Raw genomic sequence first — 50,001 nt, 5'->3', positions numbered from 1 at the left:
CGGGGCACGTTCTGGTAGTCCTCGCGGTCCTCGCTCTTCCCGTACACGCGCTCGCCTCTTTCCCGTACTCACGCTCGCCTCGTTCCCGGCCCCGTGCGCTCGCCTCCGCCCTCGTCCGCGCTTGGCACGTTCTCGACAGATGTTGGCGCTACAACGCAAGCCTGCCAGGGCGCGCCCGGCTTAGCGTCCACCCATGTGACCGAACAATCCGCTTCCGCTCCCCCGCGCACCGATTGCCCGCCCCGCCCCGGCCTGACCCGTCCGACGGCGCTGCTGCTCGCCGCGACCAGTGCCGTCACCGCCGCCAACGTCTATCTGAACCAGCCGCTGCTGGGCGCCGCCGCCGCCTCGTTCGGGGTGGCCCCGGACGTCCTCGGCGCGGTCCCCACCGCCACCCAGCTCGGCTACGCGGCCGGCATCCTGCTGCTGGTCCCGGCGGGCGACAGCCACGACCGGCGACGGCTGATCCTCGGCCTCGGCACGGCCTCCGCTCTCGCACTCGCCGCCTGCGCCCTCGCACCGACCGTCGCCTGGCTGGCGGTGGCCGGCTTCGCGGTCGGCCTGCTCTCGCCCGTACCGCAGCTGGTCACCCCGCTCGCCGTCGCGCTGGCCGCGGGCGGCGGCGAGGCGAACCGGGGCCGGGTCGTCGGCACCGTACAGGCCGGTCTGCTGGTCGGGGTGCTGGCCTCGCGCGCTTACTCGGGGGCGCTGGCGGAGCAGGTCGGCTGGCGCGCGGTCTTCGGCTGCTCCTGTGTACTGACCCTGCTGACCGTGCTCGTCCTGCGCCGCGCCCTGCCCCGCGTCCCGGCGGCGGCCTCCGCCCCGTACCGGACCACGCTCGCCTCCCTGCCGCGGCTGTTCGCGGGCCGTCCGCCGGTCCGGCGGATCACTGTCTCCGGGGCGCTGGTGGGCGTCGCGTTCGGCGCGTTCTGGACGACGCTGACGTTCCTGTTGGAACGGCGGTACGGGTACGGGTCCACCGGGATCGGTCTGTTCGGGCTGGTGGCCGCGGCGAGCGCGCTGGCCTCGCCCTACGCGGGACGGCTGGCCGACCGGTTCGGGCGGCGCGGGGCGCTCGCCGCGCTGATCGGCCTGGTGATCGTGGGCTGGCTGCTCCTGCTGCCGGGCGGCAGCGCCCTGGCCTGGCTGCTCGCCGGAGTGATCGTCCTGGACGTCGGGGTCTGGGGCAGCCAGGCCGCGTCGCAGACGGCGCTGTTCGGGCTCGACCCCGCGCTGCACAGCCGCCTCAACACGCTCTACTTCACTCTGCGCTTCCTCGGCATCGCCGTCGGATCGCTGGTGGGGACGGTGGCGTGGTCCGGCGGCGGCTGGCCGGCCGTGGTGGCCACCGGGGCCGGCACCGCGCTCGCCGGGCTGCTCGTGGCGGTCGGCCCTGAGCGGATACGGCTTCGCCGCCGCGGCCGGACCTGACCGGAGGCCGCCCCGTCCCCGCCGTCAGTCCTGCCCGGCCGCCGCCTCGTCCGCATCGCCCCTGACCGGCTCGCAGAGCACCGTGACGATCTTGTTGCGGCGGCCGGCCGGGGCCTCGGCGGTCAGCCGCAGCGCCTTCGGCGAGAGGGCGGACGGGTTGTCGCTGAGGTCGATCTCGGCGGTGGCGCCGGCGATGGGGACGCGGCCCAGATGCTTGGCGAGCAGGCCGCCGACCGTCTCCACGTCCTCGTCGTCCAGCTCGGCGAAGCCGTACAGCTCGCCGAGGTCGCCGATGTCCAGCCGGGCGGTGACCCGGTAGCGGCCGTCGCCGAGGTCCTCGACGGGCGGCAGCTCCCGGTCGTACTCGTCGGTGATCTCGCCGACGATCTCCTCCAGGATGTCCTCGATCGTCACGATGCCGGCCGTACCGCCGTACTCGTCGATGACGACCGCCACGTGGTTGCGGTCCTGCTGCATCTCGCGCAGCAGGTCACCGGCGTTCTTGGTGTCGGGTACGAAGACCGCCGGGCGCATCGCCGTGGAGACCAGCTCCGTCTCGGCGTCCCGGCTGATGTGCACCTTGCGGGCCAGGTCCTTCACGTACACGATGCCGACCACGTCGTCCTCGTTCTCGCCGGTCACCGGGATACGGGAGAAACCGGAGCGCAGCGCGAGGGTCAGCGCCTGGCGGATGGTCTTGAAGCGCTCGACGGAGATCAGGTCCGTACGCGGCACCATCACCTCGCGTACGAGGGTGTCGCCGAGCTGGAAGACGGAGTGCACCATCCGGCGCTCCTCGTCCTCGATCAGCGACTCCTTCTCCGCGAGGTCCACCAGCGAGCGCAGCTCGGCCTCGGAGGCGAAGGGGCCCTGGCGGAAGCCCTTGCCGGGGGTGAGCGCGTTGCCCAGGAGGATCAGCAGCCGCGGGATCGGGCCCATGATCCGGGCCAGCGGCAGCAGGACGTACGCCGCGGCGGTGGCGGTGTTCAGCGGGTGCTGGCGGCCGATCGTACGGGGCGAGACGCCGACCGCGACGTACGAGACCAGCACCATCACCGCGATGGCCACGGTCAGCGCCTGCCACGTCTTGTCGAAGGAGCGCAGGCAGGCGTACGTCACCAGCACGCCGGCCGCCATCTCGCAGCCGACGCGCACCAGCAGCGCCACGTTCAGGTAGCGCACGGGGTCGGCGGCGACGGCGGCCAGCTTCGCGCTGCCGCGCCGCCCGGACCGTACGGCCTCCTCGGCCCGGAAGCTCGTCGTACGGGCGAGGCCCGCCTCGGCGCAGGCCGCGAGCCAGGCGACGACGACGAGGAGGACCGCGACCGCGATCAGCTGGGTGGTCACCGGAGCCCCCGCCGTCAGGTGACGGTCGGGGCCGGGGACGGCCCGGTCAGCCCGCGCTCGGCGCGCCAGCCGTCGATGATCGCCGCCTGGAGGCCGAACATCTCGGCCTTCTCCGAGGGCTCCTCGTGGTCGTACCCGAGCAGGTGCAGCACGCCGTGCACGGTCAGCAGCTGGAGCTCCTCGTCCATGCTGTGCCGGGTCGGCGCCTCCTCGCCCTGCTTCTTGGCGACCTCCGGGCACAGCACGATGTCACCGAGGAGCCCCTGCGGGGGCTCCTCGTCGTCCTTGGCCGGCGGACGCAGCTCGTCCATCGGGAAGGACATGACATCGGTCGGGCCGGGGAGGTCCATCCACTGGAGGTGGAGCTGCTCCATGGCGTCGGCGTCCACGACGATGACCGACAGCTCGGAGAGCGGGTGGATGCGCATCCGGGCCACGGCGTAGCGGGCGACGTCCAGGATCGCCTGCTCGTCGATGTCCGTTCCGGACTCGTTGTTGACGTCGATCGACATGAAGTGCTGCTTCTCGTTTCTCAGGTTCGCCGGCCGTTTTGGCTGTCGTACTTCTCGTACGCGTCGACAATACGGCCGACCAGCTTGTGCCGGACGACATCCTGGCTGGTGAGGCGCGAGAAGTGCACGTCGTCCAGCCCCTCCAGGATCTCCTGCACCTGCTTGAGACCGCTCTTCGTGCCGCCGGGCAGGTCGATCTGCGTGATGTCACCCGTGATCACGATCTTCGAGTCGAAGCCGAGCCGGGTGAGGAACATCTTCATCTGCTCGGGGTTCGTGTTCTGGGCCTCGTCGAGGATGATGAAGGCGTCGTTGAGGGTGTTGTGCGTCAGCAGGTAATCCTGTGTGACGTACAGCGAGTCCTCCGCCGCCACCTGGATGCACACCACTTCCTCGCGGCCCGCCGGCTCGATGGAGTCGATGAACCGCATCGGGCGTCCGCCGCCCCCGGCCGCGTGGTACTTCTCGGCCTTGCGGGCGAGGCGAAAGGGCTCGATGCCCTCGGGGAGACGGATGTCGATGACGTGGGCGTCCCGGCGGTAGCCGACGTCGCGGCCGTTCGCCCGTCCCGGCTTCCGGCCCTCGGCCGCCCGGCGGCGGCTGTAGGCGACACCCCCCAGTGACCGGACCAGCGCGATGACGTCGTCCCGGAGCAGGATCGAGGTCGTCGTGTACTGGATACGGCAGGTCCGGTCGGCCTGCGTCACCGGACCGCCGTCAGAGTCGAGCAGTCCCTGGAGGACGGCGAGACGGACCTCCGCGGAGTTCTGGAGGTAGTTGTCCGGCACGAACTTCGAGTACGACCGGGTGCCGAGCAGGTCCAGGGCCCGGAGCGCTCCCGTGACCGGGTTCTCCAGCGTGACGACATCGCCCGGTGCCTTCACACGGTTCAGCACGTAATCGACGCTGCTCTTCCGCCGGAGGGTCATACCGGGAAGTGCCGCTTCGAGTGCGACGGCGAGTTCGGGGTCGTCGGTGGCGTACGAAGGCGTCGTGCTGCCCGTGAGGCAGCCGTCTCCGAGCAGCAGGCCCAGGGCGTACGGGTCCATGGGGACGGCACGCTCGGGGAAGCAGACCGGCGCCGTGAGCATCGGCAGCTCGTAACGGCGAGCATGCGCCGCGCGGAGGTTGCCGATCATCTCCTTGGTTTCGAGGACCCGCCACGGCTTGTCCGACGCGGTGCGGACCGTCCACAGGTGCTCGCCGCAGCACAGGGTCCAGGAACCGTCCTGTGCGGTGACGCGGTAGATGTCCTTCTCGCCCTGCGGATAGACGCCGAGGACCGGGGTGGGCTCGCCGTTCGACCCGATGACGAGATCGCCCACCTGAAGGTCGCCGATGGGGCGCCAGCCGTCCGGGGTCAGGACGTTCGTGAAGGTCGGTTGCGCGCGACCACGCATGTATGCGAGCGGCGCCACCTCGATCGTCCCCGCCGCCATCAGCCGGGGGATCGAGTCCGGGTCCAGCATGTCGTGCAGGGCGTCGTACAGGGGGCGCAGATACGGGTCGATCTTTTCGTAGAGGGTGCCGGGGAGGAAGCCCAGGCGCTCGCCGGCCTCGACGGCGGGACGGGTCAGGATGATGCGGTTGACCTGCTTGGACTGGAGGGCCTGGACAGCCTTCGCCATGGCGAGGTAGGTCTTGCCCGTGCCGGCGGGGCCGATGCCGAAGACGACCGTGTGCTGGTCGATGGCGTCGACGTAGCGCTTCTGGTTGAGGGTCTTGGGGCGGATGGTGCGGCCGCGGTTGGACAGGATGTTCTGGGTGAGCACCTCGGCGGGGGTCTCGCTCGACGCGCCCCCGCCGTCCGCCGCCGTCCGCAGCATCGCGATGGAGCGCTCCACCGCGTCCTCCGTCATCGGCTGGCCGGTGCGCAGGACCAGCATCATCTCGTCGAAGAGGCGCTGGATCAGGGCCACTTCCGCGGGGTCGCCGGTCGCCCGGATCTCGTTGCCCCGTACGTGGATGTCGGTGGCCGGGAACGCGTTCTCGATGACCCGCAGCAGGGCGTCTCCGGACCCCAGGACCGTCACCATCGGGTGCTTGGCGGGGACGGTGAACTGGGCGTGCGCCTGCGGTCGTGTAGGTGTCTGAGTCATGGGCCGGCTCTGTGGCCTGCTCATCCCCCATTCGTTGCGCCGCGGACTGCTGCCCCGCGGCTCGGCTCCTTGGGATACCAAGGGTACGACGGTGCACTGACAAGCCCGAAGCCTTTTCCGGCGTTCCCTTGTTCCCCTGTTCCCCACGTGACGGGCCGCTCACGCGGGGCGGCGGAATCCGATCGTCGGCAGCGCGCGGGCCAGCGGCCAGGAGCGGGCCGCGGTGGGCAGCAGGGCGTCCAGGAAGGCGTAGCGGCGGCGCAGCGCGGCGGCGTCCTGGATGTCGTGGGCGCGCGCCGCGCCGCCGTCCGGCGTGCGTCCGTACGCCCCCGCCGCGGTCACCCGCTGCCACCACGCCGCGATCTCCACCCAGCCCGGCGCGGACAGCGAACCGCCGAACTCCTGTACGGACAGCGCGGCGGTCAGTCCGGCGAAGGCGAGGCGGTCGGCCAGCGGCCAGCCGGCCAGCGAGCCGGTGACGAAGCCCGCCACGAACACGTCGCCGGCGCCGGTCGGGTCCATCGCCTCCACCGCGATGGCGGGCACCTCGGCGGTCTCGCCGGTCCGCCCGTCGACCGCGTACGCGCCCTCGGCGCCCAGCGTCACCACGGCGACCGGCACCAGGTCGGCCAGCTTGCGGGCGGCGGCGCGCGGGCAGTCCAGGCGGGTGTAGCGCATCGCCTCCTCCGCGTTGGGCAGGAAGGCCTCGCAATGCTCCAGCTCGGCCAGGTCGGCCGGGTCCCAGCGGCCGGTGTCGTCCCAGCCCACGTCGGCGAAGATGCGGCTGCCGCGGCGGGCGGCGCAGCCGAGCCAGCCCTCGGGGCTGCCGGGCGTCAGCGAGGCGACGCAGGCCCGCGAGGGCGGCGGGCAGCCCGGCGCGTGCTTGCCGTCGAAGGCGGTGCGGGCGGGGCCGCTGGGCGCCTCATGGCCGTGCGAGACCATCGTGCGCTCGCCCTCGTACGCCATGGAGACGGTGACCGGCGAGTGCCATCCGGCGACGGTGCGGGACATCGACAGGTCGACGTGCTCGCCGCGCTCCAGGGCCTCCCAGCAGTACTCGCCGTACATGTCGTCGCCGAAGGCCGCGGCGAGCGAGGTGCGCAGGCCCAGGCGGGCCAGCGCGGTGGCCATGTTGGCGACGCCGCCGGGGCTGGAGCCCATGCCGCGCGCCCAGGACTCCGTGCCGCGTACCGGGGCCGAGTCCAGGCCGGTGAAGATGATGTCCAGGAAGACCGTGCCCGTGAGGTAGACGTCGGTGGCCGGGTCGCCGTCGGCGCGTACGGCGGCGAGCGGGTCGAGCGCGGGCGCGGGGCCCGGCGGTACGTGGCCGCCCGGTCCGCTTCCAGGGGTCCGCTGGACATCGTGTGCGCTCACCGTGCCTGCCCCTCTCTCTGTGTGCGCGTGCCGCCAGTGTGCCCGATGCTTGCGGTACGTTCCGGCCCATGAGGCTCACGATTTTGGGCGGCGGGGGTTTCCGGGTACCGCTCGTGCACCGCGCGCTCCTGGACGATCCCGCGCAGGCCGTCTCCGAGGTGACGCTGTACGACACCGATCCGCGGCGGGTGGCCGTGATCGCCTCCGTACTGGCCCGGCAGGCCGAGCGGCGGAGCGGACCGGGGAAGCCGTCTCCCGTCCGCGTACGGATCGCCGGCTCGCTGGACGAGGCGCTGCGCGGCACCGACTTCGTCTTCTCCGCGATCCGGGTCGGCGGCACCGCGGGCCGGATCGCGGACGAGCGGATTCCGCTGGACGCGGGCGTGCTGGGGCAGGAGACGGTGGGCGCGGGCGGTGTGCTGTACGGACTGCGCACGGTGCCCGTCGCGCTGCGGATCGCCGAGCGGGTGGCGGCGCTGGCGCCGGACGCCTGGGTCGTCAACTTCACCAACCCGGCGGGGACCGTCACCGAGGCGATGGCCCAGGTGCTGGGCGAGCGGGTGATCGGCATCTGTGACTCGCCGGTCGGGCTGGTGCGGCGGGCGGCGCGGGCCGCGGGCGCCGATCCGGGCCGGGTGACGTACGACTACGTCGGGCTCAACCACCTCGGGTGGCTGCGCTCGCTGGCCGCCGAGGACGGCACGGACCTGCTGGCGGCCCTGCTCGCCGATCCGGGCGCCCTCACTTCCTTCGAGGAGGGCAAGCTCTTCGGCGCCGAGTGGCTGCGGGCGCTGGGCTCGATCCCCAACGAATATCTGCACTATTACTACTTCCGCCGGGAGACGCTCGCTTCTCTGGTGCACACCGAGGAGACGCGCGGAGAGTTCCTGGACCAGCAGCAGGGCGGCTTCTTCGAGGCGGCTTCCGGTGCCTCTCCCGAGGAGGCGTACGCGCTGTGGGAGCGGACCCGGCTGGAGCGCGAGGAGACGTACATGGCGCACAGCCGGGAGGCGACCGGCGGCTGGCAGCGCGACACCTGCGACCTGGAGGGCGGCGGTTACGACCAGGTGGCGCTGGCGGTCATGCGCGCCATCGCGGGCGACCGGCACGCGCGCCTGATCCTGAACGTGCGCAACGGGACGACCGTGCCGCAGCTCGCCCCCGAGGCGATCATCGAGACGGTGTGCGAGGTGGACGCGCGGGGCGCCCGGCCACTGCCGTGCGCGCCCCTGCGCGAGGACCAGCTGGGGCTGATGCTCCAGCTCAAGGCCGTGGAGCTGGCGACCGTCGAGGCGGCGGAGTTCAAGGACCGGGACGCGGCGCTGCGCGCGATGGCGCTGCACCCGCTGGTGGACTCGCCGGCCGTGGCCGCCCGCATTCTGGAGCGGGCGGCCACCCGCTGACGTCTCCGGGCGGATCAGTGGCCCCGCTTGATCCACTCGTCCAGGTGCGGTGCCTCCGCGCCGATGGTCGTGCCGTCGCCGTGTCCCGTACGGACCTCGGTCTCCGGGGGCAGCGTCAGCAGCCGCTCCCGGATCGAGCCGACGATGGTCGGGAAGTCGGAGAAGGAGCGGCCGGTGGCGCCGGGGCCGCCCTGGAAGAGGGTGTCGCCGGTGAAGACCGTGCCGTGCTCGCCCAGTTCCGGCGCGTACAGGCACACCGCGCCGGGTGCGTGGCCGGGGGTGTGCAGCACGGTCAGGTCGACGCCCCCGATGGTCAGCACCTGGCCGTCCGCCAGCGACTCGTCGGGCGCCCGGTCCGGGTGGGTCTGCTTCCACAGCGGCAGGTCGTCCGGGTGGAGGTGGATCATCGCGCCGGTGCGGGTGGCGAGTGCCGGGGCGGCGTCGATGTGGTCGTTGTGCGCGTGGGTGCAGATGATCGCGCGCAGCGTCCGGCCGTCCAGGGCCTGGTGGATCGCGTCGGCGTCGTGCGCGGCGTCGATGACGACCGCCTCGATGTCGTCCCCGACGATCCACACGTTGTTGTCCACGTCCCACGTACCGCCGTCGAGCGAGAACGTGCCGGAGGTGACGAGGTGGTCGATGCGGGCCGCCATCAGAGCGTCACCACCGAGCGCAGCACGTCGCCGTGGTGCATCCGCTCGAAGGCCTGCTCGACGTCCTCGATGCCGATCGTCTCGGTCACGAAGCCGGCCAGGTCGATGCGGCCCTGCTGGTGCAGGTCGACCAGCATCGGGAAGTCGCGGGACGGCAGGCAGTCGCCGTACCAGGACGACTTCAGCGCGCCGCCGCGGCCGAACACGTCCAGCAGCGGCAGCTCCAGCTTCATCTCCGGCGTCGGCACGCCGACCAGCACGACGGTGCCGGCCAGGTCACGCGCGTAGAACGCCTGCCGGTACGTCTCGGGGCGGCCCACCGCGTCGATCACCACGTCCGCGCCGAAGCCGCCGGTCAGCTCGCGGATCGCCTCGACCGGGTCGGCGGCGCGCGAGTTGACGGTGTGGGTGGCGCCCATCGTCTTGGCCATGGAGAGCTTGCGGTCCTCCACGTCCACGGCGATGATCCGGGACGCGCCGGCCAGCCGCGCGCCGACGATCGCCGCGTCGCCCACGCCACCGCAGCCGATCACCGCGACGGAGTCGCCGCGGCCCACCGCGCCGGTGTTGACGGCCGCGCCGATGCCGGCCATCACGCCGCAGCCGAGCAGCCCGGCCACCGCCGGGGACATCTCGGGGTCGACCTTGGTGCACTGTCCGGCCGCGACCAGTGTCTTGTCCGCGAAGGCGCCGATGCCGAGCGCGGGCGTCAGCTCCGTGCCGTTCTTGAGGGTCATCTTCTGGCGGGCGTTGTGGGTGTCGAAGCAGTACTGCGGGCGGCCGCGCTTGCAGGCCCGGCACGTGCCGCACACCGCGCGCCAGTTGAGGATCACGAAGTCACCGGGCTCCACGTCGGTGACGCCCGCGCCCACGGCCTCCACGACGCCGGCCGCCTCGTGCCCCAGCAGGAACGGGAAGTCGTCGTTGATCCCGCCCTGCTTGTAGTGCAGATCGGTGTGGCACACCCCGCACGCCTGCACCTTCACCACGGCTTCACCCGGCCCGGGGTCCGGCACCAGGATCGTCTCCAGCCGCACCGGCTCGTTCTTCCCCGGCGCGATGACGCCACGCACTTCCTGTGCCATCGGTACAGCTCCCTCCAAAGATCACGTACGGGATGAATACGGTACGCGCCCCGGCCGCCGGGAGCGCCGGCCCGTCGGCGGCCGGGGCGCACCGCCCACCACCGCTCACCACCGCGGCATCCGGGGCACCGCCCATCCCGGGTCGGCCGCCCGCATCGCCGCCGCGTCGTCGCGGTCGCGCAGGGTGCCGTCGTCGGCGAGCCAGCGTGCGTGGAGGGCCGCGAGGCGGTCGCGGTCGAGGGTGACGCCGAGACCGGGCGTGTCGGTGACCGCGAGGCGGCCGTCCCGGAAGGCGGGGCGTTCGGTGAGCACGTCCTCCGTCTGCCAGGGGTAGTGGGTGTCGCAGGCGTACGCGAGGTCGGGCACGGTCGCGGCGACGTGGGTCATGGCGGCGAGGCTGATGCCCAGGTGGGTGTTGGAGTGCATGGACAGGGCGACGCCGAAGGCGCGGCAGATCGCGGCCAGGTCGCGGGTGTTGCGCAGGCCGCCCCAGTAGTGGTGGTCGGAGAGGACGACCTGGACGGCGCCGCGGGTGAAGGCTTCGCGGATCTCGGCGAAGGTGGTGACGCACATGTTCGTGGCCAGCGGGAGGTCCGTACGGGACGCGACCTCGGCCATGTGGGCGGTGGTGCCGGTGGGGTCCTCCAGGTATTCGAGGACATCGCCGAGTTCGCGGGCGACGTGGAGGGAGGTGCGGACGCTCCAGGCGCCGTTCGGGTCGAGGCGCAGGGGGTGACCGGGGAAGGCGGCGGCCAGGGCCCGGATCGCGGCGATCTCCTGTGCGGGCTCGAAGACGCCGCCCTTGAGCTTGAAGGAGCCAAAGCCGTACGTGTCGTGGAAGCGGCGGGCCTGGGTGACGATGCCGGGCGGGTCGAGGGCCGCGCCCCAGTCGTCGGGCTCACCGCGGCCGCCGGGGTGGGCGGCCCAGCGGTAGAAGAGGTACGCGCTGTACTCGACGTGGTCGCGGACCTTGCCGCCGAGCAGGGCGTGCACGGGCAGCCCGGCGTGCCGGCCCCAGGCGTCCAGGCAGGCCACCTCGAAGCCGGAGACGACGGACAGCCGCATTTTGTCGGCGGTCCGCACGCCGCGCAGACCGCCCGCGGTGACGTCCTCGGCGCCGGTGGCCGCCGGGGAGTCGCCGCAGACCTCGGCCGCGAGGAGCGGCAGCGCGTTCAGGTCCGTGACCTGACGGCCGATCAGCGCGTAGGCGAGGGGGCGGGCCAGATCGAGGTACGCGGTGTCGCCGTAGGTCTCGCCGAGTCCGGTCGCGCCGCCCGCCGTGGTCACTTCGATGATGAGGCGGGGGGTGTAAGGCTGGTGGACGCCCTGCACATTGAGCAGGGGCGGGTCGGCGACGAGCACCGGGGTGAGGTGGACGGCGGTGATGGCGGTGGCCGGCGGGGCGGCGGCCGGCCGGTGAGGCGGCGTGGGCCGGATTTCCGTACGTAGACGGTGTCCATCCATGGGGACGGAGCGTAGGGAGGCGGATGAACAGCGTCAACGGCGCCGACGGGGACGCGGGGCCGGGTCCGGCCACGAGAACCGGACAGCCTTTACCAACCATTGAATCTTCGCGCGTAGATGTCCGCATAAACGCTCTGTTAAACCTAGGTGGCCCCCACCGGTCCAGCTAGGAGCTGCACATGCGCCACCCCCTCCTCTCCCGCCGCCGTGTCCGTGTCGGTGCCGCGGCCGTCACCGCGGTCGTCGCCGGTACCGCGGCGTTCGGCGTCGGCCAGGCCACCGCCGAACACTCCGTACCGCGTACGGACAAGGAGGTACCGAACCTCACCCAGGTACAGGACAAGATCAAGGCGTACTACGGCGACACGGTGGCCGCGAACGGGCAGCACTACGCCTCGCCGCGCAGCAACTACGCCAAGCAGGTGCGCGGCATCACCGACTCGGCCCGGAACTACCTGGCCAAGGCCGCCGGCAAGAAGCACCACGGCAAGCCCGCCATCGTCCTGGACATGGACGACACGACGCTGCTGACGTACAACTACGAGCTCCAGGTCGGCTTCCACCACACCGAGGCGGCCCAGGACAAGTACCTGGCGAGCACCGACATGGCGCCGGTCTTCGGCATGGACCGGCTCGTCAACTGGGCCCGCGGCAAGGGGTACGAGGTCTTCTTCGTCACCGGCCGCAAGGAGGCGCAGCGCGAGTGGAGCGTGCGCAACCTCAAGAACGTCGGCTACAAGGTGCCGCTCGACCGCACGCACGTCTTCCTGAAGGACAAGAAGAACCCGCCGGCCTACCTGCCGTGCGGCGCCAACTGCACGACGGTCCAGTTCAAGTCCGGCACCCGCAAGCACATCGAGTCGCGGGGCTACGACATCGTCGCCAACTTCGGCGACCAGTACAGCGACCTGAACGGCGGCTACGCCGACAAGACCTTCAAGCTGCCGAACCCGATGTACTTCCTGCCCTGATCCACCGGGCGGCGTACGCGTCCCGTCCTCAGGTGCGCTTGGGGACCGGGACGCGCATCAGGTCGCGGGCGATGGTCAGCTCTCCTTCGAAGCCGGCCGCCCGGGCCTGGCGCTCGAACTCCGACGGGTCCGAGTAGCGCTGCGAGAAGTGCGTGAGGACCAGGTGGCGCACGCCCGCCCCGGCGGCGACGCGCGCCGCCTGGCCCGCCGTCAGGTGACCGTGTTCCTTGGCCAGCCGGACGTCCTCGTCCAGGAACGTGGACTCGATGACGAGCAGGTCGCAGCCCTCGGCGAGCGCGTGCACCCCGTCGCACAGCCGGGTGTCCATGACGAAGGCGAGCCGCTGGCCGCGCCGGACCTCGCTGACCTCGTCGAGGGTGACGCCGTCGAGCGCGCCCTCCCGCTGGAGCCGGCCGACGTCCGGCCCGGCGATGCCGTGCGCGGCGAGCTTCTCCGGCAGCATCCGGCGCCCGTCCGGCTCGATGAGGCGGTAGCCGTACGCCTCGACCGGGTGGGAGAGCTTGCGCGCCTCCAGGGCGTACGAGGGCGTGTCGGCCAGCACCCCGTCGGCGGCCACCGGCTCCTCGGCCAGCCGCACCGTCTCGCGGTAGGCGGTGGCGTAGCGCAGCCGGTCGAAGAAGCGCCGGCCGCTCGCCGGGAAGTGCGCGGTGACCGGGTGGGGCACCCGGTCGAGGTTGATGCGCTGGATGACCCCGGCGAGCCCGAGCGAGTGGTCACCGTGGAAGTGGGTGACGCAGATCCGGTTGATGTCGTGCGCGGCGACCCCGGCCCGCAGCATCTGCCGCTGGGTGCCCTCCCCCGGGTCGAAGAGGATGCCTTCGCCGTCCCACCGCAGCAGGTAGCCGTTGTGGTTGCGGTGCCGGGTGGGCACCTGGCTGGCGGTGCCGAGGACGACGAACTCGCGTACGGACACGGCGCTCGGACTCCCGCCCCGTCAGACCAGGCGCTGGAGGTCGCGGCCGCCCAGGACGTGCGCGTGGGCGTGGAAGACCGTCTGGCCCGCGCCGGGGCCGGTGTTGAAGACGATGCGGTACCCCGTCCCGTCGACCTTCTCGTCGGCGGCCACGGCGGCGGCCTCGCTCAGCACCTCACCGGCGATCCGCGGCTCGGCGGCGGCCAGCTCACCGGCGTTGGCGTAGTGCACCTTGGGGATGACCAGAACGTGCGTCGGCGCCTGCGGGCTGATGTCCCGGAAGGCGACGGTCGTCTCGGTCTCCCGCACGATCGTCGCGGGCACCTCGCCGGCCACGATCTTGCAGAACAGGCAGTCGGCCTGTGGTTCTCCCGCCACCGGTGGGCTCCTCCCGGATCGCCGTCACGTCTACGGGTCGGATGTTACCGGGCCGCCCGTGAGAGGTCGTGCGGCGGCCGGTCCGGTGGCGGGAGGGCCGGGACGGCGCGCCGGACGGGTGATCAGTGGTCCGCGGCCCAGGTCGGCTTATGGCCGTCCTTTCCGTCGTGACCGTCGCCGTTCCGGCCGTCGTGGTTGCCGTCGTCGTGGCCGTTGCCGTCCTGGTTGCCCTGGTCGTCGTGGTTGCCGTCGTCGTGGCCGTTGCCGTCCTGGTTGCCCTGGTCGTCGTGGTTGCCGTCGTCGTGACCGTGGCCGTTGCCGTTCTGGTCGTTCCGGCCGTCGTGGCCGCCCTGCCCGTCGTGGTCGTGCGAGTCGTCCGAACAGGTGTCGCTGGGCGACGGGTCCGGATCGGGCTCCGGGTCCGACGGCTGCGCGGTGACGGTGACCGTGACGGGCGGTGTGTACGGCGGCTCGTGTGAGGTGTGGCCGCTGCTGGGCGGCTGGACGGTGTGGGTGACGGTCGGCCGCGGGCTGCCGGTCGGCTCGTCCGCGTCGCAGTTGCCGAGCACGCCCACCTGGAAGACGACCTGCCCGGCGACCCGTGCGGTCAGCCGCCCGCGTACACAGCGGCCGTCGACCTCGGAGGTGACCCGGCCGGTGATGGTGATCCGGCTGCCGTGGACGGTCTGGCCCTGGCAGTCGACGGTGGCGACGGTGTGGCGGTTCGCCGAGGCGGTGGCGCCGGCGGTGGTCCGCTGATCCCGCGGAACGGTCGCCGTACAGCTCAGCCAGCTCACCTTCACGCCGACGCGTTTCAGCGCCTCGGTCCCCGCCTGGTCGGTGGTATAGGCGACGGAGGAGGTGTTCAGCCCGCCGGCCGGCTCACACGCGGTCACCGCGACGACCGCCGCGCCCGCGGCGCCCACCGCCGCGAGCAGCCTGCCGCGCCGGGTCGTTCCGGCCCGGGACCTGCCGGTCCGCGCGAGCCGCGTCCGTACGTACCGTACGCCTCGTAAGCGCCCCATGGACCCCATGTCCGGCAGCGTCCCACCACGGCCCCCCGGACCAACAGCCCCGGCTCGGCCAGTGTGCGCCGCCGCTTCACGGACCGCCGCATTCCGCCTGTCCGGCTCCCGCCGTACACCGTGCCGGAATCACTAAGCTGATCCACAGACCGCCATCCGCCCATGATCAGGAGTCATCCACCATGGCAACCACCCGCACCGCGCAGACCCACTGGGAAGGCAACCTCATGGAGGGCAAGGGCAGCGTCGCCCTGTCGTCCTCCAACGTCGGCACGTTCGACGTGAACTGGCCGGCCCGCGCCGAGCAGCCGAACGGTGTCACCAGCCCCGAGGAGCTGATCGCGGCCGCCCACTCGTCCTGCTACTCGATGGCCTTCTCGCACGGCCTGGCGGGCAAGGGCTACACCGTCGCGGCCCTGGACACCAAGGCCGATGTGACGTTCCAGCCGGGCGAGGGCATCACCGGCATCGTGCTGACGGTCAAGGCCAGCGTGCCGGGCCTGTCCGAGGAGGACTTCCAGGCCGCCGCCGAGGACGCCAAGAAGAACTGCCCGGTGAGCCAGGCGCTGGCCGGCGTCAAGAACATCACCCTCAACGCCGAGCTGGTCTGATCCGGCGGGCGACACAACGGGGGCGGGGCCGCGGCACCACGAGTGCCACGGCCCCGCCGTTCAGCTGGTGCGGGCGCGCTGCGGCGCCCCGCCGTCCGCTTCCTGACGCTACGTCAGCTCCAGCGTCCGGTACGCCCCAGCAGCAGCGCCGTGGCAGCCGTACCCGCCGTGGACGTCCGCAGCACGCTCCACCCGAGCCGGTACGCCTTGGCCCCCGCCTCCTCGAACGCCGCCAACTCCTCCGGCGACACGCCGCCTTCGGGGCCGACGACGAGCACGATCCGCCCGGACGGCGGGAGTTCGGCGGACGCCAGCGGCGCGCTCCCCGCGTCCCGGTCCTCGTGCAGGACGGCGGCGAAGTCCGCCTCCGCGAGCAGCGCCGCGACCTGCTTGGTGGACATCAGGTCGGTGACCTCGGGAAAGCGCAGCCGACGCGCCTGCTTGCCCGCCTCGCGGGCCGTGTTGCGCCACTTGGCCAGGGACTTCGCGGCCCGCTCGCCCTTCCACTGCGTGATGCACCGGGACGCGGCCCACGGGACGACGGCGTCCACACCGGTCTCCGTCATGGTCTCCACGGCCAGCTCGCCGCGGTCGCCCTTGGGCAGCGCCTGTACGACGGTGATCAGCGGCACCGGCTCCGGCTCGCACTGCTCGCCGGTCACCTCCACGACCAGCCGGTCCTTGCCCTCGGCGGCCCGCACCACGCCCACCGCGCCGCTGCCGCGCCCGTCCGTCAGCACCACGGGCTCGCCCGCGCGCAGCCGGCGCACGGAGACCGCGTGCCGCCCCTCGGGCCCGTCCAGCACGGTTTCGCCCGGGCCCGGGACACTGTCGACGAGAAAGACCGGCGCCGTCACAGCGCACCTCCCAGCTCACCCGGGACACCCGGCCCGGCCTGATGGTCCCGGCCCGCCTCCGGGCCGCTGTCCGGTCCGCCGCCGAGGCCCAGCCCGGCGCGTGCCGCGTCCAGTTCGGCCATCAGCACCTCGACCAGCTGTCCGGCCGGCAGCTCCCGCGCCAGCCGGTGCCCCTGCCCCGCCCACAGCGCCATGCCCTGCGCGTCGCCGGTCCTGGCGGCGGCCTTGCGCAGGCCCGAGGTCAGGTGGTGCACGGCCGGATAGGCCGCCGGGGCGTACGGGCCGTGCTCGCGCAGGAAACGGTTCACCAGGCCGCGGGCCGGGCGCCCGGAGAAGGCCCGGGTCAACTCCGTGCGCGTGAACAGGGGGTTGGTCATCGCCTGCTTGTGCAGCGGGTGCGCGCCCGACTCCGGGGTGACCAGGAAGGCCGTACCGAGCTGCGCCATCGCCGCGCCCGCCGTCAGCACCGCGGCGATCTGCGAGCCGCGCATCAGGCCGCCCGCCGCGATGATCGGTATCTGCACGGCCTCGCGCACCTGCGCGATCAGCGACAGCAGTCCGAGTCCGGAGCCGGTGCCGTCGGCCTGCGGGTCGTCGCGGTGGGTGCCCTGGTGGCCGCCGGCCTCGATGCCCTGCACACAGACCGCGTCGGCGCCGGACCACTGCGCGGCCTGCGCCTCGGCCGCGGTGGTGGCGGTCACGATCGTGTACGTACCGACCTTGGCGAAGGCGTCGAGCACGGCGCGGGAGGGACAGCCGAAGTGGAACGAGACGACCGGCACCGGGTCCTCGCGCAGGATGGCGAGCTTGGCCTCGTACCCGTCGTCGACGCCGCCGTACGGGTCGATCTCGTCCAGCGGGGTCTCGTACCAGGCCGACTCGCCCGCGAGCTGCTCGCGGTAGACCTCGACGGCGGCGTTCTCGGCGAGCGAGGGCTGCGGCATGAAGAGGTTCACGCCGAAGGGCCGGTCGGTCAGCCCGCGCAACTGCTTGATCTCCTGGTACATCCCGTCCGCGGTCTTGTAACCGGCGGCCAGGAAGCCGAGCCCGCCGGCTCCGCAGACGGCGGCGGCCAGCTCCGGGCGGGCCACTCCGCCCGCCATCGGGGCCTGCGCGATCGGATAGCGACAGAGATCGGTCAGCGCTGTGGGCATGCCCACATCGTGTCACGCCGCACGCCCGGTCCCGAACCGGGTCCGTCCGCACCAAGATCAAACACGCCCGGCGTTCGGGGCACTTCGGGCGCGGGCCGGGACGGCGGGCGGGGGCAGGGGCGGGGGGACGACGAGGACGGCGGCCGGGCTCGGAGCCCGGCCGCCGTCCATCCGGCCCTCTTAGGGATCAGCGTCCGTTGAACGCGTCCTTCAGCCGCGAGAACAGCCCCTGCTGTCCCGGCTGGAACTGACCCTGCGGGCGTTCCTCGTTGCGCAGCTTGGCGAGGCGGCGCAGCAGTTCCTCCTGCTCCGCGTCGAGCTTGTTCGGCGTGATGACCTCGACGTGCACGATGAGGTCACCGCGGCCGTTGCCGCGCAGGTGGGTGACGCCGCGGCCGTGCAGCGGGATCGACTGGCCGGACTGGGTGCCGGGCCGGATGTCGATCTCCTCCATGCCGTCCAGCGTCTCCAGCGGGCACTTCGTGCCCAGCGCCGCCGCCGTCATCGGGATGGTGACCGTGCAGTGCAGGTCGTCGCCGCGCCGCTGGAACGTCGGGTGCGACAGTTCGTGGATCTCCACGTACAGGTCGCCGGCCGGTCCGCCGCCGGGGCCGACCTCACCCTCGCCCGCGAGCTGGATGCGGGTGCCGTTGTCCACACCGGCCGGGATCTTGACCGTGAGCGTACGGCGCGAACGGATACGCCCGTCGCCGGCGCACTCGGGGCACGGGGTCGGCACGACCGTACCGAAGCCCTGGCACTGCGGGCACGGCCGCGAGGTCATGACCTGGCCCAGGAAGGACCGGGTGACCTGGGAGACCTCGCCGCGGCCGCGGCACATGTCACAGGTCTGCGCCGAGGTGCCCGGCGCCGCGCCCTCACCCGAACAGGTCGTGCAGACGACGGCGGTGTCCACCTGGATGTCCTTGGTGGTGCCGAAGGCCGCCTCGTCCAGCTCGACGTCCAGTCGGATCATCGCGTCCTGGCCGCGCCGCGTGCGGGACCGCGGTCCGCGCTGCGAGGCGGTGCCGAAGAACGCGTCCATGATGTCGGAGAAGTTGCCGAAGCCCGCGCCGAAGCCGCCGGCCCCGCCACCGCCACCCGCCTGCGAGAGGGGGTCGCCGCCGAGGTCGTAGACCTGCTTCTTCTGCGGGTCCGAGAGCACCTCGTAAGCGGCGTTGATCTCCTTGAACCGCTCCTGGGTCTTCGGGTCCGGGTTCACATCCGGGTGCAGCTCGCGCGCCAGCCGCCGGAAAGCCTTCTTGATCTCGTCCTGCGAGGCGTCGCGCCGTACGCCCAGGACCGCGTAATAGTCCGTGGCCACTTACGACTCCGCGAGGATCTGTCCGACGTAACGTGCCACTGCGCGTACCGCTCCCATCGTTCCGGGGTAGTCCATGCGGGTCGGTCCGACCACGCCGAGTTTGGCGACTGCCTCGTCGCCCGAACCGTAGCCGACCGCGACGACCGATGTGGACGTCAGGCCCTCATGGGCATTCTCATGCCCGATGCGTACGGTCATGCCGGAGTCCTTGGCCTCCCCGAGCAGTTTGAGGAGCACCACCTGCTCCTCCAGAGCCTCCAGCACCGGCCGGATGGTCAGTGGGAAATCGTGCCCGAAGCGCGTGAGATTGGCGGTGCCGCCGATCATCAGCCGCTCTTCGGTCTCCTCCACCAAAGTCTCCAGCAACACCGACAGAACTGTCGAGACCGTCCCCCGGTCCTCCTGCTCGAAGGACTCCGGGAGATCCTGCACGAGCTGCGGCACGTCCGTGAACCGCCGGCCCACCACACGGCTGTTCAGCCGCGCCCGCAGGTCCGCCAAGGAGGTCTCGCCGAACGGCGCCGGGCAGTCCACCATGCGCTGCTCGACGCGGCCGGTGTCGGTGATCAGCACCAGCATCAGCCGGGCCGGGGCCATCGACAGCAGCTCCACGTGGCGCACCGTGGACCGGGTCAGGGAGGGGTACTGCACGACGGCGACCTGCCGCGTGAGCTGCGCCAGCAGCCGTACCGTGCGCCCCACCACGTCGTCCAGGTCGACGGCGCCGTCCAGGAAGTTCTGGATGGCGCGCCGCTCGGGGCTGGACAGCGGCTTGACGCCCGCCAGCTTGTCGACGAAGAGACGGTAGCCCTTGTCCGTCGGAATGCGTCCGGCGCTGGTGTGCGGCTGGGCGATGAAGCCCTCGTCCTCCAGCGCTGCCATGTCGTTGCGGACCGTGGCGGGTGAGACACCGAGCTTGTGCCGCTGGGTCAGCGCCTTGGAGCCGACCGGCTCCTCGGTCCCGACATAGTCCTGGACGATGGCGCGCAGCACTTCGAGTCTGCGTTCACTGAGCATCGCGCACACCTCCAGTCCGGCCGTGTCACCGGCGCGCGGCCGGGTTCTTCCCGGGTCGTCTTCCCTGGCACTCATCAGGTCCGAGTGCCAGACCCGGACCAAGTGTACGGCCGGGTCACATGGACAGGGCAAGGGCCGCGGTACCGGAGGCCCGCCCGGCGCGGCCGGGGCGGCGCACCGCGGGGGCCGGCGGGCGCCCGGGAACCGCCGGTCCGACGGGCAACCGTATCGCGCGGCCGCTAGCGTCTCCCTATGCGTACGACGTGGGAAGAAGCCGGGTGGGAAGAGCTCGGCGCGGGCGTCGGGCGGCGCCGGATGCCCGGCTGGGACGAGACGGTCGGCGCCGTCGTCGGCGCCTCCGGAATGCTGATCGTCGATACCGGCGCGACGCTAGGGGACGGCGCCCGGCTGCGCCGTGAGCTGCGCGGCATCGCGGGCCGTGACGTGACACACGTCGCGCTGACCCACCCCCACTTCGATCACATCCTGGGCGCCCCGGCCTTCGCGGGCGTCCAGGTCTTCGGCGCGGCGGGCCTCGACGCGTATCTGCCGCGCGCCCAGGAAGAACTGCGGCGCGACGCGGTGGCGTACGGCGTGCACCCCGACGCCGCCGCCGAGGCCACCGACCTGCTCGTCCGCCCGCGCCACCTGGTCTCCGGCGAGCGCATCCTCGACCTCGGCGGCCGGCAGGTGCTGCTCGCCAACGTCGGTCCCGGGCACACCGCGCACGACCTGGTGGTCCTCGTCCCCGGCACCCACGGCTCGCCCGCGGTCGTCTTCTGCGGCGACCTGGTCGAGGAGTCCGGCGAGCCGCAGGCCGGGCCGGACGCGGTCCCCGGGCAGTGGCCCGCCGCGCTGGACCGGCTGCTGGCGCTCGGCGGGGAGGACGCGGTGTACGTACCCGGGCACGGCGCTGTCGTGGATGCCCGATTCGTCCGTGGGCAACGTGACGCGCTCAGCCGTCGCTTCGGCGTGTCGCGGCGCTGACCGGCCATCTCTTCTTATCGTCTGTCGGGTGCGCAGCAGACAGTACGGCCCGGACCTGACCCCGCCGTGGAAGAAGCAGCAGCCGGCTCCCGAGGTCGCGGCGGAGCCGGACCTGGTGGTCGAGGAGGCCGTGACCGGGTTCTGCGGCGCGGTCGTCCGCTGCGAGAAGACCGCGGAAGGGCCCACGGTCACCCTTGAGGACCGCTTCGGCAAGCACCGGGTGTTCCCGATGACCCCGCGCGGCTTCCTGCTGGACGGCAAGCCCGTCACCCTCGTACGGCCGTCGGCCCGGCCCGCCGCGCGCGGCCCCGCCCGTACGGCATCCGGCTCCCTGGCCGTACCCGGCGCCCGCGCGCGGGTCGCCCGCGCCGGGCGCATCTACGTGGAGGGCCGCCACGACGCCGAGCTGGTGGAACGCGTCTGGGGCGACGACCTGCGCATCGAGGGCGTCGTCGTGGAATACCTCGAAGGCGTCGACGACCTCCCCGCCATCGTGCGTTCCTTCTCCCCCGGCCCCGACGCCCGCCTCGGCGTCCTGGTGGACCATCTGGTTCCCGGCTCGAAGGAGTCCCGCATCGCGGCTTCGGTCACCGATGAGAACGTCCTGGTCGTCGGACATCCGTACATCGATGTCTGGGAAGCTGTGAAGCCCGCCTCCGTCGGCATCCCCGCCTGGCCGGCCGTCCCCCGCGGCCAGGACTGGAAGACGGGCGTGTGCCGGGCGCTGCGCTGGCCGGAGAACACGGGCGCCGCGTGGCAGCGGATCCTCGGCTCGGTCCACTCCTACAAGGACCTGGAGCCGGCGCTGCTGGGGCGGGTGGAGGAGCTGATCGACTTCGTTACGGGTGGGAGTGGGGCCTGACGTCGGTGAACGTCTGGAACTCGGCGGTGTCCAGCTTCACGCCGAGCAGGTCCAGGGGTACGGGGTCGCCGAACTTGGTGATGCGCTGCACCGTGTAGTCGGCTTCCTCGCCGGTGCCGATGGGGTCGGGGAGGAGGACGCACTGGGCCATGATGGGGTCGATGATCAGGTAGGCCGGGATGCGGCCGGCGGCGTAGACGGTGCGCTTGACACGGTAGTCACGGTCGACGCTCGTCGCGGAGACGACTTCGACGAGCATGGTGACGGCCTGGGAGGGGAGCAGCCGCCCGGTTTCCGGTACGGCGCCGCGCTCCAGCACCACGAGGTCGGGCACCGGCTCGCTGTTCTCTTTCAGCAGGTCGACATTCTGCGCTTGGAGTCGCTGCCACCGCTGCCGCGGGATCCGGTCCATCACCTCCGTCACGATGCAGTTGTGGATCAGGTCCTGACTCCCCGCGATGACGATCTCTCCAGGGAGAAGCTCGGCCCTGGCGCCTTCGGGCAGCTCAAGGTCCTCGGGCTCCGGAACCCGGCACGTGTCCACAATGATCACCGCTTTCGACCGCCGCGTGTACGGCCTCAGGCTAGGGACCGGAGCAGGGCGGACGGCAGGGCCGGCACATGCTTCACCCCGCCGAGTGATCAGTCCACCAGATCCCGCACCACCGCATCCGCCAGCAGCCGCCCCCGCAGGGTCAGTACGGCCCGCCCCGCCTCGTACGGGCCGGGCTCCAGGAGGCCGTCGGCCAGGGCGCGGGCGGCGGCCTTCGCGCCTGCCGGGGCGAGGATGTCCAGCGGGCAGCCGGCCGCGAGGCGCAGCTCCAGGAGGACGCGTTCGACGCGGCGGTCCTCGTCGGAGAGGAGTTCGCGGCCCGCGCCGGGGGACCGGCCCTCGCCGAGGGCCTGGGCGTAGGCGCCGGGGTGCTTCACGTTCCACCAGCGGACACCGCCGACGTGGCTGTGCGCGCCGGGGCCCGCGCCCCACCAGTCGGCGCCGGTCCAGTACAGCTCGTTGTGGCGGCAGCGGGCCGCCTCCGAGGTGGCCCAGTTGGACACCTCGTACCAGTGGAAGCCCGCGCCGGACAGGGCCTCCTCCGTGATCAGGTAGCGGTCGGCGTGCACGTCGTCGTCGGTCATCGGGACCTCACCTCGCCGGATGCGGCGGGCCAGCCGGGTGCCCTCCTCGACGATCAGCGCGTACGCGGAGACGTGGTCCGGTGCCGCGCCGAGGGCGGCGTCGAGGGTGGCCCGCCAGTCGTCGTCCGACTCGCCGGGCGTCCCGTAGATCAGGTCGAGGTTGACGTGCTCGAAGCCCGCCGCGCGCGCCTCGGCGACGCACGCTTCCGGGCGGCCCGGGGTGTGCGTACGGTCGAGGATCTTCAGGACGTGCTGCCGGGCGCTCTGCATGCCGAAGGAGACCCGGTTGAAACCGGCTTCCCGCAGTTCGGTCAGGTAGCGCGGGTCGACGGACTCCGGGTTGGCCTCGGTGGTGATCTCCGCGCCGTCCGCCAGGCCGAACTCGTCGCGGATCGCGGCGAGCATCCGGCCCAGGTCGGCGGCCGGGAGCAGGGTCGGCGTGCCGCCGCCGACGAAGACCGTTTCGACCGGCCGCGGGTCGTCGCCCAGCACCTTGCGGGCGAGCCGGATCTCCTCGGCGACCGTGTCCGCGTAGTTCTCCCGCGAGGCGAGCGCACCGCCCGAGCCGCGCAGCTCGGTGGCCGTGTACGTGTTGAAGTCGCAGTAGCCGCAGCGCGTCGCGCAGTACGGCACGTGCAGGTAGAACCCGAGCGGCCGGGTGCGCGCGCCGGTCAGGGCGTGACCGGGCAGCGCCCCGTCCTCGGGCATGGGCTCACCATCGGGGAGTGCGGAAGGCATGCCTTCCATTGTCCGGCATACGGCGGGGAGCCGGCCGGGAGGCCGGAACGGGCCCGGTGGGCATCGCCGCGGCGGCGTCCGTCCCTGCGGCTCCTACGGCCCGTACCGCCCGTATCGCCGTACGTCGTCCATACCGCCCCGTCGTCCTTACCGCCGCTCCGTCGCCTGGAGCACCAGCAGCGCCAGGTCGTCGTCCGGCGGGGTGGCGGCGAACGCGTGGACCGCCCGCCGGATGTGCTCGGCGACGGCGGTGGCGCCCAGGCCCGCGCAGGCGGCGAGGTGGCCGGCCAGGCCGTCATCGTCGTCGAACAGCCGGTGGCCGCAGCGGCGCTCGGTCACCCCGTCCGTGACGCACAGCAGCGTCTCACCGGGCGCCAGGTCGAAGGACTCGGACTCGTACGATGTGTCCTCCACCACCCCGAGCAGCATCTGCGGCGCCGCGGCGACCCGTACCGCGCCGTCCGTGCCGAGGACCAGCGGCAGCGGGTGCCCGGCGCTGGCCAGGGTGCACCTGGCGCCCGGCGTGCCGTCGGTGTGCGGCACGATCTCGCCGTACAGGAGGGAGAGGAAGCGCGTCTGCTCGGCCTCGGCGCGCAGTTCGACGGCGGCGTCCGGGCCGGGGCCCGCCGCCGCGACCGCCGCGGCGACGACGGCCACCGAATCCGCCGCCTCGCGGGCCATGGTCTTGTTGAGCCGGTCCAGCACCTCGCCGACGCCGTACCCGTCGCGGGCCAGCAGCCGCAGCACGGGCCGGGCGAGGCCGGTGACCGCGGCGGCCTCCGGGCCGCTGCCGCACACGTCGCCGAGGGCGAAGCACCAGCGCCCGTCCCCGGCGTCGAACAGGTCCCAGAAATCGCCGCCGGCCCAGGCGCCCTCGCGCGGTTCGTACACGACGAAGGACTCCATGCCCGGGACGGCGGGCCTGCCGCGGGGCAGCAGGCGACGTTGCAGTACCTGACTGATCCGTTCCTGGTTGCGGTACGCGCGGGCGGTGGCGACGGCGCGGGCGACACGGCGGGTCAGATCCTCTATCAGGCCCACGACCTCGTCGGGGAAGCGCATCAGGCCGGCGCGGCCGAGCAGCAGCGTGCCCTGGTCGCGGCCGCCGGCCAGCAGCCGGCAGGCCAGCGCGGCGCCGCCCGGCCCGTACCCGCTCGGCTCCTGCGGCCAGGGCCACGGCACCGCGGACCCGGCGCCGTCCCGCTGCGGACCGGGTACGGGCAGCACCGGCGGGTCCTTCTCCAGGGCCATACGGAGCGCGTCGATACGGCCCTCGCTGGAGTGCCAGACGCGGGCCAGCCGCGGCGGCGCACCCGAACTGTCCCGGCCGCCGCCGTCGTACAGCCACACCGCGCACCAGTCGGCGAGCCGCGGTACGACCAACTGCGCGGCAAGCAGCGCCACCTGCTCCTCGTCGAGCTGTCCGGACAGCAGGTCGGAGGCCTCGGCGAGGAAGGACAGGGCGCCGTGGTTGATCCAGTCGGCGTCGGAGCGCCGCGCCGGTGACCGGCGGACGGGCGCGGGGGCCAGCAGCTCGGCGGCCCGCAGGTCGCGCCGGAGGCCCGCGTCGTCGTGGGAGAAGCGGGCCGACGGGCCGTACACACGGTCGTGCGTCCCGGCCTGGAGCCGGAACCACACGGTCTTCAGGTCACGCCGGTACGTGATGCCCCAGGACTCGGCCACCGCGCCGACCAGTTGCAGGCCGTGCCCCCTGGTCTCGTCCACGGAGGACACCTGGCGCGCCCGTACGGCACGGGCCGGATGGTGGTCGGTCACCTCCACGACGACCGCGACGCGCCCGCCGTCCGCCACCGGCTCGGCCTCCAGACGGCACAGCAGCTCGACGGTGGTCCCGGCGTGCACGACGACATTCGTGACCAGCTCGCTGACCAGCAGGACCGCTTCGTCGGCGAGGCGGTCGCCGATGGTGTCGGCGCCGGGCAGCGACCGGTAGAGCCAGTCGGCCAGGACGGCGCGGACGAACTGGCGTGCCGCGGCGGCGGCGCGCGGGTTGCCGGGCAGGCTCGACCGGCGGACGCTGTCCCGGGCGTCACAGCGGTCTCGCCCGCCACGCCTTGCCCGGCCGCCCCGTCCGTCGCGCACACCCTGACCGCCGCGTTGATCACGGGTGGACAGCCCGCGCCGCGAGGAACGCGAACCACCGGCCGGCGGCCCGGCAGGCGGATCGGGCGCGTCGGGGAGAGCGGCGGAGACGGTGCCGGGGGGTGAGGTGGGGTTCGTGAGGGTGGAGTTTGTGGGGGTGGGATCGGGGGGCTTGGGAGGGGCTGGGGTCCGGGTGGGGTTCGGCTGGGTGGCGTTCTGCTGGGCGGCGTTCGGCTGGGTGGCGTTCGGCTGGGCGGCGTTCGGCTGGGCGGCGTCCTGCTGAGTGGCGTTCGGCTGAGTGGCGTTCGGCTGGGTGGTGTCCTGCCGGCTGATGGGCTCCTGGGTGGCGGAGCCCTCGGGAGCGGTGGGCTTGCGGGTGTCGGACCCGCGGGCGCCACTCTTCCGTACGGCGTCCTCCGGGCCCGCGCCCTGCCGACCGGCCTTCGCCGGTCCGGCGTCCTTGGAGACGGTCTTTTTCTTCGGAGCGGCGCCCTTGGGAACCGCACCCTTTGGAACGGCGCCCTTCGGAACGGCGCCCGTAGGAACGGCACCCTTCGCCCCCGCACCCTTAGCGACAGCCCCCTCGTCTCCCCCACCCCCACCACCCGGCGCCCTGGCGCCCGCTCCCGCCCCCGATCCCGCCTGCGCTTCCCCGCCCATGGCCGAATCCCTCACCCGTACCGCCCCCGTTTCCCTGGCCGAATTCGTCATGCCGGCCGTCTTTCCGGCCACTTCCCCGCGGGAATCCGCCGGCCCGCCCCTTTCGGGGCGTCCGCCGGAATGCTCCGCCTGAGGTCTGTCGGCAGCGGCTTCGGTCATGGTCTGCGGGCCCGTCCGGGCGCGGGACGCAGGGGCGGCCCCGGCAGGGGCGCCTCCGGGGACAGGGGTGCCTCCGGGAGCCGCCGTCCCGCCGGGCGCGCCGCGGCCGGGGCGGGACCGCTCCCGGGCCACCGCGGCGCCCCGGTCCGGGACGTCGCTGTCTGACGAAGTTGTCGTCCGCATTGAGCAACTCCCGAGCAGTTCCGCAATAGCACCGAATACGCCACCCCAGAGTGACAGACTGAGCGCACCCATAAGCACCGAGTTACTGAAGTGGGAAGCCATGGCGGTCGATTCGGCAGTGCCCCGAGTGTCCCCGGAGTCCAGTGGTGATGTGGTCCGTGTGGCCGACTTGCGACCGCTTCTGACCGCCTTGACGTCAATGGCGGCCGGTGATTTCCGGTCTCGACTGCCAGTGGCGCAGGAAGGTCTGCTGGCAGAACTGTCCGCGGTGTTCAACCAGATAGCCGCCCGCAACCAGCACCTGTCCGACGAACTGTTACGCCTCCGCTCGGAGGTCGTACGCCAGGGCCGACTGGACGAACGGATGTCCGCCAGTCCGGGCCCGGGCACCTGGGCCACCTCCGTCCAGGCCGCCAACGCGATCATCGACGCGCTGGTCATCCCGACGGCCCAGGCCACCCAGGTGCTGGACGCGGTGGCGGGCGGCGACCTGACCCAGCGGGTGGATCTGCACGACGGCAACCGCCCGCTGCGCGGCGACCGCCGGCGGCTCGGCCGGGCGGTCAACCGTATGGTCGATCAGCTGTCGCTGTTCACCGGCGAGGTGACCCGGGTGGCCCGCGAGTCCGGTACGGAAGGCCGGCTCGGCGGGCGCGCCAAGGTGGCCGGGCTGTCCGGGAGCTGGCGGGACGTGACCGAGGCGGTCAACACGATGGCGGCCCGGCTGACCGCCCAGGTACGCGACATCGCGCTGGTGACCACGGCCGTGGCGCGCGGCGACCTGACCCGGCAGGTGACGGTCGAGGCGGCCGGCGAACTGCTGGAGCTGAAGCTGACCGTCAACACGATGGTCGACCAGCTCTCCGCCTTCGCCGACGAGGTCACCCGCGTCGCCCGCGAAGTCGGCACCGAAGGGCAGCTGGGCGGCCGGGCGCAGGTACGGGGCGTGTCGGGCGTCTGGAAGGACCTGACCGACAACGTCAACTTCATGGCGTCCAACCTGACCAGCCAGGTGCGCAACATCGCCCAGGTGACCACGGCCGTGGCCAACGGCGACCTCAGCCAGAAGATCACGGTCGACGCGCGCGGCGAGATCCTCCAGCTGAAGCTGACCGTCAACACGATGGTCGACCAGCTCTCCGCCTTCGCCGACGAGGTCACCCGCGTCGCCCGCGAAGTCGGCACCGAAGGGCGGCTCGGCGGCCGGGCCCACGTGCGCGGCGTGTCGGGCGTCTGGAAGGACCTCACCGACAACGTCAACTTCATGGCCGACAACCTCACCTCCCAGGTGCGCAACATCGCCCTGGTGGCGACGGCGGTCGCGGAGGGCGACCTGGGCCGCAAGATCACGGTCGAGGCGAAGGGCGAGATCCTGGAGGTGAAGTCGACGATCAACACGATGGTCGACCAGCTCTCCGCCTTCGCCGACGAGGTCACCCGCGTCGCCCGGGAAGTCGGCACCGAAGGCAACCTCGGCGGTCAGGCGCAGGTGCGCGGCGCCTCCGGTGTCTGGAAGGACCTCACCGACAACGTCAACTTCATGGCGTCCAACCTCACCTCCCAGGTGCGCAACATCGCGCAGGTGACCACCGCGGTGGCCGACGGCGACCTGTCGAAGAAGATCACGGTCGACGCGCGCGGCGAGATCCTGGAGCTCAAGGACACCGTCAACTCGATGGTGGAGCAGCTGCGGGCGTTCGCCGACGAGGTGACACGGGTGGCGCGCGAGGTCGGCACGGAAGGCAACCTGGGCGGCCGGGCCCAGGTGCGCGGCGCCTCCGGCGTGTGGAAGGACCTCACCGACAACGTCAACTTCATGGCGTCCAACCTGACCACCCAGGTGCGCAACATCGCCCTGGTGGCCACCGCCGTAGCGCAGGGCGACCTGTCCAAGAAGATCGACGTGGACGCGCGCGGCGAGATCCTGGAGCTGAAGACGACGCTCAACACGATGGTCGACACGCTGTCGTCGTTCGCGTCCGAGGTCACCCGCGTCGCCCGCGAGGTCGGCAGCGAGGGCATCCTCGGCGGCCAGGCGCGGGTCGAGGGCGTGTACGGCACCTGGAAACGCCTGACGACGAACGTCAACGAGCTGGCGTCGAACCTCACCACCCAGGTGCGGGCCATCGCCGAGGTGGCCTCCGCGGTGGCGTCCGGCGACATGACCCGTACGGTCACCGTCGAGACCCAGGGCGAGGTCGCCGAGCTGCGCGACAACATCAACCTGATGGTCTCCAACCTCCGCGAGACCACCCGCGCCAAGGACTGGCTGGAGTCGAACCTGGCCCGGCTGGCGGCCCTGATGCAGGGCCACCGGGATCTGATGGAGGTCGCCGACCTGATCCTGCGGGAGCTGACGCCGCTGGTGAACGCTCAGTACGGGGCCTTCTTCCTGGCCGACACCGACCGCGAGGACCTCAAGCTGGCGTTCATCGCCGGGTACGGATCGTCCCTGGACACCACGATCGACACACCGGGCTCCATGGATCACGGCCTGGTGCGTCAGGCCGCCCTGGAGAAGAAGCGCATCCTGGTGGAGGACGCGCCACCGGACTACATCAAGATCAATTCCGGACTGGGCGAGGCCAACCCGGCGACCGTCGTCATCATCCCGGTGCTGTTCGAGGACCAGACGCTGGGCGTGATCGAGCTGGCCTCCTTCTCCCGCTTCTCCGATGTGCACCTGGCGTTCTTCGACCAGTTCGTGAACACCATCGGCGTGGCCATCAACACCATCGTCGCCAACTCCCGTACGGAATCGCTGCTCGGCGAGTCCCAGCGGCTGGCCCGCCAGCTCCAGGAGCGCACCGGCGAGCTCCAGCGGCGGCAGGCGGAACTCCAGCGCTCGAACGAAGAGCTGGAGGAGAAGGCCGCGCTGCTGGCCAGCTCGTCGCAGTACAAGTCCGAGTTCCTGGCGAACATGTCGCACGAGCTGCGCAACCCGCTCAACTCGCTGCTCATCCTGGCCCGGCTGCTCGCCGACAACCCGGACGGGCATCTGAACGAGCAGGAGGTGCAGTTCGCGGTCACGATCCACCGGTCCGGGTCCGACCTGCTCCAGCTGATCAACGACATCCTCGACCTGTCCAAGATCGAGGCGGGCCGGATGGACGTACGGCCCAAGCGGCTGCCGCTGATCAAGCTGCTCAACTACGTCCACGACACCTTCCGGCCGCTGACCCTCGACCGGGGGCTGGCCTTCGAGGTGTCGGTGAGCGAGAGCGTCCCCAAGGAGCTGTTCTCCGACGAGCAGCGCCTCCAGCAGGTGCTGCGCAACCTGCTGTCCAACGCGGTGAAGTTCACCGCGTCCGGGAAGATCGACCTGCGGGTGGACCGCGCCGGCGACGGGTCGATCGCCTTCACCGTCACGGACACCGGCATCGGCATCGCGCCGGAGAAGCTGCCGGTCATCTTCGAGGCGTTCCAGCAGGCGGACGGGACCACCAACCGCAAGTACGGCGGCACGGGCCTGGGCCTGTCGATCAGCCGGGAGATCGCGGGGCTGCTCGGCGGCCGGATCACCGCGAGCAGCCGCCCCGGCGTCGGCAGCGTCTTCACCCTGCACGTCCCCATCGAATGCCCCGGGTACGCCGAACCGCTCGACGCCCTGCCCACCGCTCCCGAACAGCGCGTGGACGGGCCCCCGCAGCTGGCGAAGACACCACGGCACCACCCGCGTTCCGGCCCGCCCGCCGCACGCGACGACACGCCGTGGCCGACCAGCTCCCGGCTGGAGGACTGGGTGAGCGGGCCCTCGGGCCCCCTGCTGTCCGGCTGCCAGGTCCTGGTCGTCGACGACGACATCCGCAATGTCTTCGCGCTCACGAACGTTTTGAGCCGGGTCGGCATGCGGGTCCTCTACGCCGAACACGGCCGGGAGGGCATCGAGATGCTGGAGAAGAATCCCGGCGTCAATCTGGTCCTGATGGACATCATGATGCCGGAGCTGGACGGCTACGAGACCATTCGCGCGATCCGGCGCACACCCCGGTTCGCAAAGCTGCCCGTCATCGTACTGACGGCGAAAGCGATGCCCGGTGACCGCGAGAAATCCCTGGAGAGCGGAGCCAACGAATACGTACCCAAACCCGTCGACGTGGACCGGCTGCTGGCCGTGGCCGTCGAGCTCCTGTCCCGGCACGGCTCCGACGCCCCGGCCCCGGGCGGTGAACCAGGCAAGCAAGACCCCGACGCGACCTCTTCGAGGTCCCAAGGCATCGAAGGCCCATCATGACCCATGCATCCGACACCGACGCCGCCGGAACCGACGAACGGGCCGGCATCCTCCTCGTCGACGACATGGAAGACAACCTCGCAGCCCTCGAAGCGGTCCTGGGCTCGCTCGGCGAACCCCTGGTCCGGGCCCGCTCCGGCGAAGAGGCGATGAAAGCGCTGCTGCGGCAGGAATTCGCGGTCGTACTACTGGACATTCTCATGCCCGGCATGGACGGCTTCGAGACCGCGTCCAACATCAAACGGCTCGATCAGACGAAAGACATCCCGATCATTTTCCTGACCGGCACGGAAAGCGATTCCGGCTTCGCCTTCCGCGGCTATTCGACCGGCGCCGCCGACTACCTCACCAAGCCATTCGACCCCTGGGTGCTGCGCGCCAAGGTCAACGTATTCCTCGATCTGCACCGCAAGAACCGGCAGCTGCGCCGGCTCATAAAGCAGGACCACGCCCGGATGGATGAACTGGCGGACCGTATCTCCGAGATCGAGCGCCGCCTCTCCGCCGGCGGCGACCCCGGCGAGCGCGACCTGAGCGAGAGCGTGGCGCGGATGGCGGAGTCGGTACGGGCGCTGCGGCGGGGGCGATAGAGGCGCGCCGGGCGGTCCTGCCGCCGGTACGCCGAACGTTCCTCGCGGCCGGTATGCCGGGCGGCAACAGTCGCGGCGGGCGACCGGGGCGGGCGACGTGCGCCGGTGACTGCGGCGGGCGACGCGCGCCGGTACGGCCACCGGCTCTCAGGGACCGTATCGGCGCGCGGCGCCCGCCGGTCGCGCCTCGCTCGTCCGGCGCGCTCCGCCTGCCCGGTGCGCCCTGCCTGCCCGGTACGCCCCGCCTGCCCGGCGCGCCCCGCTCGCCCCCTACGCCTCGCGCGCGCCCTCGTACATCTCCTCCAGCAGGTCCTTGAAGGCCCGCTCCACCACCGGCCGCTTGATCTTGAGGCTGGGCGTCACCTCGCCGTGCTCGATGTCCAGGTCCCGCGGCAGCAGCCGGAACTTGCGGATCTGCTGCCAGCGCTGGAGCCCCTCGTTGACCCGCTCCACGTAGCCGTCGATCAGCTCGCGGGTCTGCGCCGCGCCCACGACCTCGGCGTACGTCCTGCCCCGGAGCCCGTGCTCGGCGGCCCAGCCCATGATCGTCGGCTCGTCGAGGGCGATCAGCGCGGTGCAGAAGTTCCGGTTCGCGCCGTGCACCAGCACGTTCGAGACGAACGGGCAGACCGCCTTGAACTGCCCCTCGACCTCGGCCGGCGCGATGTACTTGCCGCCGGAGGTCTTGATCAGGTCCTTCTTGCGGTCGGTGATGCGCAGATAGCCGTCCGGGGACAGCTCGCCGATGTCGCCGGTGTGGAACCAGCCGTCCGGCTCCAGCACCTCGGCCGTCTTCTCCGGCAGCCCGTGGTAGCCCTCCATGATGCCGGGCCCGCGCAGCAGCACCTCGCCGTCCTCGGCGATCCGCACCTCCGTGCCGGGCAGCGGCTTGCCGACCGTGCCCGTACGGTACGCCTCGCCCGGGTTCACGAAGCTCGCCGCGCTGGACTCGGTCAGGCCGTACCCCTCCAGGATGTGGATGCCTGCGCCCGCGAAGAAGTAGCCGATCTCGGGCGCGAGCGCGGCGGAGCCGGAGACCGCGGCGCGCAGCCGGCCGCCGAACGCCTCCCGCAGCTTGGCGTAGACGAGCGCGTCGGCGATCTTGTGCTTGGCGCCGAGCGCGAAGGGGACGGAGGCGTTTCCGGTGCGCCGGAAGTTGTCCTGGGAGGCCTTGGCGTACTCGCGGGCCACACCCGCCGCCCACTGGAAGATCTTGTACTTGGCGGCGCCGCCCTCCCGGGCCTTGGCCACCACGCCGTTGTAGACCTTCTCGAAGATCCGCGGCACGGCCGCCATGTAGGTCGGCTGCACCACCGGCAGATTCTCAATGATCTTGTCGACCCGGCCGTCCACCGCGATCACATGCCCGACGGAGATCTGCCCGGCGGTCAGCACCTTGCCGAAGACATGCGCCAGCGGCAGCCACAGGTACTGCACATCGTCCTCGGTGACCAGGCCGGTTGCCTGGATCGCCCGCGCCATGTACGCCCAGCAGTCGTGCGGCAGCCGTACGCCCTTGGGGCGGCCGGTGGTGCCCGAGGTGTAGATCAGCGTCGCGAGCTGGTCGGGGCGCAGCGCGGCGACCTGCTCCTTGACGCACTCCGGGTGCTTCGCCAGATGCGCCGCACCGCGTTTCTCCAGCTCGGCGAGGGAGAGCACCCAGTCCTCCGGGTCCCCCTCGGCGGACCGCGCGTCGGCCTCGTCGATGACGACGACGTGCGACAGCTCCGGCAGCTCGGCGCGCTTCTCGCGGGCCTTGGCCAGCTGCCCCGCGTCCTCGGCGATCAGCACCCGGCTGCCGGAGTCGGCGAGGATGAACGCCGTCTCGTCCGCGTTGGTGCTGGGGTAGACGGTGGTGGTGGCCGCGCCGGAACACAGCACACCGAGGTCGGTGAGGATCCACTCGACGCGCGTGCTCGACGCGAGCGCCACCCGCTCCTCGGGCCGCACTCCCAGCGAGATCAGCCCGGCGGCCACCGCGTACACCCGCCGGGCGGCATCGGCCCAGCTCAGCACCTTCCAGTCGTCGGGTCCCCGGCCCGCGGCGGACGGCACCGGATAGCGGTACGCCTCGTGGTCGGGGGTGGCTGCGACACGCTCCAGGAAGAGGGTCGCCACGGAAGGTGGCCGGTTCTCGATCAGCGTCTGGGTGTCCGTCACGGCATCCTCCGGGGCCCGCTACGTTGCTGGTGACTCGCGAGTAACCTTCGAGCAGTGATCAGACTAGAGCGCGTCGCGCCATGGCGTAAGGGGCTGCGACCGACTGGTTCAGGATGAGACCAGCGCGATGCTTGGTGGGTACACATTTCGGCCGGGGCGGGTGGGGAAAGGCCTTGGCGGGGGCTTTGCAGGGGTGCTTGATGGCAGGGTCTCCGAGGGCGGTGCCAGTTACCGGGGGCGTGCGGTGGGGTTTGGGGGCGGGTTCCGGGCGGACCGCGACGAGCCCGGCCCGGAAGGTCCGGAAGTGGGCCGCGGGCAGCCGCCCGGGCGTCGGCGGCAGGTGCCGGCGGCCGGTGGTGGCCGATGGCTGTGACCGGTGGCAGGTGGCCGATGCCGGTGGCGGCAGGTGGCCGGTGGTGGCAGGTGGCTGGTGGCCGGTGCCGGCGGCCGATGGCAGGTGGCCGGTGCCGGTGGCCGATGGCAGGTGGCCGGTGGCGGCAGGTGACCGGTGGCTGGTGGTGGCTGGTGACCGGTGACCGGTGACCGGTGACCGGCGGAACGGGCTCAGTGCCGCAATGATGCGGCCTGGACTCCGATGCCGTCCGCGCTGGGCGCGTTCGTCACGGCCGAATCGCCGATCATGTGACCGAGCCGCTCGTCGCCGCGCAGCGTGCCGTTGATCTTCTTCGCCGCGTCACCGAGGGAAGTGATGGCCCGCTGCACATCCCTTCCCGTTCCGGTGACACCGCTGCGGAACTTCTCCGCCCCGGTCTGGTCGGCGAAGGCGGGCGTGGCGGCTCCCGCCGACAGCGCGGCGCCGGCCAGCAGCGCGGCGGCCTTGACGTACTTCATGCGTATCCCTTTCCGGCGCGGCCTCCTCGGCGGCACGGCGCTCATGCCGCCCGGACGCGCCCCCTGGACCGCCCGGAACACCGCTGCCACCCACGACAACGCCGTCCCGCGCGTCCGGGAAACCGTTTGTCCGCCGATTTCCCGGCCGACCGCCCGGATGCCGTACGCCCCGGACGGCCGTTCCGTACGCGTACACGGCACACAGCCGAGGCACAGCAGGGGTACGCAGCACGCAGCCCCCGGCCGGGGCGGCCGGGGGCTGTGCGGGACGGGCACTACGGGTGGGCTGCTACTTCTTGCCCTTGGAGTCGCCGTCGGAGTCGGAGGACAGCACCGCGATGAAGGCTTCCTGCGGAACCTCCACGCTGCCGACCATCTTCATCCGCTTCTTGCCTTCCTTCTGCTTCTCCAGCAGCTTCCGCTTACGGGAGATGTCGCCGCCGTAGCACTTGGCGAGCACGTCCTTGCGGATGGCGCGGATGGTCTCGCGGGCGATGACCCGGCTGCCGATGGCGGCCTGGACCGGCACCTCGAAGCTCTGCCGCGGGATCAGCTCGCGCAGCTTGGAGACCAGCCGTACGCCGTACGCGTACGCCTTGTCCTTGTGGCAGATCGCGGAGAACGCGTCCACCTGGTCGCCGTGCAGCAGGATGTCGACCTTGACCAGGTCGGCGATCTGCTCGCCGGTGGGCTCGTAGTCCAGCGAGGCGTAGCCGCGGGTCTTGGACTTGAGCTGGTCGAAGAAGTCGAAGACGACCTCGGCGAGCGGGAGGGTGTAGCGGATCTCCACCCGGTCCTCGGAGAGGTAGTCCATGCCGAGCAGGTTGCCGCGGCGGTTCTGGCACAGCTCCATGATCGCGCCGATGAACTCGCTGGGCGCCAGGATCGTGGCCCGGACGACCGGCTCGTGCACCTCGGCGATCTTGCCGGTCGGGAACTCGCTCGGGTTGGTGACCTCGTGCTCCGTACCGTCCTCCATGTTCACGCGATAGATCACGTTGGGGGCGGTGGCGATCAGGTCGAGGCCGAACTCGCGCTCCAGGCGCTCGCGGATGACCTCCAGGTGGAGCAGGCCCAGGAAGCCGACGCGGAAGCCGAAGCCGAGGGCCGCGGAGGTCTCCGGCTCGTAGACCAGCGCGGCGTCGTTGAGCTGGAGCTTGTCCAGGGCGTCGCGCAGCTCCGGGTAGTCGGAGCCGTCGAGCGGGTACAGGCCCGAGAAGACCATCGGCTTGGGGTCCTTGTAGCCGCCCAGCGGCTCCTGGGCGCCCTTGGTGAGCTGGGTGATGGTGTCGCCGACCTTGGACTGGCGGACGTCCTTCACACCGGTGATCAGGTAACCGACCTCGCCCACGGACAGGCCGTCGGCAGCCGTCATCTCGGGCGAGTTCGTGCCGATCTCCAGCAGCTCGTGGGCGGCGCCGGTGGACATCATCTTGATGCGCTCGCGCTTGCTCAGCGTGCCGTCGACGACCTTCACGTACGTCACGACGCCGCGGTACGCGTCGTAGACCGAGTCGAAGATCATCGCGCGGGCGGGCGCGTCCTTGACGCCGACCGGGGCCGGCACGTCGCGGACGACCTTGTCGAGCAGCTCGGCGACGCCCTCACCGGTCTTCGCGGAGACCTTCAGCACGTCCTCGGGCTCACAGCCGACGAGGTTGGCCAGCTCCTTGGCGAACTTCTCGGGCTGCGCGGCCGGCAGGTCGATCTTGTTCAGCACCGGGATGATCTGGAGGTCGTGCTCCATCGCCAGGTACAGGTTGGCGAGGGTCTGCGCCTCGATGCCCTGGGCGGCGTCCACCAGGAGGATGCAGCCCTCGCACGCGGCGAGGGAGCGCGAGACCTCGTAGGTGAAGTCCACGTGGCCCGGGGTGTCGATCATGTTGAGGATGTGGGTCGCGCCACCGTCCTCGTCGGAGCGGGCCCAGGGCAGCCGGACCGCCTGGGACTTGATCGTGATGCCGCGCTCGCGCTCGATGTCCATGCGGTCGAGGTACTGCGCGCGCATCTGCCGCTGCTCAACGACGCCGGTCAGCTGGAGCATCCGGTCGGCGAGCGTGGACTTGCCGTGGTCGATGTGCGCGATGATGCAAAAGTTACGGAGGAGAGCCGGGTCGGTACGGCTCGGCTCCGGCACGTTCGTAGGGGTCGCGGGCACGCAGGGTCCATTCAGAGAACGCGGGTAGGCGGGACTCGGTTGTTTTTCGTCTCCCCCATGGTCCCATGCGCGGCGGTCCTGGTCCGGTTTGGGAGGCCGTGGAGGCTGCTGGTAGCCTGGTCCACTGCGCTTTGTGCCCTCTCTCGTGCGAGGCGCGACTCGTAAATCCAACGAACCTGAAAAGGCTCTTTCGTGGCGAACATCAAGTCCCAGATGAAGCGGATCAAGACCAACGAGAAGGCTCGGCAGCGCAACAAGGCTGTGAAGTCCTCGCTGCGTACCGCGATCCGTCGCACCCGTGAGGCCGTGGAGGCCGGTGACCTGCAGAAGGCCGCCACCGCCCAGGCCGAGGCCGCCAAGAAGCTCGACAAGGCCGTCAGCAAGGGTGTCATCCACAAGAACGCCGCCGCCAACAAGAAGTCGGCGCTGGCCAAGAAGGTCGCGGCCCTCAAGGCCTGACCTGTTCTTCACGCCTCACCTCTGCCGGTAAGGACTCAGCGGCCCCTCTCTCCGCTCCTTCCGGTGCACCACCGCGCCGCACACGGCCAGCGTTCGCCACGCGGGTACGGCGCACACACAGCTTGAAACGACGGACCTCGCGGTCGCTCTTCCCCAGAGTGCCGCGGGGTCCGTTGTTGTTCATGGGGGGTGCGGGAGCGCGGGGGGTGTGGACAGGGGAGAGACGTAGCGGCGTAGAGGCGTGTGCGACCGCGCGTACGCCGGGGTGGCTGTGGTCCTGGTCACCGCTGGGGGTCCGGGTGCCGTTCCGGTCGGTTACGCTGCCGCGCATGTCGATTCCGGGGGACCCGAACAATCCGTACGCGCAGCCTCAACCGTCCGCGCCTCAGCCGTCCACGCCTCAGCCGTCCGCCTCTCAGCCGTCCACGCCTCCCCAGCCGGGTCCGGGGACGGGGGTGGGGGTGGGACCGGGGCCGGGGCCGTTCGGTTCCGGGGTGCCGCAGCAGAATCCGTACGGGGCGGGGCCCGGCGGGGCGGGGCCCGGCGCGGGTGGCGCTTACGGCTATCCGGCGGCCGGCGGATCACAGCAGGCGGGTACGGGAGCAGTCGGGCCTGGAGTGCCCGGAGGGCTTGGAGTGCCTGGAGGGCCTGGCGGCTCCGGTGGGGTGACGGGCGGTTCCGGCGGCGGGAGTACGCAGCACTGGCTGTGGGCGCTCGGCGGGGCGGTCGCCGCGTCGGCGATGGGCGGCGCGATCCTCTTCGCCGCCGGCGCCTTCGGGGACCCCCGGCCCGACCCCGACCTGGCGGGCTACTCGTACACGTCCGATCTGTGCAACCGGACCTCGTTCACGCCCTTCGAGAACTCGAACTACAAGATCAAACCGGCTGGCAGCTCGTCCTCGTCGTCCGGCACGTCGGGCAGCGGCGCACAGAACCCGCAGTACAGCGGCGTGCAGCAGGGCGCGATGGACTCGATGTGGTGCAACGCCGAGCTGAAGCCGTCCGACGCGGGCAGCAACGACTACTCCTCGGCCTGGGTCTACAGCGCCGCCACCCTGCACAAGAAGACCGACCCGACGGCGGAGTTCGCGGACGGCTACCGCGCCTACGAGAGCCAGCGCAGTTCGATCGCGTACAAGGTCACGCAGGTGCCCGGCATCGGCGACGAGGCGTACCTCGTCAGCCGGTCCGACGACAGCAGCGGCTCGTACGTGATCCTCGGCGTCCGCGACGGCTGGATGACGTACCAGGTCACCTGGTCGAGCTACACCTCCCGCAACAGCTCGGCCAAGCCGCCGTCGACGGATCAGATCGCCGGAATGCTCAAGAACAGCGCGACGGAGACCCTGCGGAAGCTGGGGAGCTGAGGCGGGGACGGGGGCAGGGTTAGGGCGGGCGGGGACAGCGGGACCGGGCCCGGTGGCTCCGAAAGCTCAGAAATCTTCGGCACTTCGGAAGTTCGGAAGCTCGGAAGTTCCGGAAGCTCGGAAGGCGATACGTGCTGCCGCCCGTGCGGGCGGGCCCGGGGGCTTCGCCCCTCAGCGGGAGCGGGCCGCGCGGGCGATCGTGACGACGGCCTTTTCGAGCGCGTACTCGGGATCGTCGCCGCCGCCCTTGACCCCCGCGTCGGCCTCGGCCACCGCGAGCAGCGCCGTCGCGACGCCGTCCGCCGACCAGCCGCGCATCTGCTGCCGCACCCGGTCGATCTTCCAGGGCGGCATGCCCAGCTCGCGGGCGAGATCGCCGGGGCGGGCGCCGCGCGGGGCGGAGGCCAGCTTGCCGATGGCGCGGACGCCCTGGGCGAGCGCACTGGTGATCATGACGGGGGCGACGCCCGTCGACATGGCCCAGCGCAGCGCCTCCAGGGCCTCGGCGGCCCGGCCCTCCACGGCGCGGTCCGCGACGGTGAAGCTGGACGCCTCGGCCCGGCCGCGGTAATAGCGGCCGACGATGGCGTCGTCGATCGTGCCCTCGATGTCGGCGACCAGCTGCGAGCAGGCCGAGGCCAGCTCGCGCAGGTCGCTGCCGATCGCGTCCACCAGCGCCTGGCACGCCTCGGGGGTGGCGGAGCGGCCGGCCGTACGGAACTCGGCGCGCACGAATGCCAGGCGGTCGGCGGGCTTGGTCATCTTGGCGCAGGCGACCTCCCGCGCGCCGGCCTTGCGGGCGGCGTCCAGCAGGCCCTTGCCCTTGGCGCCGCCGGCGTGCAGCAGCACCAGCGTGATCTCCTCGACCGGGGCGCCGAGGTACGCCTTGACGTCCTTGACCGAGTCCGCGGACAGGTCCTGGGCGTTGCGGACCACCACGACCTTGCGCTCGGCGAACAGCGAGGGGCTGGTCAGCTCGGCGAGCGTGCCGGGCTGGAGCTGGTCGGGCGCGAGGTCGCGCACATCGGTGTCCGCGTCGGCGGCGTGGGCCGCCGCCACCACCTGCTGCACGGCGCGGTCCAGGAGCAGGTCCTCCTGGCCCACGGCGAGCGTGAGCGGGGCGAGCGGGTCGTCGTTTGCTGTCTTCCTGGCCATCGCGCTCCAGCATCCCACGCTCCACTGACAGTGCCGTTCGGCCCTCGGCCCGCACTGCCGGACAATGTCCGGGTGAGCGATGTACGACATGTTCTGGTGCTGCCCGACCGCGACTCCGCCGAGGAGGTCGCCGAGGCGCTGGCCGAGCGCTTCGGCGTCACGGAGGAACCCCAGCTCGTACGGGACGCCCTGGCGGGCGAGGACGACGCCGAGGACGCCCAGTGGCTGGTGGTCGTCGAGGACCCGGCGGGCCGCCACGACCCGGCGAAGCTGGACGCCCTGGCCGATGAGTACGAGGGCTGGCTGGAGGCCGAATAGGCAGGGCGGGGGCCGGCAGGCAGGCAGTACCGAGGACCGGCTGGCAGGCCGGCGATACGGAGGGCTGACTGGCAGGCAGGCCGGCAGTACGAGGGCCGGCCGCAGCCGTACAGGACGTACGCGGTACGGCGCGGTCCGGCGCGCCCCTGACCGCCGTCAGCCCCGCGGCACCGGTATCCGGTCCAGCGTGATGCCGAAGTGGGTCCGGTAGTCGGGGAGCACCTCGGCGTCGGTCAGCTCGCGCTCCTCCCGGCTGCCGTCGGCGGCCGTGATCACGAGCGTACGGCCGGAGAGCGTGACGCGGCCGGACTCCGTCAGCCGGGAGCAGACCAGGGACCGGGTGAAGTGCGACTCCGGCGAGGTGCGGTGGTACCAGCTGCCCGCAGCGAAGTCCGCCAGGGCGCGCGGCCGCTGTTCGAGCCGGTACTGCGGCAGGCCGTCGCGCAGGACGTCGAGGTCGCCGTCGGCGGTCTCCTCGATACGGAACACCCCGGCCGGGTCGGGCTGTTCGTCGCGGCTGTCCAGGCGCAGCGGGTGGTGGCTGTTCCGGCCGAAGCCGATGTCGGCGAGCCACGGCCCGTCGTGCCCGTCGCCATCGTGGACGCGCAGCGCGAGGTGGTCGTACGGGATGCCGGGACCGTCCGGGCCGAAGACCCGGGCGGCGAGGAGCTCGACCCGGTAGCCGAGGGTGCGGAGCAGGGCGGCGAAGGCGCCGTTGAGCTCGTAGCAGAAACCGCCGCGCGAGCCCTCGACGATCTTGTCCACCAGCGCCTTGGGGTCCAGGGCGATGTCCTCGTCGAGGTGCACGGAGAGGTTCTCGAAGGGGACCGCGCGCAGATGCCGCAGGTGCAGATCGCGCAGCGCCCCGGCGTCGGGCGCCGCCGGCCGGGTGGCGCCGATGCGCCGGAGGTAGGCGTCGGTCCGCGCCGGGTCGAGCGGTTCGGTGCGCATCCGCTCGGCGTCCGAGGGCCGGGCGGGCGGCGCTTCGCCGTCGGGCCGCGGCGCCGAGGTCGCCTGAGGTGCATGGGGTGCTGGAGATGCTTGAGGCGCATGGGGTGCCGAGGACGTCTGGGGCGTGTGGGGCGCCGAGGGCGCCTGCGGCGCTCGGGGGGCCGGCTGGGAGTGCGGCTGCTGGTCGTGCATCAGGTGCCCGTTCTCTCGGTGGCGAACCAGCGGCGGGTGCGCTCCGCCGCCGATCCCGGGGTGCCGGCCAGGATGTCGGCGAGGGTCTGTTTCGCGAGCTCGCGGCGCCAGGCCAGCTCGGCCTTGCGCATCGCGGTGGAGATGCCGCAGGGGCGGCGGAAGTCCCGGTCGGGCGCCTCGGCGCCGGAGCCCCGGCGGCGGATCTCCGTACAGCGGAAGACGTCTTCGGTGCCCTCGATGGCGGCGACGACGTCCATCAGAGTGATCCGCTCGGGCGGTCTGGCCAGCCGGAAGCCGCCGCGGGCGCCGGGGGTCGAGGACAGGATGCCGGCCCGTACGAGCGCCTGGAGGCGCTTGTTCAGGTAGGCCGGGGGCAGCTCGAAGGAGGAGGCCAGGCGGGCTGTCGACACGGGCCGCTCGTCGCCGAGCCAGGCCAGGGTCACACAGCAGTGCAGGGCCCACTCGACGCCCTCGCTCATCCTCATGAATCTGGAGTCTACAGGTCCTGATTCCGGGGGTGGCCGGATGCGCCGGGACCGCTGCCCCCGCCGGTCGCGCGGACGGTGGATGAACCTCCGGTGACGGGTTGCCGAAGCCGCCACGGGCGCCCCATGGCCTCCTTACATTGCAGGCATTCCGCCATCCGATCAGCTGTGCGAGGTAGTCGTGACCCTGCCGGACACCGAGACGCTCCTCGCCGCGGCCGGGCTCGTCGCCACCGCCGCGCTCTGGGCCGTGGAGCGGTTCCTGCCGGGCCGCAAGCGCATCGGCTACCGCGTCCAGATGGACACCGCGATCGGCATGAACCCGCGGGACGCGCACAGCCTCGTACAGCTGCGGCTGCTCCGGCGGGACCAGGAGATCACCGACGCCACGCTGGCGCTGCTGCGGTTCGAGAACGACGGCGGCAAGGACATCGTGCGGCAGGACTACCAGGAACCGCTGACGGTCGAGTTCACCGGACGCACGGTCATCGGGGTGGAGGTGCCGGACGCCAATCCGCCGGACCTGGTGGGCATGCTGACCCGCAACGGCGGCGGCCTGCGGCACAGCGGCGGCCGTCTCGTCGTCCCCAAGGTGCCGCTGAACAAGCGCGACCACTTCAACTGCTGGTGCTGCTGTCGGCGGACGAGGGGAGCCGGAGCGGCGACGGGGACATCGACGGTAACCGGCCGGGCGAGGTCGTCGTCGGCGGGTTCATCAGCGGCGGGCGGATCCGCCGCAACACCCAGCGCTGGGGCCCGCGCAAACTGAGCCTCGCCCTGGGAGGCGTGTGCATCATCCTCGTCGGCCTGCTCAGCGGGCTGCTGCTCAACGGGCAGACGGTGGTGGTGAACGCGGAGTGCGCGACGGGGCGGCTGACCGTCGACGGCTCCACGGCCTTCGCGCCGCCGATGCGGGAGATCGCCGATCGGTACGAGGCGCGCTGCCGGGGCGCGGAGATCGACGTGGCTGAGAGCGGCAGCCTGTCCGGGCTGGGGCGGCTGGACAAGGCGGGCAGATCCGCGCCGGACGGCGGACCGGCCTTCCTCGCCGTGTCGGACGTGGCCGCACCGTCCGTCTACCGGAAGCTGGAGGGCCGGCGCGTCGGCGTCGTCCTGCTCGGCCTGGTGGTGCACGAGCGGACCGGCGTCGACAACCTCACCACCGAGCAGCTGCGCGGCATCTACGACGGCCGGTACACCAACTGGAAGCAGCTCGGCGGCAACGACCTGCCGGTCAGCATCGTCGGGCGGGACGCCGCCTCGGGCACCCGCCGGGCGTTCGAGACGACCGTGCTGCGCGGGTCGGAGCCGGGCACGGTGTCGTCGTACGACTGCACCGGCAAGGACCGGGACGCGACGGCGCGCGTCACGCGCTGCGAGGTGAACAGCACCGGCAGCCTGCTGGACACGGTGGGCCGCGTGCCGGGCGCGATCGGATACGCGGAGGTGTACGCGGCGGCCAAGCACCCGCGGGTCATCGGCATCCGGCTGAACGGGCGCGAGCCCGACATCGAGTGGAGTGGACAACGCAACTATCCCTTCTGGACGGTGGAGTACCTCTACACGTACGGGCAGCCCGAGGACGGCTCGCTCGCCGCGAAGTTCCGCGCGTTCATGGACTCCGACACGGCGAAGAACATCCTGCGCAAGTACCGGAACGTGCCCTGCGCCGACCAGTCGGCCGCCCCCGGCTCCGTCTGCCACCCCTGACGGTGGTGGTGAGCCGGTCCCGGCCGCCCAGCACCGCGACGGCACCGTCGGTGTCCGTACGCAGCACCCTGGCGCCCTGGGAGCGCAGCGCCTGGACGGTGAACGGCGCCGGGTGGCCGTACGGGTTGCCCGCACCGCAGCTGATCAGGGCGACGCGCGGCGCCAGGCGGCGTATCAGCTGCGGATCCTGGTAGGCGGAGCCGTGGTGGGCCACCTTCAGTACATCCACGGTGGTCAGCTCGGGGTGCGCGGCCAACAGGGCTTGCTGGGCCACCGGTTCGAGGTCGCCCAGCAGGAGGAACGTCAGGCCGGCGGTGCGCAGCAGCAGCGTGACACTGGCGTCGTTCGGGCCTTCGACCGCACGGGAGGAAGCGCGGGAGAAAGCCGGATCGCCGGGGTCGGTGACGGGCGGCCACAGGACCTGCCAGCTCAGCGGGCCGGCGCTGCGCCGCTCGCCGGGCACGGCAGCGATCAGCGGCACTCCGGCGGCCGCTGCCGTACGGCGTACGAAGGCGGCCTGGCCGGACGGTTCGGGCAGGGTCGTGGTCTCGATGGCGCCGACCGAGCGCCCGCGCAGGGCGCCGGGCAGCCCGCTGACGTGGTCGGCGTGGAAATGCGTGAGGACGAGGAGCGCGATGCGGCGTACGCCCAGGTCGGTCAGGCAGCGGTCGATGGCGGCCGGCTCCGGGCCGGTGTCCACGACCAGGGCCGTCCCCTCCCCCGCGGCGAGCACCAGGCCGTCGCCCTGCCCCACGTCACAGGCCACCGCGCGCCATCCTGGCGGCGGCCAGCCGGTGAGGAGGCGGGTGAGCGGGACCGGCCGCAGGACCGCCACGAGCAGGGCCAGTACGCCGAGGACGCACAGCCAGGGGCGGCGCAGCAGCCGACGGCCCGCCACCACGCCCACCGCCGTGACGGCCACGAGCAGCAGCGCACCGGCCCAGCCGCCCGGCCAGCCCAGTTCGGCACCGGGCAGCGCCGCTCCCGTACGGGCGACGCCGGCGATCCACTCGGTCGGCCAGCCCGCACACCAGGCCAGCGCCTGGGCCAGGGGCAGGGCCATCGGGGCGATCGCCAGCGCCGCGAAACCGAGCACGGTGGCCGGGGCGACGGCCAGTTCGGCCAGCAGGTTGCAGGGCACGGCGACGAGGCCGACGCGGGCGGCGAGCACCACGATGACGGGCGCGCAGACCGCCTGCGCCGCGGCTGCCGCGGCGATCAGCTCGGCGAGGCGCGGCGGCACCCGGCGGCGTTGCAGGGCGGCGGACCAGCGAGGGGCGAGCAGGAGCAGCGCGCCGGTGGCCAGGACGGAGAGCAGGAAGCCGTAGCTCCGGGCGAGCCAGGGATCGTGGAGCACGAGCACCAGGACCGCGGCGGCGAGCGCGGGGACGAGCGAGCGGCGGCGTCCGGTGCCGATCGCGAGCAGCGTGATCAGGCCGCAGGCGGCGGCCCGGAGGACGCTGGGGTCGGGGCGGCAGACGATGACGAAGGCGAGCGCGATCGAGCCGCCGACGAGGGCGGTGGTGCGCAGCGAGAGGCCCAGGAGAGGTGCCAGGCCACGGCGTTCGGCCCGTACGGAGAGGTGGGGCGGGCCGATGAGCAGGACGAGCAGGATGGTCAGGTTGCTCCCGGAGACGGCGAGCAGGTGGGTCAGGTCGGTGGCGCGGAAGGCATCGTCGAGGTCGGGCGGGACACGCGAGGTGTCGCCGACCACCAGGCCCGGAAGGAGCGCGCGGGCATCGGGGCTCAGGCCGTCGGTGGCCGCGCGGAGGCCGGCCCGGAGGTCACCGGCGAAGCGCTGCAAGGCGTCGGGCGCGCGCACGACATGGGGGCCGGGGCCAGCGGTCAGCCGTAGGACGGCGGCAACGCTGTCGGACGCCTGGAGGGGCGTACTGGCGCGGGCCGCGACGCGGAGGCGAGTCGACGGCAGGAGGCGCTGCCAGGCGGAGAGCTGCTTCGTGCGCTGCACGACGACCAGGACGGGCGTGCGGGTGGTGGTGACCGCGCCGTCCGCCGCGGTGACGCGGAGCGCGTCGGCGGTGAACACCACCGAGGGAGGCGCCTGTTGGGCACCGCGCACCCGTGGCCGGGTCAGCCGCGGGTCACCGGTCACTTCCACCTCGGCCGTGACCGGGGCGTACCGGCGTGCCAGCTCGGGCAGCGGCCCGCGCCGTACGTCCGCCGCGTGCAGTGCGGCGGACGCGGCTCCGGCGACCGCGCTCAGCAGAATCGCGGCCAGGGCGACCAGCGCCCCGGCGGCCCGCCGGTCCGGCCGCCGGACCGCGCAGAACACCACAAGCCCCGCCGCCACCACCGCCGCCACACAGGCCGCCGCGACCACGCCACCGGACCACCCCAGCGCCAACGCCGCCGCACCCCAGGCCGCGAGCGCGGGCCCCACCAGGCGAAGATCGACACCGTCATCCTCCGGACGAGGATCCGAGGCACCGTACGGGGAGGCCGCGGTGGCGTGGACGGGGGTGCGGTCGGGGCGGTGGGCGTGGTGTTGGTGGTCGGTGACGGCCTCGGGGTCGGAATCGGGGCCAGGGCCGGGAGGCGGCAGGGGTGGCGTAACGCGGTCGGTCGTCATGGCTGGACCAGGGAACGCAGGTCGGCGAAGCGGCGGTCACCGATGCCGTTCACGTCGCGGAGCTGTTCCACGGAGGTGAAGCCGCCGTGTGCCGTGCGGTATTCGATGATGTGCCGCGCCAGGACGGGACCGACTCCGGGAAGGGCGTCGAGCTGTTCCACGGTCGCGGAGTTGAGGCTGATGGGGGCGGCTCCGGCACCCGTACCACCCGTACCACCCGTACCGACGGAGGCCCCGGCGCTGCCGGACGACGCGCCGCCGGTCGCACCGGCTCCGGACGCCGACGAGCCGGCCCCCGCGCCCGAGGTCGGGCCGAGGCCGGTGCCCTGCCCCACTGCCCCCGGCCCGGCTCCCGGCACGTCCACGGCGATCTGCTCGCCGTCGATCAGCAGTCGCGCCCGGTTCAGCCCGCGGATGTTCGCGCCGTCCAGCACGCCACCCGCCGCCCGCAGCGCGTCGGCGACCCGGGACCCGGAAGGCAGCCGGTGGATGCCGGGCCGGTGCACCTTTCCGACGACATCGACCACGAGCAGCCGTCCCGTGGCGGCCGGTGGCACACCGGCCGGGGTCGGTGCCGCCGCCTGTGACTGCGGCGCCGGAACCGGGGTCGGCGCCGGCGTGGCATGCGCGGCCGGAGCCCGTACAGGCTGGGGCCGGTCCGCCCAGAAGTGGTGCACCGCGAAGGCCACCGCCACCAGGAGCACCACGACCAGGGCGGCCAACGCTCTCGGATCGGTCGCGCATCTCAACTGCACCCATAGCGGCAGTCGTTCCTGGACGGCGAGGCGTAGACGGGCGGTGTACCCGGGGCGATCGGGGTGGGCCAGGTGGGCGTCTGGCGCGCGCTCCCGGGGCGGCGGGCCCGCTGTCGGATCGTCGCCCGCCGCAGCCTCAGGGTGCGCGGGACGGCCCGGTGGACCAGCCTGGCGATCCGATGGACCCATCTGGTGATCCGGTGGCTCCGCCTGGCGATCCGGTGGCCCCGCCTGGCGATTCAATGACCCCGCCCGCCGACCCGGTGGCCCCGCCCGCCGATCCGGCTCCGGCGGCCCCCGGAACAGCGCCTCGGCCCGTGCGCGTACCACCGCCGCGGTCTCCGCGCGCCGGGCCGACCTGCCCCGTACCGTCATACGCGCCGCTCGACGGCGGAGCGGACGGTCCGGCAGTGGCCCAGGAGCGATTCCCGAGCCGAAGTCCGGGTCGAGCCCGGCGTTACGGTCAGCGGCCGGAGACAGTGCGGAATCAAGCCGCTGATCGGTGTCGAGACCGGAATCGGGGCCGGGCGGCCGGAGGCCGGAATCAACGTCGGGAGCGGTGGCAGACCCGGTGGCAGACCCGGCAGGACTGGTTGCGGAGAGTGATTGCTGCGTCATGTCCACTGACGTTAGACGGCTCGCGGCGTTCCTGCCGCGAGCCGTCAAGTTCCGTGGATAACTTGGGGGTTGTGGATAACTGCGTCACCCGGGGGACCGTTTCGGCGATCGTGCCCCTCGCGGTGCCACTACCCGGCCGCGGGCCTGAGCAATCACGCTGCGTGACAACCCTCTCAGCGCGGCGAAACCACAACCCCCAGCAGCCCCGGGCCCGTATGCGCTCCGATTACCGCGCCCACCTCGCTCACGTGGAGTTCCGCGAGGCCGGGTACCCGTTCTCGCAGGCGTTCGGCCAGGGCGTCCGAGCGGTCGGGGGCCGCCAGGTGGTGTACGGCGATGTCCACCTGGCCCTCGCCCGCCCGTTCCACGGCGATCTCCTCCAGCCTGGCGATCGCCTTCGAGGCCGTGCGGACCTTCTCCAGGAGATCGATCCGCCCCTCGGCGAGCTGGAGCAGTGGCTTGACCGCGAGCGCCGAGCCCAGCAGTGCCTGCGCGGCGCCGATCCGGCCGCCCCGGCGCAGGTAGTCGAGGGTGTCCACGTAGAAGTACGCGGACGTCTGTTCGGCGCGCTTCTCGGCCGCGGCGACCGCCTCGTCCAGGCTCCCGCCGGACTCCGCCGCCTCGGCCGCCGCCAGGGCGCAGAAGCCGAGCGCCATGGCCACCATGCCGGTGTCCACGACCCGTACCGGCACCGGAGCCTCCGCGGCCGCCAGCACCGCCGCGTCGTACGTACCGGAGAACTCCGAGGACAGATGCAGGGAAACGATGCTCTGCGCCCCCGCCTTGGCGATCTCCCGGTAGGTGGCGGCGAACGCCTCGGGGCTGGGCCGCGAGGTCGTCACGTACCGGCGCTTCTGGAGGGCCTGGGCGACCGATCTCGCCGAGATCTCGGTACCCTCCTCCAGGGCCTCGTCCCCGAGGACGACGGTGAGCGGTACCGCCGTGATGGCGTGGCGTTGCAGTGCCGCCCGCGGCAGGTAGGCCGTTGAATCGGTGACGATCGCGACATGGCGGGACATGACTGGGAGGTTATCCGGGTCTCCCGGCCCCCGACAGTGCGGGCCCTTTCATGATCCCTCAGGCTTGGCCAGAGATTTGCCAAGGGTCACCGGCGCGCGTGTCACCGGGCGGCCACTAGGGGCCCGATACGGGCCCACTACGGGCCCGGGCAGCGCGTCCGGTACGGGCCCGGGCAGCGCGGCGACTCCCCGGAATCAGGTCGTCCGTTCCGTGCGCGGCGCCTTCTGCCAGGGATAAGCGGGCTGCGTACGCGGGTCACGGGCCGTGATGGCAGGGGTCTCGTCCTCCACGGGCTCCCACGACTTCCGCCCGGCCGCGGCGCCAGAAGCAGTAGCAGAAGCGCCGGTCCCGTCCGCGGCGCCGCGCGCCGTACCCGGCTCTTCCCCGGACGCCTTGATGCGGTCCTCCAGCGGCTCCTTCGTCCAGTGCCGCAGCGCCCCGGCCTCCATGTCGATCTGCTCGTTCAGCGCGGCCAGATCGTCGTCCGCGAACTGCCGGGCCCGGTCCCGGGCGGCCCACCGCAGCGACTCGGCGGAGTGCGTGATGCGCTCCAGCCGCTCGCGCAGCTCCGGCAGCCGGGCCGCGACGCTGCCGCGGTCGGGCTCCCGCTCCAGCCGCTTCAGCTCGTCGTCGAGCTCGTGACCGTGGGCGCTGAGCCGCTCGAACAGCCCCAGGGCCTCCTTCAGCGAGGCATCCTCCGCGGCGCCGGCGTGCAGCACGTCCTGGGTGGCCCGCATGGACGTACGCAGCGACAGCCGCAGCTGCGCCAGCTCCCCGGCCACGCCCGGCTGGGTGAGCTGGCGCGCCCTGAGCGTGGTGTCCTCGACCGTCCGGCGCGCCTGGGCCATGCCGCGGTCCACACCGCGCTTGGCCGCCTGCACGGCCTTGACCGTGACGAAGACACCGGCCGCCACGAACAGTACGAAGAGGAGACCGACGATCGCGATGACGGCTTCCATGGGTTCTCCTCGTCATGACAGCGGCAGGGTGACGGTGGCGCCGGGGCCCGGCTCTTCCACCGTAAACGCCACGGGCAGGCCGGAGGTTCCCTTCGAACCCCCAACCTGCCCGTAGTGGTCATCCCTTAGCCGCACCCGCAACGGGCCCGGCGGACCGGAACCAGCCACCGCCCGCGACGGGCCCGGCCGCCGGAACCAGCCACCGCCCACGGCGAGACCGGCACCCGGAACCAGCCACCACCCGCAGCGCGCCCGGCACCCCGGCCCCCCGGAACAGCGCCTTACGCAGGAACGATGTTCACCAGCTTCGGCGCCCGTACGATCACCTTGCGGATGCCCGCGCCGCCCAGCGCCGCCACGACCGCCGGGTCCGCCAGCGCCGCCGCCTCCAGGTCCGCGTCCGTGATCGACGGCGAGACCTCCAGGCGGGCCTTGACCTTGCCCTTGACCTGGACGACGCAGGTCACGGTCTCGTCGACCACGTACGCCGGGTCGGCGACCGGAAAGTCCTGGTGGACCACCGAGTCGGTGTGGCCCAGCTTGCGCCACAGCTCCTCGGCGATGTGCGGTGCCAGCGGCGCGACCAGCAGGACCAGGCGCTCGGCCACCGAGCGCGCGACCGGGCCGCCCGTCTTCGTCAGGTGGTTGTTCAGCTCCGTCACCTTGGCGATGGCGGTGTTGAAGCGCAGATTGGCCAGGTCCTGGCCGACGCCGTCGATCGCCTTGTGCAGGGCGCGCAGCGTGTCCTCGTCCGGCTCGGCGTCGACGACGGTGGCCTCGCCGGTCGCCTCGTCCACCACGTTGCGCCACAGGCGCTGCAGCAGGCGGTACTGGCCGACCACGGCGCGGGTGTCCCACGGCCGCGAGACGTCCAGCGGGCCCATCGCCATCTCGTACAGGCGCAGCGTGTCCGCGCCGTACTCCGCGCAGATCTCGTCCGGCGTGACGGCGTTCTTCAGG

General features: G+C 72.3%; 42 protein-coding genes (2 of these 42 cut by a window edge). 13 read left to right on the top strand and 29 right to left on the bottom strand.

What is annotated here, in order from left to right; translation table 11 throughout:
* On the bottom strand, positions 1 to 47 hold the 5' portion of the coding sequence (locus CP973_RS08395; RefSeq protein WP_150238950.1) for an AraC family transcriptional regulator. Its footprint begins 730 nt before the window's first position; the window shows 47 of its 777 coding nt (coding positions 1–47); it begins with the start codon at positions 45 to 47; its stop codon lies off the left edge, out of view.
* Positions 48 to 195: 148 nt separating this feature from the next.
* Here CP973_RS08395 and CP973_RS08390 point away from each other — a divergent pair, with 148 nt between their 5' ends.
* Positions 196 to 1,431 (top strand): MFS transporter, encoded by a 1,236-nt coding sequence (locus CP973_RS08390; protein WP_244409329.1) that lies wholly within the window; start codon positions 196 to 198, stop codon positions 1,429 to 1,431.
* 24 nt (positions 1,432 to 1,455) lie between these two features.
* Here CP973_RS08390 and CP973_RS08385 read toward each other — a convergent pair whose 3' ends face one another.
* The 4 genes from CP973_RS08385 to CP973_RS08370 all read right to left on the bottom strand — a co-directional run bounded on the left by CP973_RS08385 (position 1,456) and on the right by CP973_RS08370 (position 6,763).
* Complete coding sequence (locus CP973_RS08385) at positions 1,456 to 2,778, bottom strand: hemolysin family protein (protein ID WP_150238948.1); 1,323 nt, start codon at positions 2,776 to 2,778, stop codon at positions 1,456 to 1,458.
* A 14-nt stretch (positions 2,779 to 2,792) separates the two neighbouring features.
* Positions 2,793 to 3,290 (bottom strand): rRNA maturation RNase YbeY, encoded by a 498-nt coding sequence (gene ybeY, locus CP973_RS08380; protein WP_003984339.1) that lies wholly within the window; start codon positions 3,288 to 3,290, stop codon positions 2,793 to 2,795.
* A gap of 20 nt (positions 3,291 to 3,310) precedes the next feature.
* Entirely contained in the window at positions 3,311 to 5,389 is a 2,079-nt protein-coding gene (locus CP973_RS08375; RefSeq protein ID WP_150238946.1) for a PhoH family protein, read from the bottom strand.
* 159 nt (positions 5,390 to 5,548) lie between these two features.
* A complete protein-coding gene (locus tag CP973_RS08370; RefSeq protein WP_150238944.1) occupies positions 5,549 to 6,763 on the bottom strand; it encodes a PfkB family carbohydrate kinase in 1,215 nt (404 codons plus the stop codon).
* A gap of 68 nt (positions 6,764 to 6,831) precedes the next feature.
* Here CP973_RS08370 and CP973_RS08365 point away from each other — a divergent pair, with 68 nt between their 5' ends.
* Complete coding sequence (locus CP973_RS08365; RefSeq protein ID WP_150238942.1) at positions 6,832 to 8,166, top strand: family 4 glycosyl hydrolase; 1,335 nt, start codon at positions 6,832 to 6,834, stop codon at positions 8,164 to 8,166.
* Between the two features lie 14 nt (positions 8,167 to 8,180).
* On the opposite strand, the gene CP973_RS08360 is transcribed toward CP973_RS08365, so the two are convergent.
* From CP973_RS08360 to CP973_RS08350, 3 genes are all read right to left on the bottom strand, one after another.
* Complete coding sequence (locus tag CP973_RS08360; RefSeq protein WP_150238940.1) at positions 8,181 to 8,819, bottom strand: MBL fold metallo-hydrolase; 639 nt, start codon at positions 8,817 to 8,819, stop codon at positions 8,181 to 8,183.
* Positions 8,819 to 9,904 carry an S-(hydroxymethyl)mycothiol dehydrogenase gene (locus CP973_RS08355; protein ID WP_150238938.1) on the bottom strand — a complete coding sequence of 362 codons (1,086 nt, stop codon included), beginning with the start codon at positions 9,902 to 9,904 and terminating at the stop codon, positions 8,819 to 8,821. Before CP973_RS08355 ends, CP973_RS08360 begins: the two co-directional genes overlap by 1 nt.
* A gap of 105 nt (positions 9,905 to 10,009) precedes the next feature.
* Positions 10,010 to 11,368 carry an enolase C-terminal domain-like protein gene (locus tag CP973_RS08350; RefSeq protein WP_244409328.1) on the bottom strand — a complete coding sequence of 453 codons (1,359 nt, stop codon included), beginning with the start codon at positions 11,366 to 11,368 and terminating at the stop codon, positions 10,010 to 10,012.
* A 179-nt stretch (positions 11,369 to 11,547) separates the two neighbouring features.
* On the opposite strand from CP973_RS08350, the gene CP973_RS08345 reads away from it, so the two are divergent.
* Positions 11,548 to 12,339, top strand: coding sequence for an HAD family acid phosphatase (locus CP973_RS08345; RefSeq protein WP_150238936.1), 792 nt, complete (start codon positions 11,548 to 11,550; stop codon positions 12,337 to 12,339).
* A gap of 28 nt (positions 12,340 to 12,367) precedes the next feature.
* On the opposite strand, the gene CP973_RS08340 is transcribed toward CP973_RS08345, so the two are convergent.
* From CP973_RS08340 to CP973_RS40370, 3 genes are all read right to left on the bottom strand, one after another.
* Positions 12,368 to 13,273 carry a ribonuclease Z gene (locus tag CP973_RS08340; RefSeq protein WP_150238934.1) on the bottom strand — a complete coding sequence of 302 codons (906 nt, stop codon included), beginning with the start codon at positions 13,271 to 13,273 and terminating at the stop codon, positions 12,368 to 12,370.
* 21 nt (positions 13,274 to 13,294) lie between these two features.
* Positions 13,295 to 13,651 carry a histidine triad nucleotide-binding protein gene (locus CP973_RS08335; protein WP_150238932.1) on the bottom strand — a complete coding sequence of 119 codons (357 nt, stop codon included), beginning with the start codon at positions 13,649 to 13,651 and terminating at the stop codon, positions 13,295 to 13,297.
* A gap of 122 nt (positions 13,652 to 13,773) precedes the next feature.
* Positions 13,774 to 14,676 (bottom strand): hypothetical protein, encoded by a 903-nt coding sequence (locus CP973_RS40370; RefSeq protein WP_208853151.1) that lies wholly within the window; start codon positions 14,674 to 14,676, stop codon positions 13,774 to 13,776.
* Between the two features lie 182 nt (positions 14,677 to 14,858).
* Between CP973_RS40370 and CP973_RS08325 the strand changes: the two genes are divergently transcribed.
* On the top strand, positions 14,859 to 15,287 hold the full coding sequence (locus CP973_RS08325) for an OsmC family protein (protein WP_030654859.1): 429 nt from the start codon (positions 14,859 to 14,861) through the stop codon (positions 15,285 to 15,287).
* 113 nt (positions 15,288 to 15,400) lie between these two features.
* Here CP973_RS08325 and CP973_RS08320 read toward each other — a convergent pair whose 3' ends face one another.
* The 4 genes from CP973_RS08320 to hrcA all read right to left on the bottom strand — a co-directional run bounded on the left by CP973_RS08320 (position 15,401) and on the right by hrcA (position 19,639).
* A complete protein-coding gene (locus CP973_RS08320) occupies positions 15,401 to 16,144 on the bottom strand; it encodes a 16S rRNA (uracil(1498)-N(3))-methyltransferase (protein WP_150238930.1) in 744 nt (247 codons plus the stop codon).
* Positions 16,141 to 17,298: a nitronate monooxygenase gene (locus tag CP973_RS08315; protein ID WP_150238928.1), complete on the bottom strand. Its 1,158-nt coding sequence runs from the start codon at positions 17,296 to 17,298 to the stop codon at positions 16,141 to 16,143. The genes CP973_RS08320 and CP973_RS08315 overlap by 4 nt, the downstream gene beginning before the upstream one ends.
* A 187-nt stretch (positions 17,299 to 17,485) precedes the next feature.
* Positions 17,486 to 18,622 carry a molecular chaperone DnaJ gene (gene dnaJ / locus CP973_RS08310; protein WP_150238926.1) on the bottom strand — a complete coding sequence of 379 codons (1,137 nt, stop codon included), beginning with the start codon at positions 18,620 to 18,622 and terminating at the stop codon, positions 17,486 to 17,488.
* The gene (gene hrcA / locus CP973_RS08305; protein WP_003984321.1) at positions 18,623 to 19,639 is read right to left on the bottom strand and encodes a heat-inducible transcriptional repressor HrcA; all 1,017 of its coding nucleotides are present in this window, start codon (positions 19,637 to 19,639) and stop codon (positions 18,623 to 18,625) included.
* A gap of 252 nt (positions 19,640 to 19,891) precedes the next feature.
* Here hrcA and CP973_RS08300 point away from each other — a divergent pair, with 252 nt between their 5' ends.
* Positions 19,892 to 20,626 (top strand): MBL fold metallo-hydrolase, encoded by a 735-nt coding sequence (locus CP973_RS08300; RefSeq protein WP_150238923.1) that lies wholly within the window; start codon positions 19,892 to 19,894, stop codon positions 20,624 to 20,626.
* A 28-nt stretch (positions 20,627 to 20,654) separates the two neighbouring features.
* Positions 20,655 to 21,488, top strand: coding sequence for a DUF3097 domain-containing protein (locus CP973_RS08295; protein ID WP_150238921.1), 834 nt, complete (start codon positions 20,655 to 20,657; stop codon positions 21,486 to 21,488).
* Here the strand turns inward: CP973_RS08295 and CP973_RS08290 are convergent.
* The 3 genes from CP973_RS08290 to CP973_RS08280 form a co-directional block, all read right to left on the bottom strand.
* A complete protein-coding gene (locus CP973_RS08290) occupies positions 21,466 to 22,041 on the bottom strand; it encodes a Uma2 family endonuclease (protein ID WP_150238919.1) in 576 nt (191 codons plus the stop codon). The two genes, CP973_RS08295 and CP973_RS08290, sit on opposite strands and share 23 nt — an antisense overlap.
* 89 nt (positions 22,042 to 22,130) lie before the next feature.
* Positions 22,131 to 23,363: a radical SAM family heme chaperone HemW gene (gene hemW / locus CP973_RS08285; protein WP_150238917.1), complete on the bottom strand. Its 1,233-nt coding sequence runs from the start codon at positions 23,361 to 23,363 to the stop codon at positions 22,131 to 22,133.
* Positions 23,364 to 23,510: 147 nt separating this feature from the next.
* A complete protein-coding gene (locus tag CP973_RS08280) occupies positions 23,511 to 25,385 on the bottom strand; it encodes an ATP-binding SpoIIE family protein phosphatase (RefSeq protein WP_244409786.1) in 1,875 nt (624 codons plus the stop codon).
* A gap of 1,282 nt (positions 25,386 to 26,667) precedes the next feature.
* On the opposite strand from CP973_RS08280, the gene CP973_RS08275 reads away from it, so the two are divergent.
* Together CP973_RS08275 and CP973_RS08270 are read left to right on the top strand one after the other, a co-directional pair.
* Entirely contained in the window at positions 26,668 to 30,702 is a 4,035-nt protein-coding gene (locus CP973_RS08275; RefSeq protein WP_425281943.1) for a HAMP domain-containing protein, read from the top strand.
* The gene (locus tag CP973_RS08270) at positions 30,699 to 31,292 is read left to right on the top strand and encodes a response regulator (RefSeq protein WP_150238913.1); all 594 of its coding nucleotides are present in this window, start codon (positions 30,699 to 30,701) and stop codon (positions 31,290 to 31,292) included. Before CP973_RS08275 ends, CP973_RS08270 begins: the two co-directional genes overlap by 4 nt.
* Before the next feature lie 270 nt (positions 31,293 to 31,562).
* On the opposite strand, the gene CP973_RS08260 is transcribed toward CP973_RS08270, so the two are convergent.
* The 3 genes from CP973_RS08260 to lepA form a co-directional block, all read right to left on the bottom strand.
* Positions 31,563 to 33,452 (bottom strand): AMP-dependent synthetase/ligase, encoded by a 1,890-nt coding sequence (locus CP973_RS08260; protein ID WP_150238911.1) that lies wholly within the window; start codon positions 33,450 to 33,452, stop codon positions 31,563 to 31,565.
* Between the two features lie 564 nt (positions 33,453 to 34,016).
* Positions 34,017 to 34,304 (bottom strand): hypothetical protein, encoded by a 288-nt coding sequence (locus tag CP973_RS08255; RefSeq protein WP_150238909.1) that lies wholly within the window; start codon positions 34,302 to 34,304, stop codon positions 34,017 to 34,019.
* Positions 34,305 to 34,593: 289 nt separating this feature from the next.
* Positions 34,594 to 36,462: a translation elongation factor 4 gene (lepA, locus tag CP973_RS08250; protein WP_150238907.1), complete on the bottom strand. Its 1,869-nt coding sequence runs from the start codon at positions 36,460 to 36,462 to the stop codon at positions 34,594 to 34,596.
* 192 nt (positions 36,463 to 36,654) lie between these two features.
* Between lepA and rpsT the strand changes: the two genes are divergently transcribed.
* Together rpsT and CP973_RS08240 are read left to right on the top strand one after the other, a co-directional pair.
* The gene (gene rpsT / locus CP973_RS08245) at positions 36,655 to 36,921 is read left to right on the top strand and encodes a 30S ribosomal protein S20 (RefSeq protein WP_030023016.1); all 267 of its coding nucleotides are present in this window, start codon (positions 36,655 to 36,657) and stop codon (positions 36,919 to 36,921) included.
* Positions 36,922 to 37,556: 635 nt separating this feature from the next.
* Positions 37,557 to 38,288: a hypothetical protein gene (locus CP973_RS08240; RefSeq protein ID WP_244409327.1), complete on the top strand. Its 732-nt coding sequence runs from the start codon at positions 37,557 to 37,559 to the stop codon at positions 38,286 to 38,288.
* A 171-nt stretch (positions 38,289 to 38,459) separates the two neighbouring features.
* Here CP973_RS08240 and holA read toward each other — a convergent pair whose 3' ends face one another.
* Positions 38,460 to 39,443, bottom strand: coding sequence for a DNA polymerase III subunit delta (gene holA, locus CP973_RS08235; protein WP_150238905.1), 984 nt, complete (start codon positions 39,441 to 39,443; stop codon positions 38,460 to 38,462).
* Positions 39,444 to 39,515: 72 nt separating this feature from the next.
* Between holA and CP973_RS08230 the strand changes: the two genes are divergently transcribed.
* Complete coding sequence (locus CP973_RS08230) at positions 39,516 to 39,761, top strand: hypothetical protein (RefSeq protein WP_150238903.1); 246 nt, start codon at positions 39,516 to 39,518, stop codon at positions 39,759 to 39,761.
* A gap of 156 nt (positions 39,762 to 39,917) precedes the next feature.
* Here the strand turns inward: CP973_RS08230 and CP973_RS08225 are convergent, their stop codons facing one another.
* Together CP973_RS08225 and CP973_RS08220 are read right to left on the bottom strand one after the other, a co-directional pair.
* A complete protein-coding gene (locus CP973_RS08225) occupies positions 39,918 to 40,712 on the bottom strand; it encodes an arylamine N-acetyltransferase family protein (RefSeq protein ID WP_150238901.1) in 795 nt (264 codons plus the stop codon).
* A 191-nt stretch (positions 40,713 to 40,903) separates the two neighbouring features.
* Entirely contained in the window at positions 40,904 to 41,389 is a 486-nt protein-coding gene (locus CP973_RS08220) for an RrF2 family transcriptional regulator (RefSeq protein WP_150238899.1), read from the bottom strand.
* Positions 41,390 to 41,570: 181 nt separating this feature from the next.
* Here CP973_RS08220 and CP973_RS40755 point away from each other — a divergent pair, with 181 nt between their 5' ends.
* A complete protein-coding gene (locus CP973_RS40755; protein WP_244409326.1) occupies positions 41,571 to 42,158 on the top strand; it encodes a hypothetical protein in 588 nt (195 codons plus the stop codon).
* A gap of 140 nt (positions 42,159 to 42,298) precedes the next feature.
* Positions 42,299 to 43,099, top strand: a complete 801-nt coding sequence (locus CP973_RS08215; protein ID WP_244409784.1) for a substrate-binding domain-containing protein — start codon at positions 42,299 to 42,301, stop codon at positions 43,097 to 43,099.
* On the opposite strand, the gene CP973_RS08210 is transcribed toward CP973_RS08215, so the two are convergent.
* The 5 genes from CP973_RS08210 to leuS all read right to left on the bottom strand — a co-directional run.
* A complete protein-coding gene (locus tag CP973_RS08210) occupies positions 43,002 to 45,689 on the bottom strand; it encodes a ComEC/Rec2 family competence protein (protein ID WP_150238894.1) in 2,688 nt (895 codons plus the stop codon). The two genes, CP973_RS08215 and CP973_RS08210, sit on opposite strands and share 98 nt — an antisense overlap.
* Complete coding sequence (locus CP973_RS40365; protein WP_244409325.1) at positions 45,686 to 46,411, bottom strand: ComEA family DNA-binding protein; 726 nt, start codon at positions 46,409 to 46,411, stop codon at positions 45,686 to 45,688. Before CP973_RS40365 ends, CP973_RS08210 begins: the two co-directional genes overlap by 4 nt.
* Positions 46,412 to 47,235: 824 nt before the next feature.
* Positions 47,236 to 48,081, bottom strand: a complete 846-nt coding sequence (locus CP973_RS08200) for a DegV family protein (RefSeq protein ID WP_150238892.1) — start codon at positions 48,079 to 48,081, stop codon at positions 47,236 to 47,238.
* A gap of 195 nt (positions 48,082 to 48,276) precedes the next feature.
* On the bottom strand, positions 48,277 to 49,041 hold the full coding sequence (locus CP973_RS08195; RefSeq protein WP_150238890.1) for a hypothetical protein: 765 nt from the start codon (positions 49,039 to 49,041) through the stop codon (positions 48,277 to 48,279).
* Positions 49,042 to 49,322: 281 nt separating this feature from the next.
* Positions 49,323 to 50,001 carry the end of a leucine--tRNA ligase gene (gene leuS, locus CP973_RS08190; protein ID WP_150238888.1) on the bottom strand. Its footprint extends 2,210 nt past the window's final position, so only the last 679 of its 2,889 coding nucleotides appear in the window; the start codon falls outside the window, past its right edge; its stop codon occupies positions 49,323 to 49,325.

This window comes from Streptomyces albofaciens JCM 4342 (assembly GCF_008634025.1).
GTDB classification, from domain to species: Bacteria; Actinomycetota; Actinomycetes; order Streptomycetales; family Streptomycetaceae; genus Streptomyces; species Streptomyces albofaciens.
This window is presented reverse-complemented; position numbering and strand designations above follow the sequence as displayed.

What these genes read in the sequence shown, in the direction of transcription:
- CP973_RS40370 (WP_208853151.1), bottom strand. Translation starts at nt 14,676, where the DNA reads ATGGGGCGCTTACGAGGCGTACGGTACGTACGGACGCGGCTCGCGCGG.
- CP973_RS08345 (WP_150238936.1), top strand. Translation starts at nt 11,548, where the DNA reads ATGCGCCACCCCCTCCTCTCCCGCCGCCGTGTCCGTGTCGGTGCCGCG.
- ybeY (WP_003984339.1), bottom strand. Translation starts at nt 3,290, where the DNA reads ATGTCGATCGACGTCAACAACGAGTCCGGAACGGACATCGACGAGCAG.
- CP973_RS08220 (WP_150238899.1), bottom strand. Translation starts at nt 41,389, where the DNA reads ATGAGGATGAGCGAGGGCGTCGAGTGGGCCCTGCACTGCTGTGTGACC.
- CP973_RS08195 (WP_150238890.1), bottom strand. Translation starts at nt 49,041, where the DNA reads ATGGAAGCCGTCATCGCGATCGTCGGTCTCCTCTTCGTACTGTTCGTG.
- CP973_RS08325 (WP_030654859.1), top strand. Translation starts at nt 14,859, where the DNA reads ATGGCAACCACCCGCACCGCGCAGACCCACTGGGAAGGCAACCTCATG.
- CP973_RS08350 (WP_244409328.1), bottom strand. Translation starts at nt 11,368, where the DNA reads ATGGATGGACACCGTCTACGTACGGAAATCCGGCCCACGCCGCCTCAC.
- CP973_RS08315 (WP_150238928.1), bottom strand. Translation starts at nt 17,298, where the DNA reads ATGCCCACAGCGCTGACCGATCTCTGTCGCTATCCGATCGCGCAGGCC.
- CP973_RS08215 (WP_244409784.1), top strand. Translation starts at nt 42,299, where the DNA reads ATGCGGGAGATCGCCGATCGGTACGAGGCGCGCTGCCGGGGCGCGGAG.
- CP973_RS08225 (WP_150238901.1), bottom strand. Translation starts at nt 40,712, where the DNA reads ATGCGCACCGAACCGCTCGACCCGGCGCGGACCGACGCCTACCTCCGG.
- CP973_RS08255 (WP_150238909.1), bottom strand. Translation starts at nt 34,304, where the DNA reads ATGAAGTACGTCAAGGCCGCCGCGCTGCTGGCCGGCGCCGCGCTGTCG.
- CP973_RS08210 (WP_150238894.1), bottom strand. Translation starts at nt 45,689, where the DNA reads ATGACGACCGACCGCGTTACGCCACCCCTGCCGCCTCCCGGCCCTGGC.
- CP973_RS08300 (WP_150238923.1), top strand. Translation starts at nt 19,892, where the DNA reads ATGCGTACGACGTGGGAAGAAGCCGGGTGGGAAGAGCTCGGCGCGGGC.
- CP973_RS08360 (WP_150238940.1), bottom strand. Translation starts at nt 8,819, where the DNA reads ATGGCGGCCCGCATCGACCACCTCGTCACCTCCGGCACGTTCTCGCTC.
- hrcA (WP_003984321.1), bottom strand. Translation starts at nt 19,639, where the DNA reads ATGCTCAGTGAACGCAGACTCGAAGTGCTGCGCGCCATCGTCCAGGAC.
- hemW (WP_150238917.1), bottom strand. Translation starts at nt 23,363, where the DNA reads ATGCCTTCCGCACTCCCCGATGGTGAGCCCATGCCCGAGGACGGGGCG.
- CP973_RS08355 (WP_150238938.1), bottom strand. Translation starts at nt 9,904, where the DNA reads ATGGCACAGGAAGTGCGTGGCGTCATCGCGCCGGGGAAGAACGAGCCG.
- CP973_RS08275 (WP_425281943.1), top strand. Translation starts at nt 26,668, where the DNA reads ATGGCGGCCGGTGATTTCCGGTCTCGACTGCCAGTGGCGCAGGAAGGT.
- CP973_RS08200 (WP_150238892.1), bottom strand. Translation starts at nt 48,081, where the DNA reads ATGTCCCGCCATGTCGCGATCGTCACCGATTCAACGGCCTACCTGCCG.
- CP973_RS08270 (WP_150238913.1), top strand. Translation starts at nt 30,699, where the DNA reads ATGACCCATGCATCCGACACCGACGCCGCCGGAACCGACGAACGGGCC.
- holA (WP_150238905.1), bottom strand. Translation starts at nt 39,443, where the DNA reads ATGGCCAGGAAGACAGCAAACGACGACCCGCTCGCCCCGCTCACGCTC.
- CP973_RS08375 (WP_150238946.1), bottom strand. Translation starts at nt 5,389, where the DNA reads ATGACTCAGACACCTACACGACCGCAGGCGCACGCCCAGTTCACCGTC.
- CP973_RS08365 (WP_150238942.1), top strand. Translation starts at nt 6,832, where the DNA reads ATGAGGCTCACGATTTTGGGCGGCGGGGGTTTCCGGGTACCGCTCGTG.